This window comes from Pseudomonas sp. NPDC090592 (genome assembly GCF_044769185.1).
In the GTDB taxonomy this organism is placed as follows: Bacteria; Pseudomonadota; Gammaproteobacteria; order Pseudomonadales; family Pseudomonadaceae; genus Aquipseudomonas.
In genome coordinates, this window is record NZ_JBIVXJ010000040.1 from 1 (window position 1) to 54,880 (window position 54,880).

Sequence of the window (54,880 nt, forward strand, 5' to 3'; positions counted from 1 at the left end):
ACCATGGCCTGACAGGTTCGGCACGTTGCAACAAATGTGGGAGCGGGCTTGCCCCGCGAAGCGCCGCGCGGGCGGCGCTCGATCTCCCAGGCGCCGCAACCCCCAAGGCAAGCACTTGCCACCCATACCATCGCCTGCTAAACCTTAATGCAGTTGCATCCGCCATCATCGAAGGAATCGCTAGCATGGCAGTCGAGACTGATTTTTCGCAGGACGGGAAAAAGCTGACGATCAAGATCAAGGGGCGCTTCGATTTCGGCAAACATCAGGAATTTCGTGACGCCTACGAACGCTACGAAAAAAAGCTTGATTCGGTGGTCGTCGACTTGAGTGGCACCACCTACCTCGATAGCTCCGCGCTCGGCATGCTGCTGTTGCTGCGGGACCATGCGGGCGGCGATGAGTCGGACGTGCGCGTGGTGCACGCCAACTCCGATGTGCGCAAGATCCTCGCCATCTCCAATTTCGAAAAACTCTTCAATATCAGCTGAGCGCCGACATGCCGGCCGAACAGGCGTTGACCGTGCTGGTCGCTGAAGACGGTGCCGCCGACCGCCTGCTGCTTGCGCAGATCGTGCGGCGTCAGGGGCATCAGGTATTCACCGCAGAAAACGGCGAGCAGGCAGTGGCGTTGTTTATCGAGCAGCGCCCGCAACTGGTACTGCTGGATGCGCTGATGCCGGTGATGGACGGTTTCGAGGCGGCCCGGCAGATCAAGGCCTTGGCCGGCGAGGCGCTGGTGCCCATCATCTTCCTCACCTCGCTGAACGAAGAGGAGGGCCTGGTGCGCTGCCTGGAGGCCGGGGGCGATGATTTCATGGCCAAACCCTACAGTGCGGTGATCCTCGGCGCCAAGATCCGCGCCATGGATCGCCTGCGCCGGCTGCAGGCCACCGTGCTGGCGCAGCGCGACCAGATTACCCGGCATCACCACCACCTGCTCAACGAGCAGCGGGTGGCCAAGGCCGTATTCGACAAGGTTGCCCACTCTGGCTGCCTGTCTGCCCCCAACATCCGCTACCTGCAATCGCCCTATGCACTGTTCAACGGTGACCTGATGCTGGCCGCGTTCACCCCGGCCGGCGACATGCGCGTGCTGCTCGGCGATTTCACCGGCCACGGCCTGCCCGCCGCCGTGGGGGCCATGCCGCTGGCCGAAGTGTTCTATGGCATGACCGCCAAGGGATATGGCATGGCGCCGATCCTGCGCGAGATGAACGCCAAGCTCAAACGCATCCTGCCCGTGGACATGTTCTGCTGTGCGCTGCTGCTCGACCTCAACCTGCAGCGCAGTTGCGTCGAGGTGTGGAATGGCGGCATGCCCGATGGCTACCGTTTGTCGATGGATGGCGAGGTGCTATCATCGCTGGGTTCGCAGCACCTGCCGCTGGGCATTCTGGCTGCCGAGCGCTTTGATGACAGTACCGAGGTGCTGCCATTGGCGCCCGGTGAGCGCCTGCTGCTGTTGTCGGACGGCGTACTCGATACCGCCGATGAACAGGAGCGCCTGTTTGGAGTGGAGCGGCTGCGTGCGGTACTGGCCGACAATCGCGACCCGGTGCACTTGTTCGACGAGGTGATGCAGGCGCTCGAACGCTTTGGCGGGCAGCCGCGTGATGACATCAGCCTGTGCGACATCCGCATGTTCAGCGCCGAGGAGAGGGTGCCAGCGCCAATGATCTACTCTGATAGCGGCCGCTCCAGCCCGCTGGACTGGTCGCTGGGCTTCGAGGTGCGCGGCGAGAGCCTGAAACGCTTCAATCCGATACCCTACCTGGTGCAGTTGTTGCAGGAGATTCATGGCCTGCGCGCCCGTACCGGCAACTTGCACAGTGTCCTCAGCGAGTTGTATTCCAATGCGCTGGAGCATGGCGTGCTGGGCCTGGACTCGAAGCTCAAGCGCGATGTGCACGGGTTTGCCGAGTATTATCAGGAGCGCGCCCGGCGCCTGGGCGTGCTGGCTGACGGCTTTGTGCGTATTGATTTCAAGGTTGAACCGCATGGCGACGGCGGGCGTCTGAATATCGAGGTGCGCGACAGCGGTGCCGGTTTCGATGTGGTGCGCGTGCTTTCGCGGCCATCGCTGGACCAGGGGCTGAGCGGGCGTGGCCTGACACTGGTGCAGCGGCTGGCAAGCGACGCGCGCTGGAGCGAGGGCGGGCGCTGCGCGCATGTGGAGTTCGTATGGTGAGCCACTGGGTGGCTCGGGCATAATCTGGCTTGATCAAGGAGTGAACAAGTGACTGACATGCATATCGACCACAAGGTACTCAGTGACCTGCGTGAGGTCATGGAGGATGGTTACCTGCAGTTGGTGCAGACTTATCTCGACGACTCCGAGCGGCGCCTGGGCCAGTTGCACGCGGCCAAAAGCGCCGAAGAGCTCGGTGCGGCGGCCCACAGTTTCAAGGGTAGCAGCAGCAACATGGGTGCCGTGGCCCTGGCTGGCCTGTGCCAGCAGCTGGAGGACCGTGCTAGGCGGCCCCCGCTGTATGGCATCGAGGACCTGATCAACCGCATCGACGAGGAATTCGTCGAGGTGCAGCGCTTCTATCGCGGCGAGCAGCAGCGTATTTCTGCGGGTTGATGCGCGAGTTGGCGCGAGTCTTGCTTTTCTTTGGCTGGAAGATTTTTTTGATTCTGGCGCGGAGACCGCTCGATGCCTGTCGCACCCAACCCTTTGCTTCAAGCCAATACCCTTGCCAGCACCTCGCGTGCGGCTACCGCGCAGGCGGACAAACCGCTGCAGGCGGCGGGCGACAAGGGCGATGGCTTTGGTCAGGTGATGGCCAGGCAAGGGCGTGACAAGGTTGCCGGGCAGGATGACAAGCCCGCCCAGGCCAAGCCCAAGGACAAACCAGAAGCAGCGGCGGGTGGCAAGAAAGACGCTGCCGACAAAGGCGCCGTTGCCGATGACGGCAACAAATTGCCAGCAGACGATTCGGCGCAGGCCGATACAGGGTTGCGCGATGCCAGCCTGGTGGCTGGCCAGGTTACCGATGCGCAGCCCGGCGCTCAGTTGATCCAGGCCCAGGCCGAGGCCGTGGCGCCAGTGCTGCAAGCCGCCACGGCGCAGGCCTCGCTTCCGGCGCTGCCCGAAGCACCCGCTGACGAAGAAGCCTTCGACCCTGATGCCGACCCCCTGGCCAATCTGCCAACCCTGCGCCTGGCGCTGGAGCACAGTGCCCAGGCCAAGGGTGCCACTTCGGCACATGCCCTTGACCCTAACCAGGCACAAGGCGAGGAGGGGCAGGCAGCCGTCAATACCTTGGCGAATCTGGTCGAGAATGCCGAAGGCGAAGGGGGTGAGCCGGGTGACAAGGCGTACGGTGCCTTGCTTGAAGATGGCTTGAAGGACACCAAGAGCGCCAGCAGCGACACCCGCATCGATGATTTCGCCAACCGCCTGGCCAGCCTGACCCAGGCCGCCACTGCCAAGACCGCCGCCGTGCCGGCCAATGCCGGCCCGTTGCATCAGCCATTGCCGATGAACCAGGGGGCGTGGGCCGAGGGCCTGGTCAACCGGGTCATGTACCTGTCCAGCCAGAACCTCAAGTCGGCCGATATCCAGCTGGAGCCCGCGGAGCTGGGCCGCCTGGACATTCGCGTCAATGTTGCGACGGACCAGTCGACCCAGGTCACCTTCATCAGCGGCCACGCCGGTGTGCGTGATGCCCTCGACAGCCAGGTGCACCGCCTGCGCGAGTTGTTCGCCCAGCAGGGGCTGGCCCAGCCGGATGTGAACGTGGCCGACCAGTCGCGTGGGCAGCAGCAGCAGGGGCAGGCGCAGGGCAGCAACCTGTCCGGGGTAGCTGCGCGGCAGGCGGAGCAGGGCGCAGGTGAGATGGTGGACAGTGCCCGGCCTGTGGAGCAGCAGGTGGTTATCGGCGACAGTGCGGTCGATTATTACGCCTGACCCTGTTTTTCGCTGTGCCGGCCTATTCGCGGGCTCGCCCGCTCCCACAGGAATTTCACTGATTTCGAAACCGGTGCAGTACCTGTGGGAGCGGGCGAGCCCGCGAAGAAGGCAACACCGCAAACCCTGCTGAAACCCATCTTCTGCAAAATCTGGCATAACACTTGCTCAAGCCAAGCCATCCTCCCTTGAACCCCCGATGGACGACGGATTATTGGCATGGCGAAAAGCGAAGCAGTGAAAGACCCCGCCGCTAAAGGCAAACTCAAGCTGATCCTGCTGGCCGTTGTCGGCCTGTTGCTGGCGGTCGGCCTTTCGGTGGGCGCTACCTGGTTCATCATGCACAAGAGCGAGCCGGCCCCGGCCGCCGAGCCTGCGGCCAGCAACGTCAAGCCTGCGGCCATCTACGAGGCGCTCACCCCGGCCTTCGTTGTCAACTTCAACCAGAATGGCCGCCAGCGCTACATGCAGCTGAGCATCACCATGCAGGCACGCAACCAGGCCGATCTGGACGCCCTCAAGGTGCACATGCCGGTGATCCGCAACAACCTGGTAATGATGTTCTCCGGGCAGGGCTTCGACACCCTGGCCAGCAGCCCGGTGGGGCAGGAGATGCTGCGCCAGAAGGCCACTGCCGTGGTGCAGGAAGTGGCGCAGAAGGAAGTCGGCAAGCCGGTCATCGACCAGTTGCTGTTCACCAATTTCGTATTGCAGTAGGAGTCCGCAATGGCCGTACAGGACCTGCTGTCCCAGGATGAAATCGATGCCCTGTTGCATGGCGTCGACGACGGGCTGGTGCAGACCGAAAGTGCATCCGAGCCTGGCAGCATCAAAAGCTACGACCTGACCAGTCAGGACCGTATCGTGCGGGGTCGCATGCCGACCCTGGAAATGATCAACGAGCGTTTCGCCCGTTACACCCGCATCAGCATGTTCAACCTGCTGCGCCGCTCTGCCGACGTGGCGGTGGGTGGCGTGCAGGTGATGAAGTTTGGCGAGTACGTGCACTCGCTGTATGTGCCGACCAGCCTCAACCTGGTCAAGATCAAGCCGCTGCGTGGCACGTCGCTGTTCATCCTTGATGCCAAGCTGGTGTTCAAGCTGGTGGACAACTTCTTTGGTGGCGATGGCCGTCACGCCAAGATCGAAGGCCGTGAATTCACCCCCACCGAGCTGCGCGTGGTACGCATGGTGCTGGACCAGTGCTTCGTCGACCTCAAGGAAGCCTGGCAGGCGATCATGCCGGTTACCTTCGAGTACATGAACTCCGAGGTCAACCCGGCCATGGCCAACATCGTCGGCCCCAGCGAGGCGGTGGTGGTGTCCACCTTCCACATCGAACTGGACGGCGGTGGCGGCGACCTGCACGTGACCATGCCGTACTCGATGATCGAGCCGGTGCGCGAAATGCTCGATGCCGGCTTCCAGTCCGACCTGGACGACCAGGACGAGCGTTGGGTCAAGGCCCTGCGCGAGGACGTGCTGGACGTGGCCGTGCCGATGACCGCCACCGTCGCCCGGCGCCAGCTGAAGCTGCGCGACATCCTGCACATGCAGCCTGGCGACGTGATCCCGGTGGAGCTGCCCGAGCACCTGGTGCTGCGCGCCAACGGCGTGCCGGCGTTCAAGGCGCGGCTGGGCTCGCACAAGGGCAACCTGGCCCTGCAAATCATCGACCCGATCGAACGCCGCTGACGGCGTGCCGGTCGCTTACAACGAATTGAATGCCTGTCGAGGAAACCATGGCTAACGAAAACGAGATCACCTCCGCAGAAGACCAGGCGCTGGCCGATGAGTGGGCTGCGGCCCTTGAAGAAACCGGCTCGGCCGGGCAGGCCGATATCGATGCACTGCTGGGCGGTGATGTCGGCAGCAGCGGTGGCCCTGGCCGTCTGCCGATGGAAGAGTTCGCCAGCTCGCCGAAGCCGAACGAAAACGTCAGCCTCGAAGGCCCGAACCTGGACGTGATCCTGGATATCCCGGTGAGCATTTCCATGGAAGTGGGCAGCACCGAGATCAACATCCGTAACCTGCTGCAACTGAACCAGGGCTCGGTGATCGAGCTTGACCGCCTGGCCGGCGAGCCGCTCGACGTGCTGGTCAACGGCACGCTGATCGCCCATGGCGAAGTGGTAGTGGTCAACGAGAAGTTCGGCATCCGCCTGACCGACGTGATCAGCCCCAGCGAACGTATCAAGAAGCTGCGCTGAGTGAAGGGCACGATGCGCGCCTTGGCGGCGTTCGCGGCGCTGCTGGCCAGCCACGCCTGCCTGGCCGCCGCCACGCCGGCGGCAACCCCGGCCTCGCCACCTGGCAGCCTGGGCGGGCAGTTGGCGCAGATGGTATTCGGCCTGTTGCTGGTGGTGGGCCTGATCTTCTTGCTGGCCTGGCTGCTGCGGCGCCTGCAGAGCACTGCGGTGAAGGGTGGGCAGGTGATCGAGATTGTCGGCAGCCGCGCCATCGGCCCGCGTGACCGGCTGCTGCTGGTGCAGGTGGGCAAGGAGCAGATCCTGATCGGCCATACCCCCGGCAGTATCGAAGCCTTGCATGTGCTGGCCGAGCCTGTGGCTGTGCCAGAAGGCGCCCGTCAGACGACGCCGGAGTTTGCCCAGCGACTGATGGAGCTGATGGGCAAGAACCCTAAGGACAACACGTGATGAGCGGCGCGCTGCGTACGTTTTTGACCCTGGCGCTGCTGCTGGCCGCGCCACTGGCCCTGGCTGCCGACCCGTTGTCGATCCCGGCCATTACCCTGTCCAATGGTGCGGACGGGCAGCAGGAGTATTCGGTCAGCCTGCAGATCCTGCTGATCATGACGGCGCTGAGTTTCATCCCGGCGTTCGTCATCCTGATGACCAGCTTCACCCGCATCATCATCGTGTTCTCGATCCTGCGTCAGGCCCTGGGCTTGCAGCAGACGCCGTCGAACCAGATCTTGACCGGCATGGCACTGTTCCTGACCATGTTCATCATGGCCCCGGTGTTCGACCGGGTGAACCAGGATGCATTGCAGCCGTACCTGAAAGAGCAGATGACTGCCCAGCAGGCCATCGACAAGGCCCAGGTGCCACTCAAGGACTTCATGCTGGCGCAAACCCGGCAAAGCGACCTCGACCTGTTCATGCGCCTGTCCAAACGTACCGACATCGCCGGCCCCGACCAGGTGCCGCTGACGATTCTGGTGCCAGCGTTTGTCACCTCCGAGCTGAAAACCGCATTCCAGATCGGTTTCATGATCTTCATCCCGTTCCTGATCATCGACATGGTGGTGGCGAGTGTGCTGATGGCCATGGGTATGATGATGCTGTCGCCGCTGATCATTTCGCTGCCGTTCAAGATCATGCTGTTCGTGCTGGTGGATGGCTGGGCGCTGATCATGGGTACCCTGGCCAGCAGTTTCGGCGGCGTCTGACGCCGTCAAGGAGAGCCGCCGATGACACCTGAAGTTGCTGTCGACCTGTTCCGCGATGCCTTGTGGCTGACCACCCTGATGGTTGCCGTGCTGGTGGTGCCGAGCCTGCTGGTGGGCCTGGTGGTGGCGATGTTCCAGGCCGCCACGCAGATCAACGAACAGACCCTGAGCTTTCTGCCGCGCCTGCTGGTCATGCTGATTACGCTGATCGTTGCGGGGCCTTGGCTGGTGCAGAAGTTCATGGAGTACATCACCAACCTCTACACCAACATCCCGCAACTGATCGGTTGAGGCGCTGATGCTGGAGCTGACCGACACGCAGATCGGCACCTGGGTTGCCACCTTCATCCTGCCCTTGTTCAGGGTGACTGCGGTATTGATGACCATGCCGATCTTCGGTACCCGCATGCTGCCTGCGCGGGTTCGCCTGTACGTAGCGGTGGCGATCACCGTGGTCATCGTGCCGGCGCTGCCACCGTTGCCCGAATTCGACCCGTTGAGCCTGCGCGGCCTGCTGCTGTGCGCCGAGCAGATCATTGTCGGCGCGCTGTTCGGCCTGGCCTTGCAGTTGCTGTTCCAGGCCTTCGTGATCGCCGGTCAGATCGTCGCGGTGCAGATGGGCATGGCCTTCGCCTCGATGGTAGACCCCGCCAACGGCGTGAACGTCACGGTGATCAGCCAGTTCCTGACCATGCTGGTGAGCGTGCTGTTCCTGCTGATGAACGGCCACCTGGTGGTGTTCGAGGTGCTGACCGAGAGCTTTACCACCTTGCCGGTTGGCAATGCGCTGGTGGTCAACCAGTACTGGGAGCTGGCGGGGCGCCTGGGGTGGGTGTTCGCGGCCGGCTTGCTGTTGATTTTGCCGGTGATTGCCGCCTTGCTGGTGGTGAACATCGCCTTTGGCGTGATGACCCGCGCGGCGCCTCAGTTGAACATCTTCTCCATCGGCTTTCCGCTGACCCTGGTGATGGGCATGCTCATTTTCTGGGTTGGCCTGGCCGATGTGCTGTCCCACTACCAGACATTGGCCAGCGAAGCGCTGCAATGGCTGCGTGAACTGGCGAGGGCGCGCTAAGCATGTCTGAAAGCGAGAGTGGCCAGGACAAGACAGAAGACCCCACCGAGAAGCGCAAGCGCGATGCCCGCGAGAAAGGCGAGATTGCGCGCTCCAAGGAGCTGAACACGGTGGCGGTGACCCTGGCTGGCGCCGGCGGCTTGTTGGCCTTCGGCGGCCACCTGGCCGAGACGCTGCTGGCGTTGATGCACATGAACTTCAGCCTGACCCGCGAGGTGATCGTCGATGAGCGCGCCATGGGGGCTTTTCTGCTGGCCTCGGGAAAGATGGCGATCTGGGCGGTGCAGCCGATCCTCATCCTGCTGTTCGTGATCTCCTTCGTGGCACCCATCGCCTTGGGCGGTTTCCTGTTTTCCGGCAGCCTGCTGGAGCCCAAGTTCAGCCGCATGAACCCGTTGTCTGGGATCAAGCGCATGTTCTCGATGAACAGCCTGACCGAGTTGCTGAAGGCATTGGCCAAGTTCTTCGTCATTCTGGTGGTGGCCGTGGTGGTGCTGATCAACGATCGCCAGGCCTTGCTGTCGATCGCCAACGAACCGCTGGAACAGGCGATCATCCATAGCCTGCAGGTGGTGGGCTGGAGTGCGCTGTGGATGTCGGCCGGGCTGCTGCTGATTGCAGCGGCGGATGTGCCGTTCCAGCTGTACCAGACGCACAAGAAAATGAAGATGACCAAGCAGGAAGTGCGCGACGAATACAAGGACAGCGAGGGTAAGCCCGAGGTCAAGCAGCGTATTCGTCAGTTGCAGCGCGAGATGTCGCAGCGGCGCATGATGGCGGCGGTGCCGCAAGCCGACGTGATCATCACCAACCCGACGCACTATGCGGTGGCCTTGCAGTACGACCCGGAAAAGGGCGGCACGGCGCCGCTGCTGCTGGCCAAGGGTACCGACTTCATGGCCTTGAAGATTCGCGAGATTGGCGTGGAGCACAAGATCCAGATCCTCGAATCGCCGGCGTTGGCGCGGGCGATCTATTACTCCACCGAGCCTGAGCAGGAAATTCCTGCGGGCTTGTATCTGGCGGTGGCGCAGGTATTGGCCTACGTGTTCCAGATCCGTCAGTACCGTGCCGGCAGGGGCAAGCGGCCAGAGCCGCTGAAAGACGACCTGCCGATACCGCCAGACCTGCGCCGCGACAGTTGATGTGTTCGGCGGTGGATTTGCGGCGCCTATGAGATCGAGCGCCGCCCGCGCGGCGCTTCGCGGGGCAAGCCCGCTCCCACATTTGTTGCAACGTGCCGAACCTGTGAGGCCATGGTTGTGAGCCTTGTTGCCATGACTCAATTTCCTGACTGGCGCTGTCGCTGCCCCACCTGTCTTGAGGCATGCACCCAGGCGGGCAACGCCGCTTCCACAGGCATGGCCACGTTGCAACAAATGTGGGAGCGGGCTTGCCCCGCGAAGCGCCGCGCGGGCGGCGCTCGATCTTCCGGGCACCAAAAAATCCAAGGCGAACTCTCAAACTGCAAAGTTGGAAAGCTTCTTGCAATGCCAGCCGCAGATGCCCCTGTGGCGTCAAAGTTTTGCATCAAGAGGACTCGCGGTGGATCGCACTCAGTTAATCAGCAATGCCCGCAACAACCTGGCCGGGCTCGGCCGGGGCAACCTGGGCGTGCCGCTGCTGCTGCTGGTGATGTTGGCAATGATGATGTTGCCGATACCGCCGTTCCTGCTCGACGTGTTCTTTACCTTCAACATCGCCCTGTCGATCGTGGTGCTGCTGGTGTGCGTCTACGCCCTGCGGCCGCTCGACTTCGCCGCATTCCCCACCATCCTGCTGGTGGCCACGCTGCTGCGCCTGGCCCTGAACGTGGCGTCCACCCGGGTGGTCATGCTGCATGGCCAGGAAGGCCACGGCGCTGCCGGCAAGGTGATCCAGGCCTTCGGTGAGGTGGTGATCGGCGGCAACTACGTGGTCGGCGGCGTGGTGTTCGCCATCCTCATGATCATCAACTTCGTGGTGGTGACCAAGGGTGCCGGGCGTATCTCGGAAGTGAGCGCACGCTTCACCCTGGATGCCATGCCCGGCAAGCAGATGGCCATCGACGCCGACCTCAACGCCGGCCTGATCGACCAGGCGCAGGCCAAGCACCGCCGTGCCGAAGTGGCGCAGGAGGCCGAGTTCTACGGCTCGATGGACGGTGCCAGCAAGTTCGTCCGCGGTGACGCCATCGCCGGCCTGCTGATCCTGTTCATCAACCTGATCGGCGGCATGCTGATCGGCATGCTGCAACACGGCATGACCTTCAGCGACGCCGGCAAGGTGTACGCCCTGCTGACCATTGGTGACGGTTTGGTGGCGCAATTGCCATCACTGTTGCTGTCCACCGCAGCGGCGATCATGGTCACCCGCGCCTCGGGCTCCGAGGACATGGGCAAGCTGATCAACCGGCAGATGTTCGATTCGCCCAAGGCGCTGGCGGTGTCCGGTGCGCTGATGATCGTCATGGGCCTGGTACCGGGCATGCCGCACGTGGCCTTCCTCAGCCTCGGCCTACTGGCCGGTGGCGGTGCCTATCTGGTGTGGAAAAAGCAGAACAAGGCCAAACTGGAGGCGCAGCAAGAGGCGCAGCGCCAGCAAGACCTGCTGCCTTCGCCACAGCGCGCGCAAGAGACCAAGGAGCTTGGCTGGGACGATGTGACGCCCATCGACATGATCGGCCTGGAGGTTGGCTACCGCTTGATCCCGCTGGTCGACCGCAACCAGGGCGGCCAGTTGCTGGCGCGGATCAAGGGTGTGCGCAAGAAGCTGTCGCAAGACCTGGGCTTCCTGATGCCCACCGTGCATATTCGCGACAACCTCGACCTGCAGCCCAGCGCCTATCGCCTGACCCTGATGGGGGTGATCCTGGCCGAGGCCGAGATCTACCCGGACCGCGAGCTGGCGATCAACCCGGGGCAGGTGTTCGGTACCCTAAACGGCATTGCCGCACGCGACCCGGCGTTTGGCCTGGAGGCCGTGTGGATCGACGTTGGCCAGCGCTCCCAGGCGCAATCGCTGGGCTACACGGTGGTCGACGCCAGTACCGTGGTGGCCACCCACCTCAACCAGATCTTGCAGAAGCACTGCCACGAGCTGATCGGCCACGAAGAGGTCCAGCAACTGTTGCAGGTGCTGGCCAAGGCATCGCCTAAACTTGCAGAAGAACTGGTGCCAGGTGTCATTTCCTTGTCGGGCCTGCTCAAGGTGCTACAGGCACTGTTGTCGGAACAGGTGCCGGTGCGCGATATTCGCAGTATCGCCGAAGCGATCGCGAATAACGCCGGCAAGAGTCAAGATACCGCCGCGCTGGTGGCGGCAGTGCGCGTCGGATTGTGTCGCGCCATCGTGCAAAGCATTGTCGGTGTTGAGTCCGAGCTGCCTGTGATTACCCTGGAGCCAAGGTTGGAACAGATCTTGCTCAATAGTCTGCAAAGGGCCGGGCAGGGTCAGGAAGATGGTGTTCTTCTGGAGCCCAGCATGGCCGAGAAGCTGCAACGTTCGCTGATCGAAGCGGCCCAGCGCCAGGAAATGCAGGGCCAGCCGGCTATCCTTCTGGTCGCCGGCCCGATCCGCGCCATGCTGTCGCGTTTCGGTCGCCTGGCTGTACCGAATTTGCATGTTCTGGCGTATCAGGAAATACCGGACAACAAGCAAGTCACCATCGTTGCCACCGTGGGCCCTAACGGCTGAGGTAGTGGATAATGCAAGTTAAGCGATTTTTCGCCGCCGATATGCGTCAGGCCATGAAGCTGGTCCGTGATGAGCTGGGCGCCGATGCCGCGATCATTGGCAACCGCCGCATTGCCGGTGGTGTCGAACTGACGGCCGCGCTGGACTACAAGCTGTCCGCCCTGGCCCCGCGTGTGCCCAACGCCGAGCTGGAAGAAGAGCTGCGCAAGACCCATACGCGCATTGCCACTGCCCAGGCCGAGCTGGACCACCGCCAGGACAGCAGCGACAACAACCGCCAATTGTTTGCCGGGCAGTCGTTGACCGCCGCCGAGCCATTGATCGAACCGCACGTCGATGCCCCCGAGGCCGCCGCCGCCCCCGCTGCGGCGCCGGTCGACCCGCGCCTGTTCGATGCCATGCGCTCCGAGCTGTCGGGCCTGCGCGAGCTGCTTGAAGTGCAGCTGGGTTCGCTGGCCTGGACCCAACTGCAGGGCAGCAAACCGCAGCAGGCCAACCTGTGGCGCCGCCTGCAGCGCATCGGCCTGTCCGGGCCGATTGCCCGCGAACTGCTCGACCTGACCAACGAAATCGAAGAGCCTCGCCAGGCCTGGCGCATGCTGCTGGCCCACCTGGCCCGCATGATCGAGATTCCCGAAATCGAGCCGATCGAAGAGGGCGGGGTGATTGCCATGGTCGGCCCGGCCGGCATGGGCAAAACCACTACCTTGGCCAAGCTGGCTGCCCGTTACGTGCTCAAGTACGGCGCACAGAACCTGGCACTGGTGAGCATGGACAGCTTCCGCATTGGCGCCCAGGAGCAGCTCAAGACCCTGGGCCGCATTCTCAACGTGCCGGTGACCTACGTCGACCCGGGCCAGTCGCTGGCTGCAGCGCTGGAGCCGCTGCTGCGCAAGCGTGTGGTGCTGATCGATACCGCCGGCCTGCAGGCCAGCGACCCGGCCCTGCGCATGCAACTGGAAACCCTGGCCGGGCGTGGCATTGCCGCGAAGAATTACCTGGTGCTGGCCACCACCAGCCAGAAGCAGGTGCTGACCGCCGCCTACCACAGCTACAAGCGCTGTGGCCTGGCCGGCTGCATCCTGACCAAACTTGATGAAACGGCAAGCCTCGGTGATGTGCTGAGCCTTGCCATCAGTCATGAACTGCCCGTGGCCTACCTCACCGACGGCCCGCGCATTCCTGACGACCTGCACCTGCCGCGTGGCCACCAGCTGGTCTCCCGTGCGGTCAATGTGCAGCAGCAGGACGAGCCCAGCGAAGAGGCCATGGCCGACATGTTCGCCGATCTCTATCACAACCCACGGCGAGCGGGTTGATCATGAAGCGTGTGCAAAGTAGCTATGCCAAGGGGTACGCAGAATTGCCCCGCGTGTGGCCTGAGTCCCAGCGAGACAAGGTAAATAACAGACATGGGTAGCATGCATCCCGTACAGGTGATCGCCGTGACCGGTGGCAAAGGTGGCGTCGGCAAGACTAACGTTTCAGTGAACTTGTCCCTGGCGCTGGCCGAGCTTGGCCGCAGGGTCATGTTGCTTGACGCCGACCTTGGCCTGGCCAACGTCGACGTGTTGCTGGGCCTCACTCCCAAACGTACCCTGGCCGATGTCATTGAAGGGCGCTGCGAGCTGCGTGACGTGATGCTGCAAGGGCCTGGCGGTGTGCGCATCGTGCCGGCAGCGTCGGGCACCCAGAGCATGGTGCACCTGGCCCCGGCCCAGCATGCCGGGCTGATCCAAGCGTTCAGCGAAATCGGCGACAACCTCGATGTGCTGGTGATCGACACCGCTGCGGGTATCGGTGAGTCGGTCGTCAGCTTTGTTCGCGCCGCCCAGGAAGTGTTGCTGGTGGTGTGCGACGAGCCTACCTCGATCACCGACGCCTACGCCCTGATCAAGCTGCTTAACCGCGACTACGGCATGAACCGTTTCCGCGTGCTGGCCAACATGGCGCAGAGCCCGCAGGAAGGGCGCAACCTGTTCGCCAAGCTGACCAAGGTTACCGACCGGTTCCTTGACGTTGCCCTGCAGTACGTGGGTGCCGTGCCGTACGACGAGTGCGTGCGCAAGGCGGTGCAGAAGCAGCGTGCCGTGTACGAAGCCTTCCCCCGCTCCAAGTGTGCGCTGGCTTTCAAGGCGATTGCCCAGAAGGTTGACAGCTGGCCGCTGCCGGCCAACCCGCGTGGCCACCTGGAGTTCTTCGTCGAGCGCCTGGTGCAACCCACCAGCGCGGGACCCGTGCTATGAACGCGAGCGGCTTCAAGATGTACAGCCGGGCGGCGAAAGACGCCCAGTACGAGCTGATCGAACGCTATGCACCGCTGGTCAAACGCATTGCCTACCACCTGCTGGCGCGTTTGCCAGCCAACGTGCAGGTCGAGGACTTGATCCAGGCCGGCATGATCGGCCTGCTGGAAGTGGCCAACAAGTATGACGCCAGCAAAGGCGCCAGTTTCGAAACCTATGCCGGCATCCGTATCCGCGGCGCCATGCTGGACGAGGTGCGCAAGGGTGACTGGGCGCCGCGCTCGGTGCACCGCAACACCCGCATGGTCAGTGACGCGATGCGTGCCGTTGAAGCCAGAACCGGCCGCGACGCTAAAGATCATGAAGTTGCTGCCGAACTCCAATTGAGTCTCGATGATTACTACGGGATCTTGAACGATACCTTGGGTAGCCGCCTGTTCAGCTTTGACGACCTGTTGCAGGACGGCGAGCACGAAGGGCTGCATGAGGACGGCGCCAGTGGCCATGTGGAACCGGCGCGTGGGCTGGAGGACGAACGCTTCCAGGCTGCCCTGACCGAGGCCATTGCCAACCTGCCGGAGCGTGAGCGCCTGGTGCTGGCGCTGTACTACGACGAAGAGCTGAACCTCAAGGAAATTGGCGAGGTACTGGGGGTCAGCGAGTCGCGGGTCAGCCAGTTGCACAGCCAGTGTGCCGCGCGCCTGCGCAGCCGCCTGGGGGAATGGCGGGCGCGTTGAGCCTGGTGCCGTTGCAGTCGTTTGCCACGTGCGTTTCCCACGTTGTACCGAATTGAATGAGTGCGTGCCCGGTCGGCCGGGCGCGTTTGAGACTGCTTGGAGGTCTAATTGGACAAGAACATGAAAATCCTCATCGTTGACGACTTTTCGACGATGCGGCGGATCATCAAGAATCTGTTGCGTGACCTGGGTTTCACCAACACCGACGAAGCCGACGACGGCACCACGGCGCTGCCGATGCTGCAAAAGGGGGCCTACGACTTCCTGGTGACCGACTGGAACATGCCCGGCATGTCCGGCATCGACCTGCTGCGCAAAGTGCGTGCCGACGATCAGCTGAAGACCTTGCCAGTATTGATGGTGACCGCCGAAGCCAAGCGCGACCAGATCATCGAAGCGGCCCAGGCCGGCGTCAATGGTTACGTGGTCAAGCCGTTCACCGCCCAGGTGCTCAAAGAAAAGATCGAGAAGATCTTCGAACGCGTCAACGGCTGAGTCACGTCAGGGGGCGCGCCATGGATTCATCACAAACGTCTTTGGGCGAGTTCGAATCGACCCTGAAGAAACACGCCCAGGAGTTGGTCGAAAGCCTGGAGCGGGGCCGCTTCGGCGAGGCGGTGCAGCTGATTCACGAGCTGAACCAGACCCGCGACCGCGGCCTGTACCAGGAAGTCGGCAAGCTGACCCGTGAGCTGCACAGTGCCATCGTCAGCTTCCAGATCGACCCGACCATACCGCAGGCCGAGGAGGTGTCGCAGATTACCGACGCCACCGAGCGCCTGTCGTACGTGGTCAAGCTGACCGAAGGCGCGGCCAACCGCACCATGGACCTGGTCGAGGAAAGCACCCCGGTGCTCAACGACCTGGCCAGCGAAGCCAAGGCCTTGAGCACCGACTGGCAGCGCTTCATGCGCCGCGAAGTGGCTGCGCCGGAATTCCGTGACCTGGTCAAGCGCGTCGACAGTTTCCTGACGCATAGCGCCGAAGGTAACCGCAAGGTCGCCGGCCACCTCAACGACATCTTGCTGGCCCAGGACTATCAGGACCTGACCGGGCAGGTGATCAAGCGCGTCACCACCTTGGTGACCGAGGTGGAAAGCAACCTGCTCAAATTGGTGCTGATGGCCAGCCAGGTCGACCGCTTTGCCGGTATCCAGCATGACCACGATCAACTGCGCGCAGAAAAAGATGCAGAAAAACATCCGACTCGGGGTGAAGGTCCGCAGATTCATGCCGATAAGCGTGAAGACGTCGTGTCCGGTCAGGACGATGTCGATGATCTGCTGTCCAGCCTGGGTTTTTAAGGAGCACGTTTGATGAGCTTCGGCGCCGATGAAGAAATCCTCCAGGATTTCCTGGTAGAAGCCGGCGAAATTCTTGAGCAACTGTCCGAGCAACTGGTCGAGCTGGAAAGCCGGCCCGACGATGCCGACCTGCTCAATGCGATCTTTCGCGGTTTCCACACTGTAAAAGGGGGCGCCGGCTTCCTTCAGCTGAACGAGCTGGTGGAGTGCTGCCATATCGCCGAGAACGTGTTCGACATCCTGCGCAAAGGCGAGCGCCGGGTCGACGCGGAACTGATGGACGTGGTGCTTGAAGCACTGGATACGGTCAACAGCATGTTTGGCCAGGTGCGTGAGCGCGCCGAAGTCACCCCGGCAACCCCCGAACTGCTGGCGGCATTGTCGCGCCTGGCCGAACCGGGCAGCGCCGAAGCTGGTGCGCCTGAACCGGCTGCCGAGGCGCCCGCTGCGGCCCCGGCCGACGACCAGGACATCACCGACAGCGAATTCGAGCAACTGCTCGACTCGCTCGATGCGGTCAAGGCGCAAGCCGAAGTCGACGAGCAGATGCAAGGTGAAACCGTCAGCGGCCAAGGCGACGAAATCACCGACGCCGAGTTCGAGTCGCTGCTAGACCAGTTGCACGGCAAAGGCCAGTTCAGTGTCGAGGCAGCCGTACAACCGGTAGCCGCGCCGGTTGAACCGGTCAGCGACGAGATTACCGACGAAGAATTCGAATCACTGCTCGACCAGCTGCATGGCAAGGGCACCTTCCAGGCTGATGCCTTGCCCACTGCCAAGGCAGCGGAACCGGTCGTGGCCGACAACAGCGCCACCAGCGACGAAATCAGCGAGCATGAATTCGAGGCCCTGCTGGACCAGTTGCATGGCAAGGGCAAATTCGGCGGTGAAGTTGCCGCCGCCGAAGCGCCGGTTGCCGCGAAAGTGCAAACACCGGCGCAGGTCGTGGCCGCAAGCCAGCCTGCGGCGGCTGCGCCAGCGACCGTGAGCAAACCTGCGGCGGCACCCCGCGCGCCAGCCCCGGCTGCGGAAAAGCATGCCGTAAGCGAGGCGGAAACCACCGTGCGTGTAGACACCGCACGCCTGGACGAGATCATGAACATGGTCGGCGAACTGGTGCTGGTGCGTAACCGCCTGGTGCGCCTGGGCCTGAACAGCGGCGACGAGGCCATGTCCAAGGCCGTGTCCAACCTCGACGTGGTGACCGCCGACCTGCAGACGGCGGTGATGAAAACCCGCATGCAGCCGATCAAGAAAGTGTTCGGCCGCTTCCCGCGCCTGGTCCGCGACCTGGCCCGCCAGTTGAAGAAAGAGATCAACCTGGAGCTGGTCGGTGAAGAGACCGACCTGGACAAGAACCTGGTCGAGGCTTTGGCCGACCCGTTGGTGCACCTGGTGCGCAACGCTGTCGACCATGGCGTGGAAATGCCCGACGAGCGCGAAGCTTCCGGCAAGGCCCGCACCGGCCGCGTGGTGCTGTCGGCCGAGCAGGAAGGCGACCACATCCTGCTGTCGATCTCGGACGACGGCAAGGGCATGGACCCGAACATCCTGCGCGCCAAGGCCGTGGAAAAAGGCCTGATGGACAAGGATGCCGCTGATCGCCTGAGCGAGTCGGACTGCTACAACCTGATCTTCGCACCAGGCTTCTCGACCAAGACCGAGATTTCCGACGTGTCAGGCCGCGGCGTGGGCATGGACGTGGTGAAGACCAAGATCTCCCAGCTCAACGGCTCGATCAACATCTACTCGGCCAAGGGCCAGGGCTCGAAGATCGTCATCAAGGTGCCGCTGACCCTCGCGATCATGCCCACCCTGATGGTGATGCTGGGCAACCAGGCATTTGCCTTCCCGCTGGTCAACGTCAACGAGATCTTCCACCTCGACCTGTCGCGCACCAACGTGGTCGACGGCCAGGAAGTGGTGATCGTGCGCGACAAGGCGTTGCCGCTGTTCTACCTCAAGCGCTGGCTGGTACAGGGCCAGGTGCACGAAGAACAGCACGAGGGCCATGTGGTGATCCTGTCGGTCGGCACCCAGCGCATCGGCTTTGTCGTCGATCAACTGGTGGGCCAGGAAGAGGTGGTAATCAAGCCGCTGGGCAAGATGTTGCAGGGCACCCCGGGCATGTCCGGGGCCACCATCACCGGTGACGGGCGCATTGCGTTGATTCTCGACGTCCCGAGCATGCTCAAGCGTTACGCCGCGCGGCGTATTTGATTTCGGTGGCGCACCCTGGCGGGTTGCGCCGCCTAATGGAGTGTTTATGGCAGTCAAGGTCCTGGTGGTGGATGATTCCGGTTTCTTCCGCCGCCGCGTCTCGGAAATCCTCTCGGCGGATCCGACGATCCAGGTAGTGGGTACCGCGACCAACGGCAAGGAAGCAATCGACCAGGCGCTGGCGCTCAAGCCCGATGTCATCACCATGGACTATGAAATGCCCATGATGGACGGCATCACCGCGGTGCGGCACATCATGCAGCGCTGCCCTACGCCGGTATTGATGTTCTCCTCGCTGACCCATGAAGGCGCCCGTGTCACCCTCGACGCGCTGGATGCCGGCGCGGTGGATTACCTGCCGAAAAACTTCGAGGACATCTCGCGCAACCCTGACAAGGTCAAGCAGATGCTGTGCGAGAAGGTGCACACCATCTCCCGCAGCAACCGCCGCCTTGGCAGCTATGCCAGAACAGCGCCGGTCGCTGCGCCTGCGCCTGTCAGCAGCCCTGCGCCGACCAGCAGCCTGGCCAGCCCGACGCCGGCGCGGGCGGCGGCGCCTGCCCGCACAGTGGCCCCGGCCCCGGCGGCATCGCATTCGCCTGCCCCCAAGCGCAAACCCTACAAACTGGTGGCCATCGGCACCTCGACAGGCGGCCCGGTGGCCTTGCAACGGGTATTGACCCAGCTGCCGGCCAACTTCCCGGCGCCGATCGTGCTGATCCAGCACATGCCGGCGGCGTTCACCAAGGCCTTTGCCGAACGCCTCGACAAGCTGTGCCGCATCAGCGTGAAAGAGGCCGAGGACGGCGACATGCTGCGCCCTGGCCTGGCCCTGCTGGCCCCGGGTGGCAAGCAGATGATGATCGACGGCCGTGGCACGGTGAAGATCCTGCCCGGTGACGAGCGGCTGAACTACAAGCCGTGCGTGGACATCACCTTTGGTTCTGCGGCCAAGTCGTATGGCGACAAGGTGCTGTCGGTGGTGCTCACCGGCATGGGCGCCGATGGCCGCGAAGGCGCGCGCCTGCTCAAGCAGGGGGGCAGCACGGTGTGGGCCCAGGATGAAGCCAGCTGCGTGATCTATGGCATGCCCATGGCCATCGTCAAGGCCAACCTGGCCGACGCGGTGTACAGCCTGGATGAAATCGGCAAACACCTGGTGGAGGCGTGCGTCTGATGGACGTCCTCAGCCTGATTGGCCTGATCCTCGCCTTTGTCGCCATCGTCGGCGGCAATTTCCTTGAAGGCGGCCATGTTGGCGCGCTGGTCAACGGCCCGGCGGCGCTGATCGTGCTGGGCGGGACCCTGGCAGCGGCGTTGTTGCAGTCGCCGCTGTCGGCGTTCAAGCGGGCCTTGCAGATTCTGCGCTGGATCCTGTTCCCGCCACGGGTGGACCTGGCCGGTGGTATCGACCGCGTGGTGAACTGGAGCCTGACCGCACGCAAGGAGGGCCTGCTGGGCCTGGAAGGGGTGGCCGATACCGAGCCCGACCCGTATGCGCGCAAGGGCCTGCAACTGCTGGTGGACGGCGCCGAGCCGGAAGCCATTCGCAGTATCCTGGAAGTGGACTTCCTGACCCAGGAAAGCCGCGACATCCAGGCCGCCAAGGTGTTCGAAAGCATGGGCGGCTACGCGCCGACCATCGGCATCATCGGTGCCGTAATGGGCCTGATCCACGTGATGGGCAACCTTGCTGACCCGTCGCAGCTGGGCACCGGTATTGCCGTGGCCTTCGTTGCCACCATCTACGGCGTGGCCAGCGCCAACCTGATCCTGCTACCGGTCGCCAACAAGCTCAAGGCCATTGTCATGCGCCAGTCGCGCTACCGCGAAATGCTGCTCGAAGGCCTGCTGTCGATTGCCGAGGGTGAAAACCCGCGCTCGATCGAGCTGAAGCTGCAAGGCTTCATGGAGTAACCCATGCGTCGCCGTCGCCATACCGAGGAACACGAAAACCACGAACGCTGGCTGGTGTCGTACGCCGACTTCATTACCTTGCTGTTCGCCTTTTTCGTGGTGATGTACTCGATTTCCTCGATCAACGAGGGCAAGTACAAGGTCATTTCCCAGGCCTTGCTCGGGGTGTTCAACGACCCTGAGCGCAGCATGAAGCCGATTCCCATCGGTGATGAGCAGCCCTTGAGCGTGCGCCCGGCAGAACCGTTGGTGAAAGACAGTGAGCAGACCGAAGCCGGCCTGGCCGCAACCAACGTCGACCCGCTGAAAACCATCAGCGATGACGTGCGCGATGCCTTTGGCGACCTGATCAACAGCAACCAGATGACCGTGCGCGGCAACGAGCTGTGGATCGAGATCGAGCTGAACTCGTCGCTGTTGTTCGGCAGTGGTGATGCCATGCCCAGCGACAAGGCGTTTTCCATCATCGAGAAGGTGGCGAATATCCTCAAGCCGTTCGCCAACCCGGTGCATGTCGAGGGCTTTACTGACAACCTGCCGATCCGTACGGCGCAGTACCCCACCAACTGGGAGCTGTCATCGGCGCGGGCGGCGAGCATCGTGCGCCTGCTGGCCATGGAAGGGGTAAACCCGGCACGCATGGCGTCCGTGGGTTACGGCGAGTATCAGCCAGTGGCCAGCAACGACACTGCCGACGGCCGTGCGCGCAACCGCCGGGTGGTGTTGGTGATTTCCCGTAACCTGGAAGTGCGCCGCAGCCTGACCGGCTCGGGCAGCGCCAATGCCACCCCGGATGCCGCATTACGGCGGGCTGGCACACAAAGTGCACCGGCAACGCCAGCAACGGTGGCGGGGCAGTGATTCGTCAATTCTCCGGCACTGACACAAGCACAATTTTGAATGTGACGCCGTCCCCTGTGGGAGCGGGCGCGCCCGCGAAGCAAGCGACGCGGTGAATGGCACCGGCTTCGCCGGTGTTCGCGGGCATGCCCGCTCCCACAGGGACCGTGCAAGCTTTCAGATCAATAGATAGAGTTTGCTTGATGAGAGTCTGGGCAGTAGCCAATCAAAAAGGTGGCGTCGGCAAGACCACCACAACCATTGCCCTGGCTGGCCTGCTGGCCGAGGCCGGCAAGCGCGTGGTCGTCGTCGACCTCGACCCGCACGGTTCGATGACCAGCTATTTCGGGCACAATCCCGATGCCCTGGAGCACAGCTGCTACGACCTGTTCCTGAACAAGGGTGTAGTGCCCGAGGGCCTGCCCGGGCAGTTGCTGCTACCCACCAGTGACGAGCGTATTTCGCTGTTGCCGTCGAGTACCGCGCTGGCGGTGCTGGAGCGCCAGTCGCCGGGGCAGAATGGCCTGGGCCTGGTGATCGCCAAGAGCTTGGCGCAGCTGTGGCAGGATTTCGACTTTGCCCTGATCGACAGCCCGCCCTTGCTGGGTGTGCTGATGGTCAACGCCCTGGCGGCCAGCCAACAGCTGGTGATCCCGGTGCAAACAGAATTCCTGGCGGTGAAGGGCCTGGAGCGCATGGTCGGTACCTTGGCCATGGTCAACCGCTCGCGCAAGCAGGCGCTGCCGTACCAGATCGTGCCCACCCTGTTCGACCGCCGTACCCAGGCCTCGCTGGGCACGCTCAAGCAGTTGCGTGACAGCTATGGCCAGCAGGTGTGGCAAGGCTACATCCCGGTCGACACGCGCCTGCGCGATGCCAGCCGCAAGGGCGTCACGCCTTCGCAGTTCGACAGCAAGAGCCGCGGGCTGATTGCCTACCGGGCGCTGCTCAAGCACCTGCTGACCTACAAGACCGCAGTGCAGGTGGCCTGATGACCCAGATCCAGAAAACCGGCACCCGGCCGCAGCTGGCCCTGCAATCGTACCTCGACGGCCTGCTGCAGGAGGCTACGGAGGCCGAAGAACTGTTTGAAGCACCGGCAGCGGCCGATGAGTTCGCCGAGGCGGTGCGTGAAGAGCAGGCGCGTGATGCCGGCCAGTCGGCCAGGGCGGTAGCAGCCGAAACCGTTGCCAGCCCGGCGCCGCGGCCGTTTGCAGAACCCCGGCTGGCCGTGCTGCCCAGCGTCTTGCCAGTGGAAGCGCCAGTGGTCGCGGTGGTCGAGCAGCAGGTGGTGGCCGAAGCCGCCATTCCGGTGCTGGTCGAAGAACAAACCGTGGAGCCCGCAGTACCGCTGGTTGATGTGCACCTGCCGGCACCCAACCTGCCGGTACCCCCGGCCACCGTTGACGGGCGCCCGGTGTGGGCCGCCGAGCCGTTCGAATGCCTGCTGTTCGACGTCGCCGGCTTGACCCTGGCGGTGCCATTGGTGTGCCTGGGTTCGATCTACACCCTGGCCGGTCAGGAGCTGACGCCGCTGTTCGGCCAGCCCGACTGGTTTCTCGGCATCCTCACCTGCCAGGCCGGTAACCTCAAGGTGCTGGACACGGCGCGCTGGGTAATGCCCGACCGCTACCGCGATGATTTTCGCCAGGGCTTGAACTACGTGATATCCGTGCAGGGCTACGAATGGGGGCTGGCCGTGCATCAGGTCAGCCGTTCGCTGCGCCTGGACCCGTCTGAAATCAAATGGCGCAGCCAGCGCGGCCAGCGCCCGTGGCTGGCCGGTACGGTAATTGAACACATGTGTGCACTGCTCGACGTCGCCGCACTGGCCGAGCTGATCGCCAGCGGCGCGGTCAAGCAGATGCATGCCAAACAGAAATGACACCGAACACACCGCCATTGGCGGATTTTGAGGGTAGGGGAATGAAAAAGTCGTCTGCACAAGGTTCCGAAGATCCGATCCTGCAGTGGGTTACCTTCCGTCTGGACAACGAGTCCTACGGCATCAACGTAATGCAGGTGCAGGAAGTGCTGCGCTACACCGAGATTGCCCCGGTGCCGGGTGCGCCAAGCTACGTGCTGGGCATCATCAACCTGCGCGGCAACGTGGTGACGGTGATCGACACCCGCCAGCGCTTTGGCCTGATGCCGACCGAAGTCACCGACAACACCCGTATCGTCATCATCGAGGCCGACAAGCAAGTGGTTGGCATCCTGGTCGATAGCGTGGCCGAGGTGGTGTACCTGCGCCAGTCGGAAATCGAAACCGCGCCGAACGTGGGCAACGAAGAGTCGGCCAAGTTCATCCAGGGCGTGTGCAACAAGAATGGCGAACTGCTGATCCTGGTCGAGCTGGACAAGATGATGACCGAGGAAGAGTGGTCCGAGCTGGAGAATATCTGAGTTGATCCTACAGGTTGCTGTCATCTTCCTGGCGCTGGTGTGGGCGCTGAGCCTGTGGTTCTTTCTCAACTACAGCAAACGCCAGCGCGAGCTGGCCGCCCAGCAGGCCGAAGGCGATGCCCTGCGTGACCAGCGTATCAAGGACCTGGCCAAGCGCCTGGACGACTACCAGAACGGCACCGTGCGCATGGGCGAGGCCCTGCACGAACTGAGCCTGGTGGTGACGCCGCTGCCGGACAAGATCCAGCAGCTGGAGCAACGTGACCCCAACAACGTGACCTTCAGCCAGGCGGCCAAGCTGGTAGGCATGGGGGCCAGTGTGGCCGAATTGACCGAAAGCTGCGGCCTGACCCAGGCCGAGGCGGAGTTGATGAGCAAGCTGCACCGCAGCGGTTGATGAAACGGGCGACGCAAGTCGCCCGGTTTGTTTCAGGGCTTGCCCCACGAGTGGTAGTTACCGATATTCACTACGCTACCCAGCGCCTGGTCGATGTTGCGCGCCTGGGAGACAGGTATGGCCAGGTTTGCTGTGAGGGAGCGATAACCGGTTTCCGGGATTGACTCCAGCTTGCTCAGTTGCCGCAGGAACTGCAGCCTGGGCAGGTGCCGGGCAACCATGTCATTGAGCAGGCCCGGCCCGGTCATCCTGCTCAGTTCCCGGGCGTAGGCTTCGTAACCGTGGGTGCCTTCCAGCGGCCTGATGTCGTAGAACGACGGATTGCTGCGAAAGCGTGCGTTCATCTCTGCAGAAATCGCGCGCAGGGTCGGGTTGTTGGCATGGCTGCCGATCATGTTGCTGTTGTAGTCACAATGCATGCCCAGCAGTTCGTTGTTAGCCGGGCTGCCGAGGACCAGGCCATCGGGCGTGGTCTTCAAGGCTACCGAATAGATCATGGTGAAATTGTCGGGGTTGTCTTCGAAGCTGCGCAGCGTGCCGTCGACGTCCATGTAGATACCACCCTGCGCATCGAGTAGCGGGTAGCGCAGCACATCTGATGCAGACGCGAAGTTTGCCCCGTTGCTGTCCAGCGCCTGCCGGTACTGCTGGTAAGCCTCCGTTCGCTGGAAGTCAGCGTAGAAGGACTGCTCCTCCAGGGTTTTGACCCGAATGTTCGATGCCGCAGTCAGCTTCGCCCGGTTCTTCATGAACGCTTTGGGGTTGGCCTTCGACAGGTAGAATTCATAGGTAAAGCCCGTACCCTCAAGGCGTTTGGCGTTGTTGGCGATGTTCTCCACCAGCTCATCCGGGATGCTTTTGTTACCAACCCAGATGCTGAGGATCTTTTTCGGCAGCGGTGTTATTTGCGAACTGTCGACCAACGGTACGCTTAGTGGCAGTTGCAGGTCGACATCCAGATTACGCAGCGTGTACATGCGCATTGCATTGCTGGCTCCACGCGTGGCCGGGTTGACCGCGTACAGGTCGCGAGTGCCCGCGGTTACCTGATAGTAGTTGGGCAGTACTTCATTGGCGTCCTCTTTGAGGATGAAGGCATCGTTCTCAGTGTCGTAGAGTACTTCGACTTCGTTGCCGTCCTTGACCGCCAACAGCGGGTTGGTACCCGTTGCGCGGTTCAACGGACCTCTGGCTATGCGCGTTTCCTCCACGGGCCGCTCGGCTGGCACGAAGAACTCTGCCACTATCTCTTCAGGCAGCCGGGGAGGGCTGTTGGGGCTCAGCGGGTAGCCCCACTGTTCGTTCAGGCGCGTGGGTATGACGAAACGCGGGCTTTTGCCGGGGAACAGCATTCGCAGGCGCGTTGCTGGCGCCAAGGCCAGGGGCGCGGCATTGAGCAGGCCGAAGGCAATGTTGCCCGCGCCGGCGTCCTGCTCCTCGGCTGTCTTGCCGTTGATCGCCTGATCGAGCCCAAGGCCGAACTGCGCTAGCCCGCCAATGGCCAGCAGCGGTATGAGCTCGGGCACCACGATGGCCAGCGGCGCCAGCAGGTTGAGCGAGGTCACCAGGTAGCCACGCCAGCGTGCCTTGGCCACTTGCGCGTTTGTAGTGATCATGAACTCGGCGGCGGCATAGCTTTCATCGCGCTGTCGCTGGGTGATGGCTTCGAACAGGTCACCTTCAAGCGCATGGCTGTACTTTTCGGGTTTGTAGTTGACGTATTCCCTGGGGGGCCATGGGCCATCAACGGTGAAGCCTGAGCGGTTGGGCGAGCGAGTGTGAAATTTCGGATAGGTGCCGAGGCCGTCCAGTGCGTTATCCAGGCCACTGAAATCCAGGCCATCGGGGGTGTCGGCCACTTTGAAGTATTGGCGCAGCTGCTGGCGTTTTTCAGTGTCGCGGCATTGTTCTGCAAACCAGTCTTTCATGAGATTCATGGCATCGAATTCATGGAAGGGTGATGAGTTGCCAGGCAGGTACAGCAGTATCTGCTGCTGAGCCTCGTCAGCAATGTAGATGAGATTGGTGGCGGTGTAGCCATACACGTTCAGGGGCCTGACTTCCAGCCCATGGCTTTTTGGCATGAGCCCCGCCGCTTGCCAGGCCAGTTGGCGGCCGGCATCGCTCAACGAGCCTTCCTCGACCTGTTTGTTGCAGGCGGCGATGAAGCTTATTCGCAAAGACTGTGGATGCGTGTCCTTGGTCTTTTGCCAGTAATCGTCGAGCGAGGTGACGAAGTGCTTGTGAAAGTCCAGGTCCGAAATGAAGCGCTGCATTGCCTCGACATCGATCGACAGGTGAGTGGTGCTGTCGTAGCGCGGCGGGGTGGTCCTGCGGAACAGTCCGTTGAACACGTTGTAACTGATGGCGTCGTCCACGGCGCTTATGGATGGCAGACGATCGACGAGCGTTTTGTCGCTTGGCAAAGTGCCTGCCCAGTGCCCGGTGAACATTTCGGTTATCCAACTTTCGGACTCGCCTTGCCAGTTTGAAAGTACCGCCTGTGTGAGCGACACGCGCTGTTGGACGGCCATCTTGTCATACATGTAATGCAATGTGACGACGTCGACCTGGTCGGGGTCGACGTCGTGGTTTTGACTCAGCAACCATTTACCAATAGCGCAAGCCGCCTGCCGATCAGGCCGTGGGATTTGCTGCAGGTGGTGGCGGATGTACTTCACGCCTGCGTTGTTTACGAAAGTGGAGGCCATTGGAATCTACCTGTCCGGAGAAACGAGACACTACGGTAGCGGGCTAGAGTGCTTGAGCTGTCGTACAGGGTTACTACCTTGGCGGCAGGCCCAGCAGCTCTGGCGTTACATCACGCGGTTGTTCAGCAAAGTCGTTGAAACCCGGCGGGACTTTGCCACGCAACTGCCATGCAAACGCGATGATCTCGGCGATGGTCAGGTACAGCGCTTCGGGAATCTGTTCGCCCAGTTCCAGGCGTGCCAGCAGGCGCACCAGTTCGGCGTTCTCGTAGATGGGCACTTCGTGCTCACGGGCCAGGGCCAGGATGGCTTCGGCCAACGCATCGTCGCCCTTGGCGCTGAGGGTTGGAGCTTGCTGGCCATCGTAGGTCAGGGCAATGGCCTGGCGGGGAGGTGTGTGCGTCATGCGTTTTCGTCTACCCAGCGTTGTTCTACCCGCGTGCGCGGGCCTTGAGGGGGTGTGCCCGGGTGGCACTCCAGGTCGCCAACATCCAGGCCACGGTCCAGCAGGCGCTGGCGCAGGGCGCCGAGCTGGGTGTCGATCAGCCTTGCGGTTTGTTCGCGTTCTGCCCATAGCTGGCCGCTCAGGCGGCCTTGGCTGAATTGTGCCTGTACTTGCAGTGGGCCGAGCGGTGATAGGTCGAAGGCCAGTTCGATACGCCACAGGGCTTGCAGCGGGTCCTGTGCTTCATGCTGGCGGTCGGCTTGCTGTTGTGGGGTTTCTTCGCGTTGCAGCTTGACCTGCAGCGGGATGAAATCCTGGCCGTGGCGGATAGGCACTTCGGTTTGCCAGGTGGTTTGCAGGTTACCGTTTTCCAGGTTGCCGCTCTGTTGCAGGCTACTCATTGCGTGGCTCTGCAGGCGTGAAACGGCTGCGGCGGCCAGGCGCAGCAGCTGCTGCAAGTCGCCTTCGTCTTCGATCTCCTTGAGCAGGCGCGAAGGCAGCGGGAATGCCCCCGGTTGCGGCTTGGGGCTGACCCGCTCGAGCATGCCCAGGGCGCTGCGCGCCAGCGCCGGCATGGTCACGGCCAGGCTGGCGGGTGCCAGGTTGGCCGTGCCGGGTGTGGGGGCCGGGGCTTGGCTGATCAGGCGTAGCAGGTGTGCCTTCAGGTCGGTGGCGACGCTGGCGGGGAAGCCGCCCAGCAGTTTTGCTTCAAGGAAGGCCCCGCTGTTGTTCAGTGCCTGGGCCACCGACTTGGCGTCGCCCAGCTGACGGGCGTCCGGCAGGCCGCTCAGCAGGCGTTCGGCGCTGGCGCGCAGGTCACCATCCACCCCGGGGTCGCGAGTCAGCTGTTGCAGGGCGTTGAGCACGCCGGGCAGTGAGGCCTGGCGGTTTTGCTGGGTCAGCAGTTGCTGGGCAATGTTCAGTTGGTCCTGCCTGCCGCTCATTGGCACGAAGCGCAGTGACTGGTCGCCCTGCACCAAGGCACTGAGCAGGCTGCCAATGGCCAGTGGCCGCGGGCTGTCCACCGTCAGGGTGGCGCCAGCCTGGGCGCTGTTGAGCAGGCTGACCAGCGCCCGGTACACGCCCGGTTGGCCGGAAGGCTGGGGCAAGAGCTGGTTGGTGATGACCTTGCCTTGCAGCAGGGTACCGACCGGCACCTTGCTGGTGTCCAGGCGGGTGAGTGTGGCGAGCTGGCTGGTGCTGGCCTGTTGCAGCATGACCGCCAGGCGGTTGCTTTCGGTCTGGCTGACGGTGACCTGGCTACCTTGGGGCAGGGGCTGGCTGGCGCTGGCTTGCAGTTGGGTCTGGATGCCGTTGGCCTGCATCAGCCGCAGCACGAGCTGGAAGTCGCTGCCGACCTGGCGCAATGAAACCACCTCGGCCTGCGCGGTCTCGCCGGGTGCCATCAAGCCGGGCTGCGGTTGCGTCAGGCGCAGCAGTTCGCCGGTCATGCCCGCCTTCATGGCTTGGGTGTTGATCGCGGTTTGTGTGCCGAGACTATTGATTTCAGTCATGATTGTATACAACCTGTGGGGCCCGGCCTCTTGGCAGCGCGGTGGCGCGTGTAATAATGCCGACCGCCCGTCGTTGCCAGTATAACGGCAGCGCTGGGGGCGACTTGAGACACAAGGGCTTGAGATCGGTGTTGCCTGTTTCGCGGGCTCGCCCGCTCCCACAGGATTCTGCGCAGCTTCAAGCCTTGCGCCGTACCTGTGGGAGCGGGCGAGCCCGCGAAGCAGGCAACACCATCTCAAGCCCTACAAAGATAAGGCGAAACCGTGACCCTTCACCTCCAAGCCGCGGGCCTGGCCTGCGAGCGCGACTGGCGCCTGTTGTTCGAGCAGCTCGATTTCGAACTGGGCGCCGGCGACATGCTGCAGATCAGCGGCCCCAACGGCAGCGGCAAGACAAGCCTGCTGCGGTTGCTGGCCGGCTTGATGCAGCCGACCGCCGGGCAGATCCTGCTGGGTGGCAAACCGCTGGCCGAGCAGCGCCATGCCCTGGCCAGCATCCTGCTGTGGATCGGCCATGCCGCCGGCATCAAGGACCTGCTTACCGCCGAAGAAAACCTCACCTGGCTGTGCGCCCTGCACCAACCCGCCAGCCGCGAGGCGATCTGGGCGGCGCTGGCGGCCGTTGGCCTGCGCGGTTTCGAAGACGTACCCTGCCATACCCTGTCTGCCGGCCAGCAACGCCGCGTGGCGTTGGCGCGGCTGCACCTGGCCTGCCCGCCGTTGTGGATTCTGGACGAACCGTTCACCGCGTTGGACAAGCAAGGCGTCGCCCAACTGGAAGCGCACCTGGCAGCCCACTGCGAGCGGGGCGGCACGGTGGTGCTGACCACCCACCACACGCTGGAACGCAAGCCCTCCGGTTACCGTGAACTGAACCTGGGGCAATGGGCGGCATGAGCGTATTCATCCTGTTGTTGCGCCGCGAAGCGCGCCTGCTGTTCCGTCGCCCGGCCGAGCTTGCCAACCCGTTGGTGTTCTTTGCCATCGTGGTGGCGTTGTTTCCCTTGGCGGTTGGCCCGGAAAGCCAATTGTTGCAAACCTTGTCACCGGGCCTGGTCTGGGTCGCGGCATTGCTGGCGGTATTGTTGTCGCTGGACGGCCTGTTCCGCAGCGATTTCGAGGACGGCTCGCTGGAGCAATGGGTGCTGTCACCGCACCCGCTGGCGTTGCTGGTGCTGGCCAAGGTGCTGGCGCACTGGACCTTTTCCGGGCTGGCGCTGGTATTGTTGGCGCCGCTGCTGGCGCTGATGCTGGGGCTACCGGGCCATTGCCTGCCGGTGCTGCTCGGCTCGCTGTTGCTGGGCACGCCGGTATTGAGCCTGCTGGGCGCGGTGGGCGCGGCGCTGACAGTCGGTCTGAAGCGCGGTGGTTTGTTACTGGCGTTGCTGATTCTGCCGTTGTATATCCCTGTATTGATCCTGGGCAGTGGTGCGTTGCAAGCGGCGTTGCAAAATATGCCGGCAACCGGCCACCTGCTCTGGCTCGCCAGCCTCACGGCCCTGGCCGTGACCCTGGCACCTTTTGCGATAGCCGCCGGCCTGAAGATCAGCGTCGGCGAATAACGAGTCCCGGGCTCTCAAGCCCGGCAAATACCCTGGATGCACCCTGATGAAAATAAGCTGGACGTGGTTCCACAAACTGGGCTCCCCCAAATGGTTCTATGCCATCAGCGGCCGCATGCTGCCATGGCTGGCCGGCGCTGCGGCGCTCCTGCTGCTGGTCGGCATTACCTGGGGCCTGGCCTTCGCCCCCCAGGACTACCAGCAAGGCAACAGCTTCCGCATCATCTACATCCATGTGCCGGCGGCGATGCTGGCGCAGTCCTGCTACGTGCTGCTGGCCGTGGCCGGGGTGGTGGGGCTGGTGTGGAAGATGAAAATTGCCGACGTCGCCCTGCAATGCGCCGCGCCCATCGGCGCCTGGATGACCGCCGTGGCGCTGGTCACCGGGGCCATCTGGGGCAAGCCTACCTGGGGCAGCTGGTGGGTGTGGGATGCCCGCCTTACGTCCATGCTGATCCTGCTGTTCCTGTACTTCGGCATCATTGCGCTGGGCCAGGCAATCAGTAATCGTGACAGCGCAGCCAAGGCCTGCGCGGTGCTGGCGATTGTCGGCGTGGTGAACATTCCGATCATCAAGTACTCGGTGGAGTGGTGGAACACCCTGCACCAGGGCGCCACCTTCACCCTGACCGAAAAACCGGCGATGCCGGCCGAAATGTGGCTGCCGTTGCTGTGTACGGCGCTGGGTTTCTACTGCTTCTTCGGTGCCGTGCTGCTGTTGCGCATGCGCCTTGAAGTGCTCAAGCGCGAGGCGCGCGCGAGTTGGGTCAAGGACGAAGTGTTGAACAGCCTGGGGCGGAGGGCCGCACAATGAGCTTTGCCACCTTCGGTGACTTTCTCGCCATGGGCCACCATGGCCTGTACGTGTGGTCGGCCTACGGCATCTGCCTGGCCGTGCTGGCGCTGAATGTTGCCGCGCCGCTGCTGGCCCGCCGTCGCTACCTGCAAGAAGAGGCGCGCCGTTTGCGCCGGGAGAACAACCAGTGAATCCGCAGCGCAAGAAACGCCTGTTGCTCATCGTCGGCCTGCTGGTCGGCGTCGGGGTTGCCGTCGGCTTTGCCTTGAGCGCATTGCAGCAGAACATCAACCTGTTCTACACGCCCACCCAGATCGCCAACGGCGAAGCGCCGCTGGATACCCGCATCCGCGCCGGCGGCATGGTCGAGAAGGGCTCGGTGCAGCGCTCGTCCGACTCGCTGGATGTGCGCTTTGTGGTCACCGATTTCAACAAGTCGGTGCCGATCACCTACCGTGGCATCCTGCCCGACCTGTTCCGCGAAGGGCAGGGCATCGTCGCCCTGGGCAAGGTGAACGCCGAGGGCGTGGTGGTGGCTGATGAAGTACTGGCCAAGCACGACGAGAAGTACATGCCGCCCGAAGTCACCAAGGCCCTCAAGGAAAGCGGCCAGGCCGCCACGGGTGGGGAGGTCAGGCCATGAATGCGGCGCTGGTAATTCCTGAACTGGGCCAGCTGGCGATGATCCTGGCCATCTGCTTTGCCGCCGTGCAGGCCAGTGTGCCGCTGCTCGGCGCCTGGCGTGGCGACAGCCTGTGGATGAGCCTGGCACGGCCGGCAGCCTGGGGGCAGTTTGCCTTCCTGGCCTTTGCCTTTGCCTGCCTGACGCATGCTTTCATGACCGACAATTTCTCGGTCGCCTACGTGGCCAGCAACTCCAACAGCGCCTTGCCCTGGTACTACAAGTTCAGCGCCGTTTGGGGTGCCCACGAAGGCTCGTTGCTGCTGTGGGCACTGATATTGGGTGGCTGGACTTTCGCCGTGTCGGTGTTTTCGCGCCAACTGCCGCAGGTGATGCTGGCCCGTGTGCTGGCAGTGATGGGCATGATCAGCGTGGGCTTCCTGAGCTTCCTGATCATTACCTCCAACCCGTTCCAGCGCCTGTTGCCGCAGGTGCCCACCGATGGCCGTGACCTCAACCCGCTGTTGCAGGACTTTGGCCTGATCGTGCACCCGCCGATGCTGTACATGGGCTACGTGGGCTTCTCGGTGGCCTTCGCCTTTGCTATCGCCGCCTTGCTCGGCGGCCGCCTGGATGCCGCCTGGGCGCGCTGGTCGCGGCCGTGGACCATCGTTGCCTGGGCCTTCCTTGGCGTGGGCATCACCCTGGGCTCGTGGTGGGCCTACTACGAACTGGGCTGGGGCGGCTGGTGGTTCTGGGACCCGGTGGAAAACGCCTCGTTCATGCCCTGGCTGGTGGGCACGGCGCTGATCCACTCGCTGGCGGTGACCGAGAAGCGTGGCGTGTTCAAAAGCTGGACCGTGCTGCTGGCGATTGCCGCGTTCTCGCTGAGCCTGCTGGGTACCTTCCTGGTGCGCTCCGGCGTGCTGACGTCGGTTCACGCGTTTGCCGCCGACCCGTCGCGGGGCATCTTCATCCTGATCTTCCTGCTGTTCGTGGTCGGTGGCTCGCTCACCCTGTTCGCCCTGCGTGCGCCGGTGGTCAAGAGCCAGGTCGGCTTCGCCCTGTGGTCGCGTGAGACGCTGCTGCTGGCCAACAACCTGGTGCTGGTGGTGGCGGCCTCGATGATTCTGCTCGGCACGCTTTACCCGCTGGTACTCGACGCGCTGACCGGGGCCAAGCTGTCGGTCGGGCCACCGTACTTCGATGCGTTGTTCCTGCCGTTGATGGCGCTGCTGATGGTGGTGCTGAGCATTGGTGTGGTGGTGCGCTGGAAGGACACTCCGGGCAGGTGGCTGCTCAGCATGATGACTCCGGTGCTGATCGGCAGCGCCATCCTCGCGCCGCTGGCCGGCTTTATCGTCGACGACTTCGACTGGCCGACCCTGACCGCCTTCGCCCTGGCCGCCTGGGTGGTGCTCGCCGGGCTGCGCGACATCCTCGACAAGACCCGTCACAAAGGCCTGGTCAAGGGCCTGCCGGGCCTGGGCCGCAGCTACTGGGGCATGCAGTTGGCGCACCTCGGGCTGGCGGTGTGTGCGTTGGGCGTGGTGCTGTCGAGCAACAACAGCGCCGAACGCGACTTGCGCATGGCCCCGGGCGAAAGCGTGGAACTGGGCGGTTACCACTTCCTGTTCCAGGGCGCCAAACACTTTGAAGGGCCGAATTTCATCTCCGACAAGGGCACCGTGGTGGTCAGCCGCGATGGCCGTGAAGTGACCACGCTGCACCCGGAAAAGCGCCTGTACACCGTGCAGCAGTCGATGATGACCGAAGCCGGCATCGACGCCGGCTTTACCCGCGACCTCTACGTGGCCCTTGGTGAGCCGCTGGAGAATGGCGCATGGGCGGTGCGCGTGCACATCAAGCCTTATGTCCGCTGGATCTGGCTGGGCGGTCTGCTGACCGGCCTGGGCGGGTTGCTGGCGGCCCTCGACCGGCGCTACCGCGTCAAGGTCAAGACCCGGGTGCGTGAGGCCCTGGGCGTGTCTGGAGCAGCTGCATGAAGCGTTGGATCATGGTAGTCCCCCTGGCAGTGTTCCTGCTGGTGGCGGTGTTCCTCTACAAGGGGCTGTTCCTCAAGCCCGACGAGCTGCCCTCGGCAATGATCGGCAAACCCTTCCCGGTGTTTTCCCTGGCCTCGACCCAGGGCGACCGTACCCTGACCCAGGCCGACTTGCAGGGCCGCCCGGCGCTGGTCAACGTGTGGGCCACCTGGTGCCCGTCGTGCAAGGTCGAGCACCCTTACCTGAACCAACTGGCCCAGCAGGGGGTGGTGATCCATGGGGTCAACTACAAGGATGACAACGCTGCTGCGCAGAAGTGGCTGGCCGAGTTCCACAACCCCTACCAGCTGGACATTCGTGACGAGCAGGGCAACCTGGGCCTGGACCTGGGCGTGTATGGCGCGCCGGAAACCTTCCTGATCGACGCCAAGGGCATCATCCGCTACAAGCACGTGGGCATTGTCGACGCCACCGTATGGCGTGAGCAGCTGGCGCCGCTGTACCAGGGCCTGGTCGACGAGGCCAAGCCATGAAGCGCTGGCTGGCAGCCGCCGTGCTGGGCATGAGCCTGGCCGGCGTGGCCAAGGCGGCCATCGACACCTACCAGTTCCGCGACGACGCCGAGCGTGAGCGTTACCAGCAACTGACCAAGGAACTGCGCTGCCCCAAGTGCCAGAACCAGGACATCGCCGACTCCAACGCGCCGATTGCCGCCGACTTGCGTCGGGAGATTTTCCGCATGCTGGGCGAGGGCAAGAGCAACCAGCAGATCGTCGATTTCATGGTCGACCGGTATGGCGATTTCGTGCGCTACAAGCCAGCGCTCAGCGGGCGCACCTGGCTGTTGTGGTTCGGCCCGGGCATCCTGCTGGCGGGTGGTTTCGTGGTGCTGGCGGTGATCGTGCGCCGACGCCGCGGCACGGCTGTGCCGGGCGCTAATGAATTGTCTGCCGAAGAACGCGAGCGTCTCGCCAAACTGCTGGAAAAAGAACAGACCCATGATTGAATTCTGGCTTAGTGCGGGCCTGCTGCTGCTCGCTGCCCTCAGCTTTTTGCTGGTCCCGATCCTGCGTGGCCGCCGCCGTCAGCAGGAAGAAGACCGGACCGCGCTTAACGTTGCCCTGTACCAGGAGCGCATTGCCGAACTGGCTGGCCAGCAGGCCGCTGGTGTGCTGGATGACGCGCAGATGGCCAAGGGCCGCGATGAAGCTGCCCGCGAGCTGCTGGCCGATACCGAAGGTGCCGAACCCTTGCGCCAGGGCCATCTTGGCAAGGCCCTGCCATTGCTGGCGGCGGTGCTGGTACCGTTGATGGCCTTGGGGCTGTACCTGCATTTTGGTGCGGCAGACAAGGTGGCGTTGACCCAGGAGTTTGCCGAGGCGCCCAAGTCGATGGAAGAAATGACCGCGCGCCTGGAGCGTGTGGTGCAGGCCCAGCCGGATTCGGCCGAGGCCATGTACTTCCTGGGCCGGGCCTACATGGCCGAACAGCGCCCGGCTGATGCGGCACGTACCTTCGAGCGTGCCGTGACCCTGGCTGGGCGCCAGCCCGAGCTGCTGGGGCAATGGGCCCAGGCCCTGTACTTTGCCGCAAACAAACAGTGGAGCCCGCAGGTGCAGGCGCTGACTGACGAAGCCCTGAAAGCCGACCCCAACGAAGTGACCAGCCTGGGCCTGCGTGGCATTGCTGCCTTTGAAGGCGAGCGTTATCAGGAAGCCATCGACTACTGGAAGCGCCTGCTGGCGCAGTTGCCGGAAGGTGACGCATCGCGTGCTGCCCTGCAGGGTGGTATCGACCGCGCCGCCGAGCGCCTGGGGGGTGGTGTGGCAGAAGCTGCGCCCGCACCTGTGGCGGCGCGGCTGAAGGTGCGGGTGGAACTGGCGGCGGCGTTGAAGGACGAGGTCAAGCCGCAGGACACCGTGTTCATCTTTGCCCGTGCCAGCAATGGCCCGCCCATGCCGTTGGCGGCCAAGCGGGTGACGGTGGCGCAGTTGCCGATCGAGGTGGAGTTGTCGGACGCTGACGCCATGATGCCGCAGATGAAACTGTCGCAATTTGCCGAAGTCCAACTGGTTGCACGTGTATCGCGCGCTGGCCAGCCTACCCACGGCGAATGGATTGGCCAGGGGGCGCCACTGCCCACCGCCACCCAGGCTACCCAGCGCCTGACCATCGACAGCCCCGACCAGTAAGAGAACAATGCCATGCACAGCACCGTCCGCCTGACCCTGATTACCCTGGCCCTGGGTTTGTCTGCGTGTACGGTGCACCAGCCGTATGAGCAGCCTGAACCACCGATCGAGCGTGTGCCGCCGCAGGGGCCGGTGGTCAAGCCATTGCCGGGTGGGCAGCCATCGACCCAGCCGGGCAAGCCGGCGGCGATTCCCAAACCGATGCCGCGTACCTCGGCCAGCTTTGCGCCACCGCCTGGCGGGGCGAGCCATTGGGACCCGAAACTGGGTGTATACGTATTGGAGAAACAGCCCAATACCTTCTACCGGCAGCGTACTTATTACCGGTTTGATAACGGCTGGAGCTGGTCGTTGAGCCCGAATGGGCCGTGGCAGGAAACGGATAGCAGTGGTGTTCCAGGTGGGCTGGGTCGGGCATTCGCCCAGTAACACCAATCTCGCCGTTGAAGTTGCTGTTGCTGTTGCTGTTGCTTTTGCTTTTTGCTTTTGCTTCTAAGCGCGCGATAGTCCAGGCGCCGCAAATTGCGACTTCAGGAGGCCGAGCGAAGGGATTGCGGAGGGAGGTGACGGGCATGGATGCCCGTCAAGCGCTGAGGCCCCATGGATGGGGCCTGCAGCGCGTACTCCCGGGAGCAAGCCCGTAGCGAGGGGACCCCGGAGCGAAGCGCAGGGGCCGGATGACGGGAGCCAGCCTTTTTTGGTTACTTTTTGGGGCGTTTGCCAAAAAGTGACCCGCCGTAAGGGCGGAAAGGTGACTGAGCGCCACCTGCGTGAATGAATACCTACTCGATGTGAATGCCCACATCCAAGAAGCAAGAAACAAGAAACAAGAAACAAGAAACAAGAAACAAGAAGCAAGATTCGGCTGTTTTGAATCAGCGAACAGTCCATTTGCGATGGCGACGCTGACTCACCTTTTCGCCCTTACGGCGAGTCACTTTTTGTCAAACGCGACAAAAAGTAACCAAAAAACGCTGCGCTCCCATCATCCGGCCCCTACGCTGCGCTCCGGGGTTCCCTCGCTACGGGCTTGCTCCCGGGAGTACGCGCTGCAGGCCCCATCCATGGGGCCTCAGCGCTTGACGGGCATCCATGCCCGTCACCTCCCTCCGCAATCCCTCCGCTCGGCCTCCTGAAGTCGCGAAGATCAAGATCAAGATCAAGATCAAGATCAAGATCAAGAGCGGCGCGGCGCGACGCGACGCGGCGCTTGTGGGTTGGGCGGTACAGTACAGTTTTGCCTTGTTATTTCTATTGACTGTATTGGTTGCTCATTCCGCATAATGACCCTTCGAATTGACCGGAGGTGGCATGCGCAGAACAGTCCTGGTACTGGTGGAAACCGTCGACGAGTACCTGCCGTTGCTGGAGCAGGCTGGTTACCGCCTGATTCGCGCCCCCTCACCGCAACAGCGTGCCGCTGCCATCCAGCGCCATGCTAATGAAATCGACGCCGTGCTCACCCGCGGCCCGCTGGGCCTGTCCGCCGCCGAAATCGACGCATTGCCCAACCTGCAAATCATCTGCGTAATCGGCGCGGGCTACGAGCAAGTCGACCTGGCCGCTGCCGCCGCCCGCGGCATCACCGTCACCAACGGCGCTGGCGCCAATGCCGCCGCCGTTGCCGACCACACCCTGGCCCTGCTGTTGGCCCTGCTGCGCAACATCCCCCGCGCCGATGCCAGCACCCGACGCGGCGAGTGGAACCGGGTGATCAGCCCCTCGGTCAGCGGCAAGCGCCTGGGCATTCTCGGCCTCGGCGCGGTAGGCCTTGCCATCGCCAAACGCGCTCACCTCGGTTTTGACATGCCCATCAGCTACCACAGCCGCACGCCCCGCCAAGATGTGCCCTACACCTGGTACGACAGCCCGCAACACCTGGCCGATGCCGTGGATATCCTGGTTGTAGCCACCCCCGGCGGTGCCAACACCCAGCACCTGGTCGATGCCCAAGTGCTGCAGGCCCTGGGCGCCGAGGGCTACCTGGTCAATATCGCCCGGGCCAGCGTGGTCGACACCCAGGCCCTGGTTGCCGCACTGCAACGTGGCCAGCTGGCGGGCGCCGCGCTGGACGTCTTCGACGACGAGCCGGCAGTGCCCGACGCCCTCAAGGCCTTGGCCAATACCGTACTTACCCCTCACGTTGCCGGCCAGTCGCCAGAAGCTGCGCGCGACACGGTGGCCCTGGTGTTGCGCAACCTGCAGGCCTTTTTTGCCGGCGAACCCGTCTTGACCCCCGTACGCCAGTAACCCTTTTCCAGACATCAGCCCGGCAGCGCCAGGGCAACAAGGAGCGTGTGCATGCAACTCGAAATCTTCCAGGTCGATGCCTTTTCCGCTGAGCCGTTCGGTGGCAACCCGGCGGCGGTGATACCGCTGCAAAGCTGGCTGCCGGACGATGTGCTGCAGCGCATCGCCGAAGAAAACAACCTGTCGGAAACCGCCTACTTCGTGCGCAATGGCGAAACCTTCGACCTGCGCTGGTTCACCCCGACCGTTGAAGTCGACCTGTGCGGTCACGCCACCCTGGCCTCGGCTTATGTGCTGTTCGAGCAACTGGGCGAGCAGGCGCAGGTGCTGCGCTTCAATACCCGCAGTGGCGAGCTGCGTGTCAGCCGTAGCGCCGACGGCATGCTGGCCATGGACTTCCCGGCCAAGCAGCCAGTCGCCGAGGATGTCCCGGCAGGCCTGTTGCAGGCGCTGGGCCTGGGCCAGGCGCAGGCGCTGTACCGCAGTGACGATTACGTAGTGGTGATTGATGACGCCTTGCTGCTCGACACGCTGAAGCCAGACTTCGTTGCACTGTCGGCCTTCGATGTGCGCGGCATAGCCGTAACCGCAGCAGGACGTGGCTTTGATTTCGTCACCCGTTGGTTCGGCCCCAACGTTGGTGTGAACGAAGACCCGGTGACGGGTTCGGCGCATACCTCGCTGGCGCCAGTGTGGGCCGAGCGGCTGGGCAAGCAGGTGCTGGCGTGCGAGCAGGGCGGGGCGCGCAAAGGGCAGTTGCTGTGTGAAGTGCCGGGTAATGGCCGGGTGATCATCAGCGGGCGGGCGGCGTTGTACCTGCGCGGTACCGTCTATATTTAACAGGCTGACACCGTCTGCCTGTAGGAGCGGCCTTGTGTCGCGATCGGGCCGCAACGCGGCCCCTCGATTTTCGCGTTGATGCGTCAATCCGGGGGCTGCTTTGCAGCCCATCGCGACACAAGGCCGCTCCTACATGGCCCAACCCCTGTTCAAGGAGCCAGCCATGGCCCTGGAAAAACACGGCACCTGCCTGTGCGGCGCCACCCGGCTTACCGTCACCGTCGACAATACCCACATCAGCGCCTGCCATTGCAGCATGTGCCGCAAGTGGACCGGTGGACCGCTGCTGGTGGTTGATTGCAGCAAGCCCCCGCTGATCGAGGGGCGTGCACCCAGCGTCTATGACTCGTCCGACTGGGCACAGCGCGCTTTTTGCGGCCAGTGCGGCACGCACTTGTACTACCGGCTCAAGGCCAACGACTTCCATGCCATACCGGTCGGTCTGCTCGATGGCGACCAGGACTGGGATTTCAACATGCAGATTTTCGTCGAAGAGAAACCCGCCTGGTACTGCTTCGCCAACCAGACCAAGGAACTGACCGGCCAGGAAGTCTTCGAGCAGAACAGCTGATTCAGGCCTGCGCCAACAGCCACTCGGCAAACACCTGGGCGGCGGGCGAGGGCAGGGTCTGGCGGTCATGCACCAGGTAGTCGGCCTGGCCGGTGCGGACCTCGAAATCGCACACCTGGCGGATCAGGCCGCTGTTGATACGGTCACGGGCCATGGACTCCCAGCCAAGGCCCACGCCCATGCCTTGCATCACCGCGTCGAACACCAGGTTCACCTGGTTGAAGGTGGGTGCGTCGGCCGGTGCCTGGTAGCGCAGGCCAAAGTGGGCGAACCAGTCATGCCAGTCCAGGCAGTTCCAGGCCGAGGCATCGAGCTGGATCAGGGGCAGCGCCTGCAGCGCCGTCAGGCTGTCGACCTGGCGCAGGTCCCAGTTGTTGCTGGCAATCGGGTAGATCACTTCGTCGAACAGCTTGCTGGCCTGCAGCGAGCGCCAGCGCCCATGCCCGTAGAGAATACCGAAGTCGTAGTCGGCCACCAGGCTCTCGTTGATGTCATTGCTGGCGTGGATGTTCACGGTCAGCCCGGGGTGTTGTTCGTTGAAGCGCAGCAGGCGCGGGAACAGCCAGTATTGCGCCACGGCGTGGGTGCAGATGACGCTGACATGGCGGCTGCCGTGGCCGCTTTTAAGGCGCTGGACGTTGGCCAGCAGCTTGTCCAGCATCGGCTCGACAAAACCATGAAAGTGCTCGCCGGCAGTGGTCAGCGCAATGCCCCGGGCGCGGCGTTCGAACAGCTGCGTGCCGAGCTGGTCTTCGAGCAGGCGAATCTGCTTGGACACTGCGCTCTGGGTCAGGTACAGCTCGCCGGCGGCGCGGGTGAAGCTGCCCGTGCGGGCCACTGCCTCGAAGGCGATCAGGGTATCGAGCGGGGGCAGGTGGCGGCTGTAGCGGCTCATGGTCGATTCCGGGCAACGGGTTGGCTGCACCGGCCCTATCGCCGGCAAGCCAGCTCCCACTGGGACCGCACAATGCTCAGGCCTGCGCGATACCTGTGGGAGCCGGCTTGCCGGCGGTAGGGCCAGTATTGCCAGCATCATAATCAGCGCTGAGCCATTCCTCCAGGGAATGCCACCATGCAAATTGATCTTTTGCCCGATACCCCGCGCACAGGTAGCCTGCGCTCATCTTCAAACAGGAGCAGACACGTGAAACGCGGTGTGGTGTACGCCGGCATGGCCGGTGCGTTATGGGGCATGGTGCTGATGGTTCCCGAACTGTTGCCCGAGTTCAACCCGATGCTGCTGAGCAGCGTGCGTTACCTGATGGTGGGCGTGATCTCACTGTTGCTGGCCTTGCCCATGGCCCGCCAGCTGCGCCAGCTGACCGCGAGCGATGCATGGATGCTGCTGCGCCTGGCAGTGATCGGCAACCTGGTGTACTTCGTGTTCCTGGTTGCAGCGATCCAGCGCCTGGGCGTGGCCCCGGCTTCGCTGATCGTCGGCGTGCTGCCGCTTACCATCACCTTGTACGGGCGTAATGACAGTGGCGCAGTGCCTTTGGCGCGGCTGGTCGGCCCGCTGGCGCTGATCCTTGCCGGCATGCTGTGCATCAACCTGGAAACCTTCGCCTTCGCCCCCGGCGACATCGGCGACAAACTGATGGGCCTGCTTTACGCGCTGGCAGCGTTGGCCTGCTGGACCTGGTACGCCGTGCAGAACAGCCGCTACCTGAAGCAGTGCGGGCATTTTGACAGCCACCAATGGTCGGTGCTGTGTGGGGTCATGACGGGCCTGGCCAGCCTGCTGATGGTCGCCGGCCTGGCGGTGTGGCAGCCGCAGCAACTGCAGGTAGAAGCGCCGATGTCGCGCTGGTGGCTGTTCTGGGCGGCCAGCCTGGGCTGCGCGGTGCTCGGTTCGTGGTTGGCCATGGCTTTGTGGAATGCCGCGTCCAAACGCTTGCCGTTGACCTTGAGTGGGCAACTGATTGTGTTCGAAACGCTGTTCGCGCTGTTGTACGCCTTCCTCTGGCGGCAGACCGGGCCAAGCCTGCTGGAAGCGGCGGCGATCGTGCTGGTGGTGGGCGGTGTGCTGTGGTCGATGCGCCAGCACGAAACGCCACGCGCGCTTGCCAAACCGCTGCATTCCTGAGAAAAGGGCGGCTTTGTTTTCAAGCGTTGGAGTATGCCCGTGAGCCAAGAACTGCAGATCATCGAACTGGTCGAGGGGGACGGCAAAGCCGCCGTCAAAGGCGCCCTGATCACTACCCAGTACACCGGCTGGCTGGCCGATGGCAGCGAGTTCGATTCGTCCTGGTCGCGCGGCAAGCCGTTCCAGTGCGTGATCGGCAGCGGCCGGGTGATCAAAGGCTGGGACCAGGGCCTGATGGGCATGCGCGTGGGCGGCAAACGCAAGCTGCTGGTGCCGGCGCACCTGGGCTATGGCGAGCGCAGCGTGGGGGCGATTCCGCCGAATTCGGACCTGACCTTCGAGATCGAGTTGCTGGAAGTGCTGACGCGGGATGATTGAGCGGCTGCAGTGCAACCGCAGGTTCTTGCACCGTACACAATTGCGCAACACCCATGCCGTAACTTAGGCCTTGCCTAGGGAACGGCATCCACCTCCATGGAGGAACCAAACGGGTTCAGGGCACTCTGACCCTCACTCGTTGCCAAGGATGGCATTCACTACTGATGGCGTCCCGCAATTGCCGGGGCGATGTGGCGGGTAACCCGATTTTCTCTGCCACACGAGCCTGCCTTGATGAAGTTGCCAACATTCTTCCGCCGTCGCCGTCACCTGCTGCTGAGCCTGGTGCTTACAGCTGTCGCCGTACCGCTGGCGCTGGAGGCTGTCGAAAGCCGCGCGCAACCGGTGGATGGCACCCAGACGCTGGTGTTCCTGCGCCATGCCGAGAAACCGGGCGAGGGCCTGGGCCAGTTGAACTGCCAGGGCCTCAACCGTGCGCTGGACCTGGCCACGCTGCTGCCCGAGCGCTTCGGCAAGGCAGACTTCGTGTTTGCCGCCAACCCTTCGCGGCATGTCGAGGAAGGCAGCAAGGACGAAAGCTATAGCTATATCCGCCCGCTGATGACCATTACCCCCAGCGCCATCCGCCTCGGTCTGCCGGTGAACATCGACTACGGCGCCAACGACACCGATGAGCTGGCCGATGAGTTGCTGAGCGACAAATACCGCAACGCGACGGTGTACACCGCCTGGTCCCACGGCTACCTGCCGGAGCTGATCAACACCGTGGCCGGCAAGGCCCTGGGTGAAGACCGGGTGATTACCGAGGACTGGAGTGGCGATGACTTTGACACCCTTTACGTCCTGACCCTCACCTGGCATGACGGCAAGGCCACCCTGCTCAGCCGCAACGTGCGCCAGGGTTTGAATGACGGAGCGCATAGCTGCCCGACATAAGGGTTTTAGTCATGGGCTGTGGCAGTGCAGCGGTTGGCCCTGATGACGAGTGAACCTGTACTGGCCTCTTCGCGGGTGAACCCGCTCCCACAGATAGTTCGCAGGTCTTGAGGCCTATGCTTTACCTGTGGGAGCGGGTTCACCCGCGAAGGGGCCGGTACAGGTAGCTAAAGTATTAGCGGCCGAACCGCATCGGCCAGCCGATCACCTTCTTCACCCGCGGCGTGGCATAGGTGCGCACCTTGGAGGTACTCAACCCCATGCGCACCAGCGACTCGGCAATGGTCACCGCCGCACTCACCCCATCCACCACTGGCACCCCCGTGCGCTGGCGAATCTGCTCGTCCAGACCGGCCATGCCGCCGCAACCCAGGCAGATCACCTCGGCCTTGTCCTCACGCACGGCGCGTTCGGCCTGCTCGACGATTGCCTCCACGGCCCGCTGCGGGTCGGCTTCCAGTTCCAGTACCGCCAGCCCGCTGGCCCGCACGGAGGCGCAGCGTTCATACAGGCCCGACAGTTTCAGGCGGTCTTCGATCAGCGGCACGGTGCGGTCCAGGGTGGTCACCACCGAGTAGGCATGGCCCAGGTACATGGCCGTGCTGGCGGCTGCATCGGTAATGTCCACCACCGGCACGTTGAGCAGTTCCTGCAGGCCTTCGCGGCCGTGTTCGCCGTAACCGGCCTGGATCACGGCGTCGTACGGGCCATCGTAGGCCAGCACGCGGTCCATCACCGCGATGGCGGCCAGGTAGCTTTCGAAGTTGCCTTCCACCGACTCGGCGCCAAACCATGGGGTAAGGCCGATGATTTCAGTGCCGGGCGCGGCGACCGCACGGGCCTGCTCGGCAATGGCGTCGGTGATGGCTTCGGTGGTGTTGACGTTGGCGATCAGAATACGCATGGGCAGTCCTCCCTGATTAATGGCTGCTGTGGTCGACGGCAATGCACTCGCCGCTGACGTCGTGGTATTGGCGGTTGCGTGGTGCGATCAGCAGGTAGATGGCGGCGGCGATGCCGGCACCGATAAGCCAGGAGAACGGTGCGATGCCATGGAAGTTCGGCACCAGGGCCAGCACAATGGCCAACAGTGCGGCGGGTACGAAGGCGGCCACGGCGCGCAGGTTGATGCCCTTGCTGTAGTGGTAGGCGCCGGTCGGGTGTTCGGTGTACAGCTCCGGCACGTTGATGCAGCCTTTGCGCAGCAACCAGTAGTCGGACATGATCACCCCGTACAGCGGGCCCAGCAGGGCGCCCAGGCCGGAGAGGAAGTACACGATCACCAGCGGGCTGTTGTACAGGTTCCACGGCAGGATCAGCACGGCGACGGTGGCGCTGATCAACCCGGCGCGGCGGAAGTTGAGGTGGCGCGGGGCGAGGTTGCTGAGCACGAACGCCGGGGCGACGAAGTTGGCCATGATGTTCACCGCCACGGTGACGATCAGGAAGGCCAGGCAGCCGAGTACCAGGAACGCTGTGCTGGGAATGGCGGCGACGATCTGCGTCGGGCTGTCGATGATCTGGCCATTGATCTGGAACTGCGCGCCGCACAGCACCACGGTGATCACCGCGAACACCAGGATGTTCACCGGCAGGCCCCAGAAGTTGCCTACGCGTATGGTCTTGCGGCACGGCGAGGAGCGGGCAAAGTCACAGAAGTTGAGCACCAGGGTGCCGTAGATCGCCAGCCACAGGGCACCGCCAGCAAAGATGTTGCGCCACATCTCATAACCGGTCAGCGGCTCGGTCACCGACCAGACGATGCGCGCGTCGGCCCTGAAGTACATGAACACGGCCAGCGCAGCCACGGTCAGCAGGATGACCGGGCCGGCAAAGCCTTCGTAGCGGCGCACCATCTCCATGCCGTAGGCAAGGATCACCAGCTGCACCAGCCAGATCGCCACGAAACACACCCAGCCCATGCTCGACAGCCCGAGGATGCTGTCGTGGTCGTAGCTGGCCAGTTGCGGCGACACGGCGGTGAGCAGCACGCGCAGCACTACCGAGGCCAGGTAGGTCTGGATACCGAACCAGGCAATGGCGATGACGGCGCGGATCAGCGCCGGGATCTGCGCGCCGTGGATGCCGAAGGCGATGCGGCTGATGACCGGGAACGGTACCCCGGTTTTCTGCCCCATGTAGCCGGACAGGTTCATGAAGAAGTACACCAGCGCCGCGCCGATCGCCAGCGACAGCAGGATTTGCCAGCCACCCAGGCCGAGGGCGAACAAGCCCATGGCGAACGAATAGTTGGCGATATTGTGCACATCGTTTGTCCACAACGCGAAGATGCTGTAGCCACCCCAGCGGCGGCCTTCGATGCGCGTCGGGGCGAGGTCGCGGTTATGCAGGCGTGGGCTCAGCGCCAGTTCCGGCTGGCTGCCGGCAAGTGTGGAAGCGGGGTGGGTGCTGGCGACGGATTGTTCAGGGGCAAGGTTGAGGCTGCTACTCATTCCGGCGGCTCCTGATGCACAGTGACTGCGATGAGCGGGCATGCGCACGGGCTCGCCATCTCGTCGGTGCAGCGTTGGCATCACAGGGTTCTGGGCGCGGCGGCCAACATTGGGTCGGCGTCGCGGGTTCTTGTGTATTTATGTTTTGCTTGGGTTGTATACAAAACACGAACACACAAAAGCCATTTTTGTGCCAAGGAAAAGTCAACTTTCGACGGGCAAGTTTTTGGAATCTATCTTGTTGAAAGATAAGTTGATGAAATTCTGGAACTATAAGTTGACCAAATGAGCAGGTTTAATTTTCAAGATCACAACTTAGTTGATCAAATGGTCAAAATTAGTTGTGGGGCGGGTGTAACGTATTGGGGCGTTACCTTCAAAAGTGCACACAAAAATGGCACTTAAGGTGACATTTTTGTGTACAAAAAATAGTCAGCTTTTACTGTGCCGGCCTCTTCGCGGGTAAACCCGCTCCCACAGGTATTGCACAGCCCTCAAATGCGCTGCCAACCTGTGGGGGCGGGTTTACCCGCGAAGAGGTCGGCACAGGAGACACTCAATCCATCGGCGGCAACCGCCGCTTCACCGGGCTCTTCTTGATGATTGCGGTATTGGTCTCGGCCAGCACATTGATACGGTCAAGCAAGGTGTCCAGCTGTTCCATCGAGCGCACATGCAGCCGGGCGATAAAGCAATCCTCGCCTGTAACCTTGTCGCACTCGGTGAACTCGGGGATGACAATGATTTGCCGCTCCACTTCCTGTAACTGCCCCGGCAGCGGGCGAATGCGCACGATGGCCTGCAGCTGGTAACCAAAGGCGCGCGGGTCGACCTCCACGGTGTAACCGCGCAGCACGCCGCGTTCCTCCAGCCGGCGCAGGCGCTCGCTGACGCTGGGCGCGGACAGCCCGCTGACCTGCGCCAAGGCCTTGAGCGAGCGGCGCGAGTCCTCCATCAGTGCATTGATCAGCAGTTGGTCGATGCTATCGGTCATGCTTACCTCAACAGGTAATTCGGCTTATTTGCCTTGATAGTAAAGGCAAGCTTGCCGATCTGCCTTGGATATCCGCTGGAAGGCGGGCAGGCAGCCTTTGCATACTGTTGCCATCGTCAACGGGAGGTATGAGATGGACAGTTCATTGCGCCGTGGCTCGCTGGAAATGGTCGCTGCCATGCTGATTTCCGGGACCATCGGCTGGTTCGTGCTGGTGTCTGGCCAGCCGGTGCTTGAGGTGGTGTTCTGGCGCTGCGTGTTCGGCGCCGTGACCCTGCTGGTGATCTGCGCCGCGTTCGGCTTTTTGCGGCCGGGGGTTATCAGCCGCACGGCGGTCCTGCTGGCGATTGCCAGTGGTGTGGCTATCGTCGGCAACTGGGTACTGTTGTTTGCCTCGTATTCAAGGGCGTCGATCGCCATTGGCACGGCGGTGTACAACGTGCAGCCGTTCATGCTGGTGGGGCTGGCAGCGGTGTTTCTGGGCGAGAAGATCACCTTGGCCAAGGTCAGCTGGCTGAGTATGGCGTTTCTCGGCATGCTGGCCATCGTCAGTGCACATGGTGCAGGGCAGGGGAGTGGCGAAGACTATCTGCTGGGCATTGCGCTGGCACTGGGCGCGGCGTTCTTGTATGCGATTGCGGCATTGATCATCAAGCGGCTGAAAGGCACACCCCCGCATTTGATCGCGCTGATCCAGGTCACGACCGGGGTGCTGCTGCTGGCGCCGTGGGTCAAGTTGGGTGGGTTGCCGGGTGAAGTGCCTGAACTGGCCAGTTTGCTGACGCTGGGCATGGTGCATACAGGGTTGATGTATGTGCTGTTGTACAGCGCCATCCAGCGCTTGCCCACGGCGTTGACCGGTGCGTTGTCATTCATCTATCCGATTGCGGCGATTCTGGTGGATTGGGTGGCGTTCGGGCACCGGTTGGCCCCGCTGCAGTGGCTGGGAGTAGGGTTGATCCTGCTGGCAGCGGCGGGTATGCAGCAGGGGTGGTGGTTCCGACCTACGCGATTTGCAGTCAAGCCTTGAGCTGACCTTGCTGGCCTCTTCGCGGGTAAACCCGCTCCCACAGGAGTCGCATAGGTCCTGAGGTATGTGCAGTACCTGTGGGAGCGGTTTACCCGCGAAGAGGCCAGCAAGGTAGAATGCCGCTCTTTGCCAGCTTGCGACCCACCATGACTTCGCCAATCCACACCCTCGAGCAGCACCTGCTCGCCGCCCTCGACCCTGCCCCGCAGGAAACCCGCCGCCTGTTCCACGGCCGTGGCCGCTGCTGGGCAGGCCTGGAGCAGGTCACCGTCGACTGGCTGCAAGGTGTGTTATCGGTCGCATTGTTCCGCGAGATGCCTGAAGGCCAACTGGCCGAGCTGGAGGCCATGTTGCGTGCCCTTGCCGAGCGCCCGCAATGGTCCGGCCAGGCCATCCTCATACAGCACCGCTACCTGCCCGACAGCCCCGGCCAGTGGCTGCTGGGCGAGCCGTGCCAGCAGCGCGAGGTGATAGAGGACGGCCTTACCTACCTGTTGGACCTGGGCGTGCGACAGAACAACGGCCTGTTCCTCGACATGCGCTACGGCCGGCGCTGGGTGCGTGAGCAGGCGGCGGGCAAGCGCGTGCTGAACCTGTTCGCCTACACCTGTGGCTTTTCGGTGGCAGCAATTGCCGGCGGTGCCGAGCAGGTGGTGAACCTCGACATGGCCAAGTCGGCGTTGTCGCGGGGCCGGGATAACCATCGCCTGAATGACCATGATGCGTCGCGGGTGGCGTATCTGGGGCATGAGTTGTTCAAGTCATGGGGCAAGGTGCGCAAGTACGGGCCTTACGACCTGATCATCATCGACCCGCCTACCTTCCAGCGTGGCAGCTTTGTGTTGACCCAGGATTACGCGAAGATCCTGCGGCGTCTGCCGGAGTTGCTGAATGCGGGGGGGACGGTGCTGGCGTGTGTCAACGACCCGGGTATTGGGCCGGAATTCCTGATCGAGGGGATGGCGGAGCAGGCGTCTTCGTTGGTGTTTGTCGAGCGGCTGGAGAACCCGCCGGAATTTCCCGATGTGGACCCGGCGGGTGGGCTGAAGGCCTTGGTATTCCGCCAGGTTTGATGTCGCCTGGTCCGGCCCCTTCGCGGGCAAGCCCGCTCCCACAGGATTATCGTAGGCCTGGGTTTTGCACGATTCCTGTGGGAGCGGGCTTGCCCGCGAAGGGGCCGGACCTGCCCACATCAATTACTGACCGGTATAGATCTGGTCAAATACCCCGCCATCATTGAAGTGGGTCTTCTGCACGGTGCGCCAGTCACCGAAGGTTTTCTCCACCGACAGGAAGTCCACCTTCGGGAACCGGTCGGTGTACTTGGCCAGCACCGTCGCATCGCGTGGGCGCAGGTAGTTCTGTGCGGCAATTTCCTGGGCCGCTGGCGACCACAGGTACTTCAGGTATTCCTCGGCCACGGCCTGGGTGCCTTTCCTGGCCACCACCTTGTCGACCACGCTAACCGGTGGTTCGGCTTCGGCCGACACGCTCGGGTAAACCACTTCGAACTGGTCGCGGCCGAACTCGCGGGCGATCATTTCGGCTTCGTTCTCGAAGGTCACCAGCACATCACCAATCTGGTTGGTCATGAACGTGGTGGTGGCAGCACGGCCACCGGTATCCAGCACCGGCGCCTGTTTGAACAGCTTGCCGACGAAGTCACGGGCCTTGGCCTCGTCACCGCCCTGCTTGAGTACATAACCCCATGCCGACAGGTAGGTGTAACGGCCGTTACCCGAAGTCTTCGGGTTGGGCACGATCACCTGCACACCGTCCTTGAGCAGGTCGGGCCAGTCTTTCAGGGCTTTCGGGTTGCCCTTGCGCACGATGAACACGGTGGCCGAGGTGAACGGCGCGCTGTTGTTCGGCAGACGGCTCACCCAGTTGTCCGGCACCAGCTTGCCGTTGTCGGCCAGGGCGTTGATGTCGGTGGCCATGTTCATGGTGATCACATCGGCCGGCAGGCCATCGATTACCGCACGCGCCTGCTTGCTGGAGCCGCCGAAGGACATTTGCACGTTGACCTTCTCTTTATGCTCGGCTTCCCAGTGCTTCTGGAAGGCCGGGTTGTAGTCCTTGTAGAAGTCGCGCATCACGTCGTAGGAAACGTTCAGCAGGGTAGGGGCGGCCTGGGCGATGTTGCCCAGGGCCAGGCCTGCGGCGAGCAGCGAGGCGGTGAAGAGTTTTTTCACGTTGCTTCCTTGTTCTTGAAGGTTGTTGGGGCAGATTGCCAGCGACTATAGCGGGTGGGTTTATGGGGGTTAAAGAACAAAAATGACTTTGGTTATGCCGTTGCCTGCTCTGGCCCTTTCGCGGGCATGCCCGCTCCCACAGGGACCGCACACAGTCAAGGCCTGTGGTGATCCTGTGGGAGCGGGCGCGCCCGCGAAAGGGCCAGTACAGGCGACATCAAAGCTTGGGAAACAACCCATTCCCACAACGAGAGCAAAACGCCGCGCCATGCTCATGGGTCTTCTTGCTGCAAGTCGGGCAATCATGCTGCAACTGCTCCCCACGCATGGCATTGGCCAGTTCGGCGGTAAAGATGCCCGTCGGCACGGCAATGATCGAATAACCGGTAATCATCACCAGCGACGACAGCACCTGCCCCAGCGGCGTCTTCGGCACGATGTCGCCAAAGCCCACGGTAGTCAGGGTAACGATGGCCCAGTAGATGCCCTTGGGGATACTGGTAAAGCCATGTTCCGGCCCTTCGATCACATACATCAAGGTGCCGAACACGGTTACAAGGGTCGATACTGTCACCAGAAACACGATGATCTTCTGCTTACTGCCGCGCAGCGCCTCCATCAGGTAATGCGCCTGCTTGAGGTACGGGCTGAGCTTGAGCACGCGGAAGATCCGCAGCATCCGGATCACCCGGATGATCAGCAGATACTGGGCGTCGCTGTAGTACAGCGCGATGATCCCCGGCACGATCGCCAGCAAGTCGACCAGGCCGTAGAAGCTGAAGGCATAGCGCAAGGGCTTGGGTGAGCAGTACAGGCGGGTGAGGTACTCGGCCAGGAAGATCCCGGTGAAGCCCCATTCGATACCCGCCAGCAGGCCGGCGTAGCTTTGGTGTACTTCGTCGATGCTGTCGAGGATCACCGTAACCAGGCTGGCGAGGATGATCAGCAGGAGGATCTTGTCGAAGCGCCTTCCAGCCACGGTGTCGGTCTGGAAGACGATGACATAAAGCCGCTCGCGCAGGCTCTGAGGGTTGTTCATTGGCTCGTTCCACAATGCGATGGGCTGAGCCTAGGGGCTGCGTTTCAGCTGTGCAAGCGGCTGGCGTCGCGCTGCCTGGGTTGGGCCAGGTAGTTGCCCAGGTGCATGAGCCAGCAGGCAGTAACGAAGGGCGCAGTCAGCCCGGCCACCGGCAACAGCTTGAACAATGGTTGCAGCAACAGGGCCAGGGCAATTGCCAGCAGTGTCACCCACGGCTTTTCACCTTGCCGGCTGAATGCCAATGCCGCCAGCGCAGCGTTGAAACCATACAGGCCCAGCCACGCGGCTTGCGCCTGGTCGGCGAGCAACGCTACTCCGCCACCGATGGCCGAGCCGATCACTGCCCACATTGCCGCATACGGGTTGGCGATGAACATACCGACGATGATCAGCAAACCAGCCAACGGCTGGTCGAGCAGGAAGATCTGCCCCACACCTCGCATCAGGGCGTACAGCGGGTCGGCTTCGACGAAGCCGCTGGGCGAGGGGCTGGCGAACAGTAGCGCGGCCCAGCCCAGCAACACGAACGGCGCGGTGTAGGCAACCAGCAGCTTGCCGCCGCGCTTGCGCCACTGGTGGGTGATGATGCTGGACAGGCCGCCGGCGGCGATGATCAGCGGCGGCAAGATGGCCGACCAGGGCAGCACGGCGCTGATCAGGATGCCGATGAGCACGCCATTGTAGCAGTACAACCCGGCCTGGCGGTCGGCGCGGTCATAACCACGGGCTTGGGCAGTAATCAGGCCGGCCAGGGCGCCGAGCAGGGCGCCGCCGACCAGGTCGGGGGCGGTCAGCAGGATGGCCAGCAGGCAGCACAGGCCGCACAGGGGGTTGCGCAGCAGCAGCACCTGGCTGAAACCGCTGAGTAACGCCGTGGCCCAGTCGGGGCACGGGTTGACGAAATTTTTGGTGTACATGGGGCAGTCAGTGAGGTTGAAGGGAAGCGGTGGGCCTCTTTGGGCCTTGGGTATTCCGCAGGTATGTGCGACACCACCGACCCTGTGGGAGCGGGCGTGCCCGCGAAAGGGCCAGCAGGAGCAACGACGTTGCCTGGGCTGACGTATTCGCGGGGGCGCCCGCTCCCACAGTGGAAATGCAGTGGCTTAGATCAAAGTCTCGATCCGCAGCGTGTTAGTCGACCCTGGCTTGCCGAAAGGCACACCGGCAGTGATCAACAGCGTGTCGCCGCGGCTGGCCATGCCTTGCGCCTGGGCAATTTCCAGCGCGGTAGACACCACTTCATCGACCTGGCGCAAGCGGTCGTTGACCACCGAATGCACGCCCCAGGCCACGCTCAGGCGGCGTGCAGTGACCAGGTTCGGCGTCAGGTTTAGGATCGGCGCCCGTGGCCGCTCGCGCGCAGCACGCAGGGTCGAGGCCCCCGACTCGCTGTAGTTGACCAGCACCGCCACCGGCAGGATGCCGCTGATACGGCGAATCGCGCAGCTGATAGCGTCCGACACGGTGGCCTCGGCCTTCGGCCGGCCGACGTCGAGCTGGGCCTGGTAGTCCGGGCCGTTCTCCACCTGGCGGATGATCTTGCTCATCATCTGCACGGCTTCCAGCGGGTAGTCGCCCGAGGCGGTCTCGGCAGACAACATTACCGCATCGGCACCTTCGGCCACGGCATTGGCCACGTCGGTGACTTCGGCGCGGGTTGGCGCCGGCGAGAAGCGCATGGACTCGAGCATCTGCGTGGCCACAACCACCGGCTTGCCCAGCTGGCGGCAGGTGCCGATGATGCGCTTCTGGATTTGCGGCACGCTCTCGGCCGGCACTTCCACGCCTAGGTCACCGCGGGCCACCATGATGGCGTCCGACAGTTCGGCGATGGCTTGCAGCTGTTCGACTGCCGAGGGTTTTTCGATCTTGGCCATCAGGTAGGCGCGGTCGCCGATCAGCTGGCGTGCTTCGGTGATGTCTTGCGGGCGTTGTACAAACGACAGGGCCACCCAGTCCACACCCAGCTCCAGGCCGAAGGCCAGGTCGCGGCGGTCTTTTTCGGTGAGCGGGGAGAGGTCGAGTACCGCTTGTGGCACGTTCACGCCCTTGCGGTCAGACAGCTCGCCACCGTTCAGCACTTCAGTGTCGATGGCGTCGCTGTGCTTGGCGGTAACGCGCAGGCGCAGCTTGCCGTCGTCCAGCAACAGGTCCATGCCGGGCTCCAGGGCGGCAATGATTTCGGGGTGCGGCAGGTTTACCCGGCGGCTGTCGCCCGGGGCCTTGTCCAGGTCCAGGCGCAGGGCCTGGCCGCGTTGCAGTTGTACCTTGCCTTCGGCAAAGCGGCCCACACGCAGTTTTGGCCCTTGCAGGTCCATGAGGATGCCCAGCGGGCAGTTGAGCTGCTGCTCCACTTCGCGGATCCACTGGTAGCGCAGGGCGTGGTCAGCGTGTTCGCCGTGGCTGAAGTTGAGGCGGAAGATGTTGACCCCGGCTTCTACCAGCTGGCGGATGTCGTCGATGCCGTTGATCGCAGGGCCGAGGGTGGCGAGGATCTTTACTTTTTTATCAGGCGTCATGATTGGGCAGTCTCAAGGATCAGGATGGCGCGGAAGTCGTTGACGTTGGTGCGGGTCGGTTCGGTAACGATCAGCGCATCCAGCGCGGCGAAATAGCCGTAGCCGTTGTTGTTGTCCAGCTCGTCACTGGCCGACAGGCCCAGGGCCTCGGCACGGGCGTAGCTGCCTGGCGTCATGAAGGCGCCGGCGTTTTGTTCCGAGCCGTCGATGCCGTCGGTATCACCGGCCAGGGCATATACGCCCGGCAGGCCTTTCAGGCTTTCGGTAAGGCTGAGCAGGAATTCGGCGTTACGCCCGCCACGGCCGTTGCCGCGCACGGTCACGGTGGTTTCGCCGCCGGACAGGATCACGCACGGGGCCTTCAGGGGCTGGCCATGCTGCACGATCTGCCGGGCGATGCCGGCGTGCACCTTGGCCACTTCGCGCGACTCGCCTTCCAGGTCGCCGAGGATCAGCGGGCTGAAGCCGGCCTGGCGGGCTTTTACCGCAGCCGCTTCAAGCGATTGCTGGGGCTTGGCGATCAGCTGGAAGTGGCTGCGGGCCAGGGCCGGGTCGTCGGCCTTGACGGTTTCCGAGGCGGGGTTGTTGAGCCAGTCGATGACGGCTTTGGGGGCGTCGATGTTGTAACGTTTGATGATGGCCAGGGCATCGGCCGAGGTGCTCGGGTCGGCCACGGTCGGGCCGGAAGCAATGACGGTGGCCAGGTCGCCAGGCACGTCGGAAATCGCATAGGTGTAGACGGTGGCTGGCCAGCAGGCCTTGGCCAGGCGGCCACCCTTGATCGCCGAGAGGTGCTTGCGCACGCAGTTCATCTCGCCGATGGTGGCGCCGGATTTGAGCAGCGCCTTGTTGATCTGTTGCTTGTCGCCCAGGGTCAGGCCTTCGGCTGGCAACGCCAGCAGGGCGGAACCACCGCCGGACAGCAGGAAGATGACGCGGTCGTCTTCGTTGAGGTTGCTGACCAGCTCCAGCACGCGCTTGGCCACGGCCAGGCCGGCGGCGTCGGGGACCGGGTGGGCGGCTTCGACCACCTCGATCTTCTGGCAGTTGGCGCCGTGGCCGTAACGGGTCACGACCAGCCCGGACACTTCGCCCTGCCAGCTTTTCTCGACCACTTCGGCCATGGCGGCTGCGGCCTTGCCGGCGCCGATGACGATGACCCGGCCGCTACGGTCGGCGGGCAGGTAGGGTTCGAGGACTTGACGGGGGTGGGCGGCGGCGATGGCTGTGTCGAACAGGTCGCGGAGAAGTTTTTGCGGATCGACCGACATGGCAGGCTCCCAATTATTGTTGTTCTGCAGAATCGAAAACGCCCCTGGAACTGCCTCCGTGCAGGCCGAACCAGGGGCGGGTGTTGCTCGGTGCCACCGTTGGGCCTGTGGTCGCAGGCCCATCGGTGTTGGCTTCTTCGCGGGCTTGCCCGCTCCCACAGGAATATCGTGGCCCTCAGGCCTGCGCAGTACCTGTGGGAGCGGGCATGCCCGCGAAGAAGCCAGTGATTACTTACTTGTCGTCGCGGATCGAGAAGTTGGCCATGTGCTCCAGGCCTTTGATCAGCGCCGAGTGGTCCCAGTTGCCGCCACCCAGGGCCTGGCAGGTGTTGAACACTTGCTGGGCATTGGAGGTGTTGGGCAG

At 63.2% G+C, this 54,880-nt stretch carries 57 protein-coding genes and 1 pseudogene; 45 read left to right on the forward strand and 13 right to left on the reverse strand.

From position 1 onward, the window contains the following. The first annotated feature begins 185 nt into the window (after window positions 1-185). The 26 genes from ACIQUI_RS25610 (at window position 186) to ACIQUI_RS25735 (ending at window position 24,145) form a co-directional block, all read left to right on the forward strand. Window positions 186-491 carry an STAS domain-containing protein gene (locus ACIQUI_RS25610; RefSeq protein ID WP_403203504.1) on the forward strand — a complete coding sequence of 102 codons (306 nt, stop codon included), beginning with the start codon at window positions 186-188 and terminating at the stop codon, window positions 489-491. An 8-nt stretch (window positions 492-499) separates the two neighbouring features. Then, window positions 500-2,191 carry a SpoIIE family protein phosphatase gene (locus tag ACIQUI_RS25615; protein ID WP_403203426.1) on the forward strand — a complete coding sequence of 564 codons (1,692 nt, stop codon included), beginning with the start codon at window positions 500-502 and terminating at the stop codon, window positions 2,189-2,191. 48 nt (window positions 2,192-2,239) lie between these two features. Beyond that, window positions 2,240-2,587: an Hpt domain-containing protein gene (locus tag ACIQUI_RS25620; RefSeq protein WP_403203427.1), complete on the forward strand. Its 348-nt coding sequence runs from the start codon at window positions 2,240-2,242 to the stop codon at window positions 2,585-2,587. A gap of 72 nt (window positions 2,588-2,659) precedes the next feature. Then, the gene (locus ACIQUI_RS25625; protein WP_403203428.1) at window positions 2,660-3,916 is read left to right on the forward strand and encodes a flagellar hook-length control protein FliK; all 1,257 of its coding nucleotides are present in this window, start codon (window positions 2,660-2,662) and stop codon (window positions 3,914-3,916) included. Window positions 3,917-4,135: 219 nt separating this feature from the next. Then, on the forward strand, window positions 4,136-4,633 hold the full coding sequence (fliL, locus tag ACIQUI_RS25630; protein WP_403203429.1) for a flagellar basal body-associated protein FliL: 498 nt from the start codon (window positions 4,136-4,138) through the stop codon (window positions 4,631-4,633). Window positions 4,634-4,642: 9 nt separating this feature from the next. Then, window positions 4,643-5,611 carry a flagellar motor switch protein FliM gene (fliM, locus tag ACIQUI_RS25635; protein WP_012273501.1) on the forward strand — a complete coding sequence of 323 codons (969 nt, stop codon included), beginning with the start codon at window positions 4,643-4,645 and terminating at the stop codon, window positions 5,609-5,611. Window positions 5,612-5,658: 47 nt separating this feature from the next. Beyond that, window positions 5,659-6,126 (forward strand): flagellar motor switch protein FliN, encoded by a 468-nt coding sequence (gene fliN, locus ACIQUI_RS25640; RefSeq protein WP_391132671.1) that lies wholly within the window; start codon window positions 5,659-5,661, stop codon window positions 6,124-6,126. A gap of 12 nt (window positions 6,127-6,138) precedes the next feature. Continuing rightward, window positions 6,139-6,573: a flagellar biosynthetic protein FliO gene (gene fliO / locus ACIQUI_RS25645; protein ID WP_403203506.1), complete on the forward strand. Its 435-nt coding sequence runs from the start codon at window positions 6,139-6,141 to the stop codon at window positions 6,571-6,573. Continuing rightward, window positions 6,573-7,328, forward strand: coding sequence for a flagellar type III secretion system pore protein FliP (gene fliP, locus ACIQUI_RS25650; RefSeq protein ID WP_403203430.1), 756 nt, complete (start codon window positions 6,573-6,575; stop codon window positions 7,326-7,328). Before fliO ends, fliP begins: the two co-directional genes overlap by 1 nt. 21 nt (window positions 7,329-7,349) lie before the next feature. Beyond that, window positions 7,350-7,619: a flagellar biosynthesis protein FliQ gene (gene fliQ / locus ACIQUI_RS25655; protein WP_258908028.1), complete on the forward strand. Its 270-nt coding sequence runs from the start codon at window positions 7,350-7,352 to the stop codon at window positions 7,617-7,619. A 7-nt stretch (window positions 7,620-7,626) separates the two neighbouring features. Continuing rightward, a complete protein-coding gene (fliR, locus tag ACIQUI_RS25660; protein ID WP_403203431.1) occupies window positions 7,627-8,403 on the forward strand; it encodes a flagellar biosynthetic protein FliR in 777 nt (258 codons plus the stop codon). 2 nt (window positions 8,404-8,405) lie between these two features. Then, window positions 8,406-9,548 (forward strand): flagellar biosynthesis protein FlhB, encoded by a 1,143-nt coding sequence (gene flhB / locus ACIQUI_RS25665; protein WP_403203433.1) that lies wholly within the window; start codon window positions 8,406-8,408, stop codon window positions 9,546-9,548. A gap of 400 nt (window positions 9,549-9,948) precedes the next feature. Next, the gene (flhA, locus tag ACIQUI_RS25670) at window positions 9,949-12,078 is read left to right on the forward strand and encodes a flagellar biosynthesis protein FlhA (RefSeq protein WP_403203435.1); all 2,130 of its coding nucleotides are present in this window, start codon (window positions 9,949-9,951) and stop codon (window positions 12,076-12,078) included. An 11-nt stretch (window positions 12,079-12,089) separates the two neighbouring features. Continuing rightward, entirely contained in the window at window positions 12,090-13,397 is a 1,308-nt protein-coding gene (flhF, locus tag ACIQUI_RS25675; protein WP_391132659.1) for a flagellar biosynthesis protein FlhF, read from the forward strand. Window positions 13,398-13,481: 84 nt separating this feature from the next. Further along, the gene (gene fleN, locus ACIQUI_RS25680) at window positions 13,482-14,324 is read left to right on the forward strand and encodes a flagellar synthesis regulator FleN (protein ID WP_391132826.1); all 843 of its coding nucleotides are present in this window, start codon (window positions 13,482-13,484) and stop codon (window positions 14,322-14,324) included. Next, the gene (gene fliA / locus ACIQUI_RS25685; RefSeq protein ID WP_019472908.1) at window positions 14,321-15,061 is read left to right on the forward strand and encodes an RNA polymerase sigma factor FliA; all 741 of its coding nucleotides are present in this window, start codon (window positions 14,321-14,323) and stop codon (window positions 15,059-15,061) included. Before fleN ends, fliA begins: the two co-directional genes overlap by 4 nt. 120 nt (window positions 15,062-15,181) lie before the next feature. Beyond that, window positions 15,182-15,556, forward strand: a complete 375-nt coding sequence (locus tag ACIQUI_RS25690) for a chemotaxis response regulator CheY (protein ID WP_403203438.1) — start codon at window positions 15,182-15,184, stop codon at window positions 15,554-15,556. A gap of 20 nt (window positions 15,557-15,576) precedes the next feature. Then, entirely contained in the window at window positions 15,577-16,365 is a 789-nt protein-coding gene (locus ACIQUI_RS25695; RefSeq protein ID WP_391132657.1) for a protein phosphatase CheZ, read from the forward strand. A 12-nt stretch (window positions 16,366-16,377) separates the two neighbouring features. Further along, window positions 16,378-18,585 carry a chemotaxis protein CheA gene (locus tag ACIQUI_RS25700; protein WP_403203440.1) on the forward strand — a complete coding sequence of 736 codons (2,208 nt, stop codon included), beginning with the start codon at window positions 16,378-16,380 and terminating at the stop codon, window positions 18,583-18,585. Between the two features lie 46 nt (window positions 18,586-18,631). Next, window positions 18,632-19,762: a chemotaxis response regulator protein-glutamate methylesterase gene (locus tag ACIQUI_RS25705; protein WP_403203442.1), complete on the forward strand. Its 1,131-nt coding sequence runs from the start codon at window positions 18,632-18,634 to the stop codon at window positions 19,760-19,762. Continuing rightward, the gene (locus ACIQUI_RS25710) at window positions 19,762-20,502 is read left to right on the forward strand and encodes a flagellar motor protein (protein WP_403203444.1); all 741 of its coding nucleotides are present in this window, start codon (window positions 19,762-19,764) and stop codon (window positions 20,500-20,502) included. Before ACIQUI_RS25705 ends, ACIQUI_RS25710 begins: the two co-directional genes overlap by 1 nt. Window positions 20,503-20,505: 3 nt before the next feature. Beyond that, window positions 20,506-21,363 (forward strand): flagellar motor protein MotD, encoded by an 858-nt coding sequence (gene motD / locus ACIQUI_RS25715; protein WP_198750690.1) that lies wholly within the window; start codon window positions 20,506-20,508, stop codon window positions 21,361-21,363. Between the two features lie 182 nt (window positions 21,364-21,545). Continuing rightward, entirely contained in the window at window positions 21,546-22,334 is a 789-nt protein-coding gene (locus tag ACIQUI_RS25720) for a ParA family protein (protein ID WP_403203447.1), read from the forward strand. Beyond that, window positions 22,334-23,227 (forward strand): CheW domain-containing protein, encoded by an 894-nt coding sequence (locus tag ACIQUI_RS25725; protein WP_403203449.1) that lies wholly within the window; start codon window positions 22,334-22,336, stop codon window positions 23,225-23,227. Before ACIQUI_RS25720 ends, ACIQUI_RS25725 begins: the two co-directional genes overlap by 1 nt. Window positions 23,228-23,268: 41 nt before the next feature. Beyond that, window positions 23,269-23,748 (forward strand): chemotaxis protein CheW, encoded by a 480-nt coding sequence (locus tag ACIQUI_RS25730; protein ID WP_003254393.1) that lies wholly within the window; start codon window positions 23,269-23,271, stop codon window positions 23,746-23,748. A 1-nt stretch (window position 23,749) separates the two neighbouring features. Then, complete coding sequence (locus ACIQUI_RS25735; RefSeq protein WP_234228944.1) at window positions 23,750-24,145, forward strand: DUF2802 domain-containing protein; 396 nt, start codon at window positions 23,750-23,752, stop codon at window positions 24,143-24,145. Window positions 24,146-24,177: 32 nt separating this feature from the next. On the opposite strand, the gene ACIQUI_RS25740 is transcribed toward ACIQUI_RS25735, so the two are convergent. From ACIQUI_RS25740 to ACIQUI_RS25750, 3 genes are all read right to left on the reverse strand, one after another. Next, complete coding sequence (locus ACIQUI_RS25740) at window positions 24,178-26,856, reverse strand: dermonecrotic toxin domain-containing protein (RefSeq protein WP_403203451.1); 2,679 nt, start codon at window positions 26,854-26,856, stop codon at window positions 24,178-24,180. A gap of 73 nt (window positions 26,857-26,929) precedes the next feature. Then, window positions 26,930-27,262 (reverse strand): EscU/YscU/HrcU family type III secretion system export apparatus switch protein, encoded by a 333-nt coding sequence (locus tag ACIQUI_RS25745; protein ID WP_403203453.1) that lies wholly within the window; start codon window positions 27,260-27,262, stop codon window positions 26,930-26,932. Then, window positions 27,259-28,815 carry a flagellar hook-length control protein FliK gene (locus tag ACIQUI_RS25750; RefSeq protein ID WP_403203455.1) on the reverse strand — a complete coding sequence of 519 codons (1,557 nt, stop codon included), beginning with the start codon at window positions 28,813-28,815 and terminating at the stop codon, window positions 27,259-27,261. The genes ACIQUI_RS25745 and ACIQUI_RS25750 overlap by 4 nt, the downstream gene beginning before the upstream one ends. 264 nt (window positions 28,816-29,079) lie before the next feature. On the opposite strand from ACIQUI_RS25750, the gene ccmA reads away from it, so the two are divergent. The 14 genes from ccmA (at window position 29,080) to ACIQUI_RS25820 (ending at window position 39,654) form a co-directional block, all read left to right on the forward strand. After that, entirely contained in the window at window positions 29,080-29,712 is a 633-nt protein-coding gene (gene ccmA / locus ACIQUI_RS25755) for a cytochrome c biogenesis heme-transporting ATPase CcmA (RefSeq protein ID WP_403203457.1), read from the forward strand. Beyond that, entirely contained in the window at window positions 29,709-30,377 is a 669-nt protein-coding gene (gene ccmB / locus ACIQUI_RS25760; RefSeq protein ID WP_403203459.1) for a heme exporter protein CcmB, read from the forward strand. The genes ccmA and ccmB overlap by 4 nt, the downstream gene beginning before the upstream one ends. Window positions 30,378-30,423: 46 nt before the next feature. Further along, window positions 30,424-31,191: a heme ABC transporter permease gene (locus tag ACIQUI_RS25765; RefSeq protein ID WP_306580059.1), complete on the forward strand. Its 768-nt coding sequence runs from the start codon at window positions 30,424-30,426 to the stop codon at window positions 31,189-31,191. After that, window positions 31,188-31,364 carry a heme exporter protein CcmD gene (ccmD, locus tag ACIQUI_RS25770; RefSeq protein WP_012273475.1) on the forward strand — a complete coding sequence of 59 codons (177 nt, stop codon included), beginning with the start codon at window positions 31,188-31,190 and terminating at the stop codon, window positions 31,362-31,364. The genes ACIQUI_RS25765 and ccmD overlap by 4 nt, the downstream gene beginning before the upstream one ends. Continuing rightward, window positions 31,361-31,816 (forward strand): cytochrome c maturation protein CcmE, encoded by a 456-nt coding sequence (gene ccmE / locus ACIQUI_RS25775; protein WP_403203462.1) that lies wholly within the window; start codon window positions 31,361-31,363, stop codon window positions 31,814-31,816. The genes ccmD and ccmE overlap by 4 nt, the downstream gene beginning before the upstream one ends. Next, window positions 31,813-33,801 carry a heme lyase CcmF/NrfE family subunit gene (locus ACIQUI_RS25780; RefSeq protein ID WP_403203464.1) on the forward strand — a complete coding sequence of 663 codons (1,989 nt, stop codon included), beginning with the start codon at window positions 31,813-31,815 and terminating at the stop codon, window positions 33,799-33,801. Before ccmE ends, ACIQUI_RS25780 begins: the two co-directional genes overlap by 4 nt. Then, a complete protein-coding gene (locus tag ACIQUI_RS25785; protein ID WP_403203467.1) occupies window positions 33,798-34,334 on the forward strand; it encodes a DsbE family thiol:disulfide interchange protein in 537 nt (178 codons plus the stop codon). The genes ACIQUI_RS25780 and ACIQUI_RS25785 overlap by 4 nt, the downstream gene beginning before the upstream one ends. Then, window positions 34,331-34,807 carry a cytochrome c-type biogenesis protein gene (locus ACIQUI_RS25790; protein WP_403203469.1) on the forward strand — a complete coding sequence of 159 codons (477 nt, stop codon included), beginning with the start codon at window positions 34,331-34,333 and terminating at the stop codon, window positions 34,805-34,807. The genes ACIQUI_RS25785 and ACIQUI_RS25790 overlap by 4 nt, the downstream gene beginning before the upstream one ends. Beyond that, a complete protein-coding gene (gene ccmI / locus ACIQUI_RS25795; RefSeq protein WP_403203471.1) occupies window positions 34,800-35,993 on the forward strand; it encodes a c-type cytochrome biogenesis protein CcmI in 1,194 nt (397 codons plus the stop codon). The genes ACIQUI_RS25790 and ccmI overlap by 8 nt, the downstream gene beginning before the upstream one ends. A gap of 12 nt (window positions 35,994-36,005) precedes the next feature. Continuing rightward, window positions 36,006-36,422, forward strand: a complete 417-nt coding sequence (locus tag ACIQUI_RS25800) for a hypothetical protein (protein ID WP_391132626.1) — start codon at window positions 36,006-36,008, stop codon at window positions 36,420-36,422. Window positions 36,423-37,085: 663 nt separating this feature from the next. After that, the gene (locus tag ACIQUI_RS25805) at window positions 37,086-37,277 is read left to right on the forward strand and encodes a hypothetical protein (protein ID WP_403203474.1); all 192 of its coding nucleotides are present in this window, start codon (window positions 37,086-37,088) and stop codon (window positions 37,275-37,277) included. A gap of 27 nt (window positions 37,278-37,304) precedes the next feature. Further along, window positions 37,305-38,243 (forward strand): 2-hydroxyacid dehydrogenase, encoded by a 939-nt coding sequence (locus ACIQUI_RS25810; RefSeq protein WP_403203476.1) that lies wholly within the window; start codon window positions 37,305-37,307, stop codon window positions 38,241-38,243. Between the two features lie 51 nt (window positions 38,244-38,294). After that, a complete protein-coding gene (locus ACIQUI_RS25815; protein ID WP_403203478.1) occupies window positions 38,295-39,083 on the forward strand; it encodes a PhzF family phenazine biosynthesis protein in 789 nt (262 codons plus the stop codon). 163 nt (window positions 39,084-39,246) lie between these two features. Next, a complete protein-coding gene (locus tag ACIQUI_RS25820) occupies window positions 39,247-39,654 on the forward strand; it encodes a GFA family protein (RefSeq protein ID WP_054911400.1) in 408 nt (135 codons plus the stop codon). Between the two features lies 1 nt (window position 39,655). Here ACIQUI_RS25820 and ACIQUI_RS25825 read toward each other — a convergent pair whose 3' ends face one another. Beyond that, entirely contained in the window at window positions 39,656-40,549 is an 894-nt protein-coding gene (locus ACIQUI_RS25825) for a LysR substrate-binding domain-containing protein (protein WP_392484954.1), read from the reverse strand. A gap of 249 nt (window positions 40,550-40,798) precedes the next feature. On the opposite strand from ACIQUI_RS25825, the gene ACIQUI_RS25830 reads away from it, so the two are divergent. From ACIQUI_RS25830 to ACIQUI_RS25840, 3 genes are all read left to right on the forward strand, one after another. Continuing rightward, window positions 40,799-41,740 carry a DMT family transporter gene (locus ACIQUI_RS25830; protein ID WP_403203481.1) on the forward strand — a complete coding sequence of 314 codons (942 nt, stop codon included), beginning with the start codon at window positions 40,799-40,801 and terminating at the stop codon, window positions 41,738-41,740. Between the two features lie 39 nt (window positions 41,741-41,779). After that, the gene (locus ACIQUI_RS25835; protein ID WP_173888103.1) at window positions 41,780-42,118 is read left to right on the forward strand and encodes an FKBP-type peptidyl-prolyl cis-trans isomerase; all 339 of its coding nucleotides are present in this window, start codon (window positions 41,780-41,782) and stop codon (window positions 42,116-42,118) included. Window positions 42,119-42,352: 234 nt separating this feature from the next. Further along, window positions 42,353-43,015 (forward strand): histidine phosphatase family protein, encoded by a 663-nt coding sequence (locus tag ACIQUI_RS25840; protein WP_403203483.1) that lies wholly within the window; start codon window positions 42,353-42,355, stop codon window positions 43,013-43,015. Window positions 43,016-43,190: 175 nt separating this feature from the next. Here the strand turns inward: ACIQUI_RS25840 and ACIQUI_RS25845 are convergent, their stop codons facing one another. The 3 genes from ACIQUI_RS25845 to ACIQUI_RS25855 form a co-directional block, all read right to left on the reverse strand. Further along, on the reverse strand, window positions 43,191-43,919 hold the full coding sequence (locus tag ACIQUI_RS25845; RefSeq protein ID WP_403203485.1) for an aspartate/glutamate racemase family protein: 729 nt from the start codon (window positions 43,917-43,919) through the stop codon (window positions 43,191-43,193). A gap of 16 nt (window positions 43,920-43,935) precedes the next feature. Beyond that, window positions 43,936-45,468, reverse strand: a complete 1,533-nt coding sequence (locus tag ACIQUI_RS25850; RefSeq protein ID WP_403203487.1) for an NCS1 family nucleobase:cation symporter-1 — start codon at window positions 45,466-45,468, stop codon at window positions 43,936-43,938. A 556-nt stretch (window positions 45,469-46,024) separates the two neighbouring features. Next, a complete protein-coding gene (locus tag ACIQUI_RS25855) occupies window positions 46,025-46,462 on the reverse strand; it encodes an Lrp/AsnC family transcriptional regulator (protein WP_403203490.1) in 438 nt (145 codons plus the stop codon). A gap of 133 nt (window positions 46,463-46,595) precedes the next feature. Between ACIQUI_RS25855 and ACIQUI_RS25860 the strand changes: the two genes are divergently transcribed. Both ACIQUI_RS25860 and ACIQUI_RS25865 read left to right on the forward strand, forming a co-directional pair. Beyond that, on the forward strand, window positions 46,596-47,492 hold the full coding sequence (locus tag ACIQUI_RS25860; protein WP_403203492.1) for a DMT family transporter: 897 nt from the start codon (window positions 46,596-46,598) through the stop codon (window positions 47,490-47,492). 146 nt (window positions 47,493-47,638) lie between these two features. Beyond that, window positions 47,639-48,565: a class I SAM-dependent methyltransferase gene (locus ACIQUI_RS25865; RefSeq protein WP_403203494.1), complete on the forward strand. Its 927-nt coding sequence runs from the start codon at window positions 47,639-47,641 to the stop codon at window positions 48,563-48,565. 123 nt (window positions 48,566-48,688) lie between these two features. Here the strand turns inward: ACIQUI_RS25865 and ACIQUI_RS25870 are convergent, their stop codons facing one another. From ACIQUI_RS25870 to ACIQUI_RS25895, 6 genes and pseudogenes are all read right to left on the reverse strand, one after another. Further along, window positions 48,689-49,687, reverse strand: coding sequence for a sulfate ABC transporter substrate-binding protein (locus ACIQUI_RS25870; protein ID WP_403203496.1), 999 nt, complete (start codon window positions 49,685-49,687; stop codon window positions 48,689-48,691). A 217-nt stretch (window positions 49,688-49,904) separates the two neighbouring features. Next, window positions 49,905-50,726 carry an ion transporter gene (locus tag ACIQUI_RS25875; RefSeq protein ID WP_403203498.1) on the reverse strand — a complete coding sequence of 274 codons (822 nt, stop codon included), beginning with the start codon at window positions 50,724-50,726 and terminating at the stop codon, window positions 49,905-49,907. A gap of 44 nt (window positions 50,727-50,770) precedes the next feature. After that, window positions 50,771-51,643: an urea transporter gene (locus ACIQUI_RS25880; RefSeq protein WP_403203499.1), complete on the reverse strand. Its 873-nt coding sequence runs from the start codon at window positions 51,641-51,643 to the stop codon at window positions 50,771-50,773. 186 nt (window positions 51,644-51,829) lie between these two features. Then, window positions 51,830-53,245: a pyruvate kinase gene (gene pyk / locus ACIQUI_RS25885; RefSeq protein ID WP_403203500.1), complete on the reverse strand. Its 1,416-nt coding sequence runs from the start codon at window positions 53,243-53,245 to the stop codon at window positions 51,830-51,832. Further along, a complete protein-coding gene (locus ACIQUI_RS25890) occupies window positions 53,242-54,516 on the reverse strand; it encodes a glycerate kinase (protein ID WP_403203502.1) in 1,275 nt (424 codons plus the stop codon). The genes pyk and ACIQUI_RS25890 overlap by 4 nt, the downstream gene beginning before the upstream one ends. A 232-nt stretch (window positions 54,517-54,748) precedes the next feature. After that, window positions 54,749-54,880 (reverse strand): annotated as a pseudogene (locus tag ACIQUI_RS25895) (2-hydroxy-3-oxopropionate reductase); the annotation flags it as partial.

Bases quoted from the DNA above. Each gene is read 5' to 3' on its own strand.
- ACIQUI_RS25860 (WP_403203492.1), top strand. From the start codon at position 46,596: ATGGACAGTTCATTGCGCCGTGGCTCGCTGGAAATGGTCGCTGCCATG.
- ACIQUI_RS25890 (WP_403203502.1), bottom strand. From the start codon at position 54,516: ATGTCGGTCGATCCGCAAAAACTTCTCCGCGACCTGTTCGACACAGCC.
- flhF (WP_391132659.1), top strand. From the start codon at position 12,090: ATGCAAGTTAAGCGATTTTTCGCCGCCGATATGCGTCAGGCCATGAAG.
- ACIQUI_RS25610 (WP_403203504.1), top strand. From the start codon at position 186: ATGGCAGTCGAGACTGATTTTTCGCAGGACGGGAAAAAGCTGACGATC.
- fliA (WP_019472908.1), top strand. From the start codon at position 14,321: ATGAACGCGAGCGGCTTCAAGATGTACAGCCGGGCGGCGAAAGACGCC.
- ACIQUI_RS25855 (WP_403203490.1), bottom strand. From the start codon at position 46,462: ATGACCGATAGCATCGACCAACTGCTGATCAATGCACTGATGGAGGAC.
- ACIQUI_RS25615 (WP_403203426.1), top strand. From the start codon at position 500: ATGCCGGCCGAACAGGCGTTGACCGTGCTGGTCGCTGAAGACGGTGCC.
- ACIQUI_RS25780 (WP_403203464.1), top strand. From the start codon at position 31,813: ATGAATGCGGCGCTGGTAATTCCTGAACTGGGCCAGCTGGCGATGATC.
- ACIQUI_RS25730 (WP_003254393.1), top strand. From the start codon at position 23,269: ATGAAAAAGTCGTCTGCACAAGGTTCCGAAGATCCGATCCTGCAGTGG.
- fliN (WP_391132671.1), top strand. From the start codon at position 5,659: ATGGCTAACGAAAACGAGATCACCTCCGCAGAAGACCAGGCGCTGGCC.
- ACIQUI_RS25840 (WP_403203483.1), top strand. From the start codon at position 42,353: ATGAAGTTGCCAACATTCTTCCGCCGTCGCCGTCACCTGCTGCTGAGC.
- ACIQUI_RS25785 (WP_403203467.1), top strand. From the start codon at position 33,798: ATGAAGCGTTGGATCATGGTAGTCCCCCTGGCAGTGTTCCTGCTGGTG.
- ACIQUI_RS25700 (WP_403203440.1), top strand. From the start codon at position 16,378: ATGAGCTTCGGCGCCGATGAAGAAATCCTCCAGGATTTCCTGGTAGAA.
- ACIQUI_RS25815 (WP_403203478.1), top strand. From the start codon at position 38,295: ATGCAACTCGAAATCTTCCAGGTCGATGCCTTTTCCGCTGAGCCGTTC.
- fliR (WP_403203431.1), top strand. From the start codon at position 7,627: ATGCTGGAGCTGACCGACACGCAGATCGGCACCTGGGTTGCCACCTTC.
- ACIQUI_RS25725 (WP_403203449.1), top strand. From the start codon at position 22,334: ATGACCCAGATCCAGAAAACCGGCACCCGGCCGCAGCTGGCCCTGCAA.
- fliO (WP_403203506.1), top strand. From the start codon at position 6,139: ATGCGCGCCTTGGCGGCGTTCGCGGCGCTGCTGGCCAGCCACGCCTGC.
- ACIQUI_RS25705 (WP_403203442.1), top strand. From the start codon at position 18,632: ATGGCAGTCAAGGTCCTGGTGGTGGATGATTCCGGTTTCTTCCGCCGC.
- ACIQUI_RS25805 (WP_403203474.1), top strand. From the start codon at position 37,086: ATGCCCGTCACCTCCCTCCGCAATCCCTCCGCTCGGCCTCCTGAAGTC.
- fliM (WP_012273501.1), top strand. From the start codon at position 4,643: ATGGCCGTACAGGACCTGCTGTCCCAGGATGAAATCGATGCCCTGTTG.
- ccmB (WP_403203459.1), top strand. From the start codon at position 29,709: ATGAGCGTATTCATCCTGTTGTTGCGCCGCGAAGCGCGCCTGCTGTTC.
- ACIQUI_RS25750 (WP_403203455.1), bottom strand. From the start codon at position 28,815: ATGACTGAAATCAATAGTCTCGGCACACAAACCGCGATCAACACCCAA.
- ACIQUI_RS25875 (WP_403203498.1), bottom strand. From the start codon at position 50,726: ATGAACAACCCTCAGAGCCTGCGCGAGCGGCTTTATGTCATCGTCTTC.
- ACIQUI_RS25745 (WP_403203453.1), bottom strand. From the start codon at position 27,262: ATGACGCACACACCTCCCCGCCAGGCCATTGCCCTGACCTACGATGGC.
- ACIQUI_RS25625 (WP_403203428.1), top strand. From the start codon at position 2,660: ATGCCTGTCGCACCCAACCCTTTGCTTCAAGCCAATACCCTTGCCAGC.
- fliL (WP_403203429.1), top strand. From the start codon at position 4,136: ATGGCGAAAAGCGAAGCAGTGAAAGACCCCGCCGCTAAAGGCAAACTC.
- ACIQUI_RS25740 (WP_403203451.1), bottom strand. From the start codon at position 26,856: ATGGCCTCCACTTTCGTAAACAACGCAGGCGTGAAGTACATCCGCCAC.
- ccmD (WP_012273475.1), top strand. From the start codon at position 31,188: ATGAGCTTTGCCACCTTCGGTGACTTTCTCGCCATGGGCCACCATGGC.
- pyk (WP_403203500.1), bottom strand. From the start codon at position 53,245: ATGACGCCTGATAAAAAAGTAAAGATCCTCGCCACCCTCGGCCCTGCG.
- ccmI (WP_403203471.1), top strand. From the start codon at position 34,800: ATGATTGAATTCTGGCTTAGTGCGGGCCTGCTGCTGCTCGCTGCCCTC.
- ACIQUI_RS25765 (WP_306580059.1), top strand. From the start codon at position 30,424: ATGAAAATAAGCTGGACGTGGTTCCACAAACTGGGCTCCCCCAAATGG.
- flhB (WP_403203433.1), top strand. From the start codon at position 8,406: ATGTCTGAAAGCGAGAGTGGCCAGGACAAGACAGAAGACCCCACCGAG.
- ACIQUI_RS25810 (WP_403203476.1), top strand. From the start codon at position 37,305: ATGCGCAGAACAGTCCTGGTACTGGTGGAAACCGTCGACGAGTACCTG.
- ACIQUI_RS25850 (WP_403203487.1), bottom strand. From the start codon at position 45,468: ATGAGTAGCAGCCTCAACCTTGCCCCTGAACAATCCGTCGCCAGCACC.
- ACIQUI_RS25710 (WP_403203444.1), top strand. From the start codon at position 19,762: ATGGACGTCCTCAGCCTGATTGGCCTGATCCTCGCCTTTGTCGCCATC.
- ACIQUI_RS25690 (WP_403203438.1), top strand. From the start codon at position 15,182: ATGAAAATCCTCATCGTTGACGACTTTTCGACGATGCGGCGGATCATC.
- ACIQUI_RS25695 (WP_391132657.1), top strand. From the start codon at position 15,577: ATGGATTCATCACAAACGTCTTTGGGCGAGTTCGAATCGACCCTGAAG.
- ACIQUI_RS25880 (WP_403203499.1), bottom strand. From the start codon at position 51,643: ATGTACACCAAAAATTTCGTCAACCCGTGCCCCGACTGGGCCACGGCG.
- fliP (WP_403203430.1), top strand. From the start codon at position 6,573: ATGAGCGGCGCGCTGCGTACGTTTTTGACCCTGGCGCTGCTGCTGGCC.
- ACIQUI_RS25820 (WP_054911400.1), top strand. From the start codon at position 39,247: ATGGCCCTGGAAAAACACGGCACCTGCCTGTGCGGCGCCACCCGGCTT.
- ACIQUI_RS25720 (WP_403203447.1), top strand. From the start codon at position 21,546: ATGAGAGTCTGGGCAGTAGCCAATCAAAAAGGTGGCGTCGGCAAGACC.
- ACIQUI_RS25800 (WP_391132626.1), top strand. From the start codon at position 36,006: ATGCACAGCACCGTCCGCCTGACCCTGATTACCCTGGCCCTGGGTTTG.
- ACIQUI_RS25825 (WP_392484954.1), bottom strand. From the start codon at position 40,549: ATGAGCCGCTACAGCCGCCACCTGCCCCCGCTCGATACCCTGATCGCC.
- motD (WP_198750690.1), top strand. From the start codon at position 20,506: ATGCGTCGCCGTCGCCATACCGAGGAACACGAAAACCACGAACGCTGG.
- ACIQUI_RS25845 (WP_403203485.1), bottom strand. From the start codon at position 43,919: ATGCGTATTCTGATCGCCAACGTCAACACCACCGAAGCCATCACCGAC.
- ACIQUI_RS25865 (WP_403203494.1), top strand. From the start codon at position 47,639: ATGACTTCGCCAATCCACACCCTCGAGCAGCACCTGCTCGCCGCCCTC.
- ACIQUI_RS25790 (WP_403203469.1), top strand. From the start codon at position 34,331: ATGAAGCGCTGGCTGGCAGCCGCCGTGCTGGGCATGAGCCTGGCCGGC.
- fliQ (WP_258908028.1), top strand. From the start codon at position 7,350: ATGACACCTGAAGTTGCTGTCGACCTGTTCCGCGATGCCTTGTGGCTG.